This is a genomic window from Curtobacterium sp. PhB78, from assembly GCF_003751685.1.
Lineage (GTDB): Bacteria > Actinomycetota > Actinomycetes > Actinomycetales > Microbacteriaceae > Curtobacterium.
In genome coordinates, this window is sequence record NZ_RKIA01000005.1 from 227,624 (window position 1) to 284,942 (window position 57,319).

At 71.8% G+C, this 57,319-nt stretch carries 50 protein-coding genes, 1 tRNA gene and 1 riboswitch (2 of these 52 cut by a window edge); of the genes, 19 read left to right on the plus strand and 32 right to left on the minus strand.

Going from position 1 to position 57,319, the window contains the following annotated elements; translation table 11 throughout:
- Positions 1-1,082, plus strand: partial view of a DUF6716 putative glycosyltransferase gene (locus EDF53_RS13305; RefSeq protein WP_123294012.1) — the 3' portion only. Its footprint begins 502 nt before the window's first position; 1,082 of the gene's 1,584 nt are visible here — the last part of the coding sequence; the start codon falls outside the window, past its left edge; its stop codon occupies positions 1,080-1,082.
- Here EDF53_RS13305 and EDF53_RS13310 read toward each other — a convergent pair.
- Together EDF53_RS13310 and EDF53_RS13315 are read right to left on the minus strand one after the other, a co-directional pair.
- Complete coding sequence (locus EDF53_RS13310) at positions 1,026-1,286, minus strand: thioredoxin family protein (protein WP_123294013.1); 261 nt, start codon at positions 1,284-1,286, stop codon at positions 1,026-1,028. The two genes, EDF53_RS13305 and EDF53_RS13310, sit on opposite strands and share 57 nt — an antisense overlap.
- A 29-nt stretch (positions 1,287-1,315) precedes the next feature.
- The gene (locus tag EDF53_RS13315; protein ID WP_123294014.1) at positions 1,316-1,606 is read right to left on the minus strand and encodes an oligoribonuclease; all 291 of its coding nucleotides are present in this window, start codon (positions 1,604-1,606) and stop codon (positions 1,316-1,318) included.
- An 81-nt stretch (positions 1,607-1,687) separates the two neighbouring features.
- On the opposite strand from EDF53_RS13315, the gene EDF53_RS13320 reads away from it, so the two are divergent.
- From EDF53_RS13320 to EDF53_RS13340, 5 genes are all read left to right on the plus strand, one after another.
- Positions 1,688-2,128: a MarR family winged helix-turn-helix transcriptional regulator gene (locus EDF53_RS13320; RefSeq protein WP_123294015.1), complete on the plus strand. Its 441-nt coding sequence runs from the start codon at positions 1,688-1,690 to the stop codon at positions 2,126-2,128.
- A complete protein-coding gene (locus tag EDF53_RS13325) occupies positions 2,125-3,366 on the plus strand; it encodes an MFS transporter (protein ID WP_123294016.1) in 1,242 nt (413 codons plus the stop codon). The genes EDF53_RS13320 and EDF53_RS13325 overlap by 4 nt, the downstream gene beginning before the upstream one ends.
- A 789-nt stretch (positions 3,367-4,155) precedes the next feature.
- Positions 4,156-4,794, plus strand: coding sequence for an oligoribonuclease (gene orn, locus EDF53_RS13330; RefSeq protein WP_123294017.1), 639 nt, complete (start codon positions 4,156-4,158; stop codon positions 4,792-4,794).
- Positions 4,795-4,869: 75 nt separating this feature from the next.
- A tRNA-His gene (locus EDF53_RS13335) sits at positions 4,870-4,945 on the plus strand.
- A 125-nt stretch (positions 4,946-5,070) separates the two neighbouring features.
- A complete protein-coding gene (locus EDF53_RS13340; RefSeq protein ID WP_123294018.1) occupies positions 5,071-5,415 on the plus strand; it encodes a metallopeptidase family protein in 345 nt (114 codons plus the stop codon).
- 161 nt (positions 5,416-5,576) lie between these two features.
- Here the strand turns inward: EDF53_RS13340 and EDF53_RS13345 are convergent, their stop codons facing one another.
- Together EDF53_RS13345 and EDF53_RS13350 are read right to left on the minus strand one after the other, a co-directional pair.
- Positions 5,577-6,842 (minus strand): acyl-CoA dehydrogenase family protein, encoded by a 1,266-nt coding sequence (locus tag EDF53_RS13345; protein ID WP_123294019.1) that lies wholly within the window; start codon positions 6,840-6,842, stop codon positions 5,577-5,579.
- Positions 6,839-8,272, minus strand: coding sequence for an LLM class flavin-dependent oxidoreductase (locus EDF53_RS13350; RefSeq protein ID WP_123294020.1), 1,434 nt, complete (start codon positions 8,270-8,272; stop codon positions 6,839-6,841). Before EDF53_RS13350 ends, EDF53_RS13345 begins: the two co-directional genes overlap by 4 nt.
- A 102-nt stretch (positions 8,273-8,374) precedes the next feature.
- Between EDF53_RS13350 and EDF53_RS13355 the strand changes: the two genes are divergently transcribed.
- Positions 8,375-9,754, plus strand: coding sequence for an MFS transporter (locus EDF53_RS13355; RefSeq protein ID WP_123294021.1), 1,380 nt, complete (start codon positions 8,375-8,377; stop codon positions 9,752-9,754).
- 88 nt (positions 9,755-9,842) lie between these two features.
- On the opposite strand, the gene EDF53_RS13360 is transcribed toward EDF53_RS13355, so the two are convergent.
- From EDF53_RS13360 to EDF53_RS13375, 4 genes are all read right to left on the minus strand, one after another.
- The gene (locus EDF53_RS13360; protein ID WP_260215679.1) at positions 9,843-10,412 is read right to left on the minus strand and encodes an ATP-binding protein; all 570 of its coding nucleotides are present in this window, start codon (positions 10,410-10,412) and stop codon (positions 9,843-9,845) included.
- The gene (locus tag EDF53_RS19690) at positions 10,405-12,930 is read right to left on the minus strand and encodes an ATP-binding cassette domain-containing protein (RefSeq protein WP_260215681.1); all 2,526 of its coding nucleotides are present in this window, start codon (positions 12,928-12,930) and stop codon (positions 10,405-10,407) included. Before EDF53_RS19690 ends, EDF53_RS13360 begins: the two co-directional genes overlap by 8 nt.
- 41 nt (positions 12,931-12,971) lie before the next feature.
- Positions 12,972-13,610: an ECF transporter S component gene (locus EDF53_RS13370; RefSeq protein ID WP_123294023.1), complete on the minus strand. Its 639-nt coding sequence runs from the start codon at positions 13,608-13,610 to the stop codon at positions 12,972-12,974.
- A riboswitch (TPP riboswitch) is annotated at positions 13,606-13,717 on the minus strand. Its footprint overlaps the gene before it by 5 nt.
- A gap of 99 nt (positions 13,718-13,816) precedes the next feature.
- A complete protein-coding gene (locus tag EDF53_RS13375; protein WP_111086838.1) occupies positions 13,817-14,137 on the minus strand; it encodes a hypothetical protein in 321 nt (106 codons plus the stop codon).
- 129 nt (positions 14,138-14,266) lie between these two features.
- Here EDF53_RS13375 and glgX point away from each other — a divergent pair, with 129 nt between their 5' ends.
- From glgX to treZ, 3 genes are read left to right on the plus strand one after another with little or no spacing between them, the layout of a single operon-like run.
- Positions 14,267-16,501 (plus strand): glycogen debranching protein GlgX, encoded by a 2,235-nt coding sequence (glgX, locus tag EDF53_RS13380; RefSeq protein WP_123294024.1) that lies wholly within the window; start codon positions 14,267-14,269, stop codon positions 16,499-16,501.
- Positions 16,498-18,999 carry a malto-oligosyltrehalose synthase gene (gene treY, locus EDF53_RS13385; protein ID WP_123294025.1) on the plus strand — a complete coding sequence of 834 codons (2,502 nt, stop codon included), beginning with the start codon at positions 16,498-16,500 and terminating at the stop codon, positions 18,997-18,999. The genes glgX and treY overlap by 4 nt, the downstream gene beginning before the upstream one ends.
- A complete protein-coding gene (treZ, locus tag EDF53_RS13390) occupies positions 18,996-20,750 on the plus strand; it encodes a malto-oligosyltrehalose trehalohydrolase (RefSeq protein WP_123294026.1) in 1,755 nt (584 codons plus the stop codon). Before treY ends, treZ begins: the two co-directional genes overlap by 4 nt.
- Before the next feature lie 180 nt (positions 20,751-20,930).
- On the opposite strand, the gene EDF53_RS13395 is transcribed toward treZ, so the two are convergent.
- The 8 genes from EDF53_RS13395 to EDF53_RS13430 form a co-directional block, all read right to left on the minus strand.
- Complete coding sequence (locus EDF53_RS13395) at positions 20,931-21,725, minus strand: polyprenol monophosphomannose synthase (protein WP_123294027.1); 795 nt, start codon at positions 21,723-21,725, stop codon at positions 20,931-20,933.
- Between the two features lie 45 nt (positions 21,726-21,770).
- The gene (locus EDF53_RS13400) at positions 21,771-22,475 is read right to left on the minus strand and encodes a class F sortase (protein WP_185021042.1); all 705 of its coding nucleotides are present in this window, start codon (positions 22,473-22,475) and stop codon (positions 21,771-21,773) included.
- On the minus strand, positions 22,472-23,626 hold the full coding sequence (locus EDF53_RS13405; RefSeq protein WP_148058356.1) for a glycosyl hydrolase family 8: 1,155 nt from the start codon (positions 23,624-23,626) through the stop codon (positions 22,472-22,474). The genes EDF53_RS13400 and EDF53_RS13405 overlap by 4 nt, the downstream gene beginning before the upstream one ends.
- Positions 23,627-23,727: 101 nt before the next feature.
- A complete protein-coding gene (locus tag EDF53_RS13410; RefSeq protein WP_123294030.1) occupies positions 23,728-24,549 on the minus strand; it encodes a DUF4397 domain-containing protein in 822 nt (273 codons plus the stop codon).
- A gap of 158 nt (positions 24,550-24,707) precedes the next feature.
- The gene (locus EDF53_RS13415; RefSeq protein ID WP_123294031.1) at positions 24,708-26,696 is read right to left on the minus strand and encodes a glycosyltransferase family 39 protein; all 1,989 of its coding nucleotides are present in this window, start codon (positions 26,694-26,696) and stop codon (positions 24,708-24,710) included.
- Positions 26,693-28,225 carry a glycosyltransferase gene (locus EDF53_RS13420; protein ID WP_185021043.1) on the minus strand — a complete coding sequence of 511 codons (1,533 nt, stop codon included), beginning with the start codon at positions 28,223-28,225 and terminating at the stop codon, positions 26,693-26,695. The genes EDF53_RS13415 and EDF53_RS13420 overlap by 4 nt, the downstream gene beginning before the upstream one ends.
- Entirely contained in the window at positions 28,222-28,692 is a 471-nt protein-coding gene (locus EDF53_RS13425; RefSeq protein WP_235036072.1) for a GtrA family protein, read from the minus strand. Before EDF53_RS13425 ends, EDF53_RS13420 begins: the two co-directional genes overlap by 4 nt.
- A 265-nt stretch (positions 28,693-28,957) precedes the next feature.
- Positions 28,958-29,962 (minus strand): aldo/keto reductase family protein, encoded by a 1,005-nt coding sequence (locus EDF53_RS13430; protein WP_123294033.1) that lies wholly within the window; start codon positions 29,960-29,962, stop codon positions 28,958-28,960.
- Between the two features lie 492 nt (positions 29,963-30,454).
- Between EDF53_RS13430 and EDF53_RS13435 the strand changes: the two genes are divergently transcribed.
- From EDF53_RS13435 to EDF53_RS13450, 4 genes are all read left to right on the plus strand, one after another.
- Entirely contained in the window at positions 30,455-31,387 is a 933-nt protein-coding gene (locus EDF53_RS13435; protein WP_123294034.1) for a hypothetical protein, read from the plus strand.
- Between the two features lie 109 nt (positions 31,388-31,496).
- Positions 31,497-32,057: a YceI family protein gene (locus EDF53_RS13440; protein ID WP_111086826.1), complete on the plus strand. Its 561-nt coding sequence runs from the start codon at positions 31,497-31,499 to the stop codon at positions 32,055-32,057.
- Between the two features lie 591 nt (positions 32,058-32,648).
- Entirely contained in the window at positions 32,649-33,215 is a 567-nt protein-coding gene (locus EDF53_RS13445; RefSeq protein WP_123294035.1) for a TIGR03086 family metal-binding protein, read from the plus strand.
- Between the two features lie 176 nt (positions 33,216-33,391).
- On the plus strand, positions 33,392-34,318 hold the full coding sequence (locus EDF53_RS13450) for an aldo/keto reductase (RefSeq protein WP_228506088.1): 927 nt from the start codon (positions 33,392-33,394) through the stop codon (positions 34,316-34,318).
- 94 nt (positions 34,319-34,412) lie between these two features.
- Here the strand turns inward: EDF53_RS13450 and EDF53_RS13455 are convergent, their stop codons facing one another.
- Positions 34,413-35,336, minus strand: coding sequence for an oxygenase MpaB family protein (locus tag EDF53_RS13455; protein ID WP_123294037.1), 924 nt, complete (start codon positions 35,334-35,336; stop codon positions 34,413-34,415).
- A gap of 72 nt (positions 35,337-35,408) precedes the next feature.
- On the opposite strand from EDF53_RS13455, the gene EDF53_RS13460 reads away from it, so the two are divergent.
- Positions 35,409-37,148, plus strand: coding sequence for a long-chain-fatty-acid--CoA ligase (locus tag EDF53_RS13460; protein WP_395873631.1), 1,740 nt, complete (start codon positions 35,409-35,411; stop codon positions 37,146-37,148).
- 36 nt (positions 37,149-37,184) lie between these two features.
- Here EDF53_RS13460 and EDF53_RS13465 read toward each other — a convergent pair whose 3' ends face one another.
- The 4 genes from EDF53_RS13465 to EDF53_RS13480 form a co-directional block, all read right to left on the minus strand.
- Positions 37,185-38,153, minus strand: coding sequence for a DMT family transporter (locus EDF53_RS13465; protein ID WP_123294039.1), 969 nt, complete (start codon positions 38,151-38,153; stop codon positions 37,185-37,187).
- On the minus strand, positions 38,150-40,051 hold the full coding sequence (locus EDF53_RS13470; RefSeq protein WP_243648898.1) for an amino acid transporter: 1,902 nt from the start codon (positions 40,049-40,051) through the stop codon (positions 38,150-38,152). The genes EDF53_RS13465 and EDF53_RS13470 overlap by 4 nt, the downstream gene beginning before the upstream one ends.
- A 203-nt stretch (positions 40,052-40,254) precedes the next feature.
- Positions 40,255-40,521 (minus strand): hypothetical protein, encoded by a 267-nt coding sequence (locus EDF53_RS13475; protein WP_148058357.1) that lies wholly within the window; start codon positions 40,519-40,521, stop codon positions 40,255-40,257.
- 11 nt (positions 40,522-40,532) lie between these two features.
- Positions 40,533-41,930, minus strand: coding sequence for a PspC domain-containing protein (locus EDF53_RS13480; RefSeq protein ID WP_185021044.1), 1,398 nt, complete (start codon positions 41,928-41,930; stop codon positions 40,533-40,535).
- A 115-nt stretch (positions 41,931-42,045) separates the two neighbouring features.
- Here EDF53_RS13480 and EDF53_RS13485 point away from each other — a divergent pair, with 115 nt between their 5' ends.
- Together EDF53_RS13485 and EDF53_RS13490 are read left to right on the plus strand one after the other, a co-directional pair.
- Positions 42,046-43,290, plus strand: coding sequence for an ATP-binding protein (locus EDF53_RS13485; RefSeq protein ID WP_123294043.1), 1,245 nt, complete (start codon positions 42,046-42,048; stop codon positions 43,288-43,290).
- Positions 43,287-43,949, plus strand: a complete 663-nt coding sequence (locus EDF53_RS13490) for a response regulator transcription factor (RefSeq protein WP_123294044.1) — start codon at positions 43,287-43,289, stop codon at positions 43,947-43,949. Before EDF53_RS13485 ends, EDF53_RS13490 begins: the two co-directional genes overlap by 4 nt.
- Before the next feature lie 70 nt (positions 43,950-44,019).
- Here the strand turns inward: EDF53_RS13490 and EDF53_RS13495 are convergent, their stop codons facing one another.
- The 9 genes from EDF53_RS13495 to EDF53_RS13535 all read right to left on the minus strand — a co-directional run bounded on the left by EDF53_RS13495 (position 44,020) and on the right by EDF53_RS13535 (position 54,161).
- Entirely contained in the window at positions 44,020-44,868 is an 849-nt protein-coding gene (locus EDF53_RS13495; protein WP_123294045.1) for an ABC transporter permease, read from the minus strand.
- On the minus strand, positions 44,865-45,866 hold the full coding sequence (locus tag EDF53_RS13500) for an ATP-binding cassette domain-containing protein (protein ID WP_123294046.1): 1,002 nt from the start codon (positions 45,864-45,866) through the stop codon (positions 44,865-44,867). The genes EDF53_RS13495 and EDF53_RS13500 overlap by 4 nt, the downstream gene beginning before the upstream one ends.
- A gap of 61 nt (positions 45,867-45,927) precedes the next feature.
- On the minus strand, positions 45,928-46,749 hold the full coding sequence (locus EDF53_RS13505; RefSeq protein WP_260215692.1) for a hypothetical protein: 822 nt from the start codon (positions 46,747-46,749) through the stop codon (positions 45,928-45,930).
- Positions 46,750-47,179: 430 nt separating this feature from the next.
- Positions 47,180-48,790 (minus strand): inositol monophosphatase family protein, encoded by a 1,611-nt coding sequence (locus EDF53_RS13510; RefSeq protein WP_123294047.1) that lies wholly within the window; start codon positions 48,788-48,790, stop codon positions 47,180-47,182.
- Positions 48,787-49,863 carry an ABC transporter ATP-binding protein gene (locus EDF53_RS13515; protein WP_260215695.1) on the minus strand — a complete coding sequence of 359 codons (1,077 nt, stop codon included), beginning with the start codon at positions 49,861-49,863 and terminating at the stop codon, positions 48,787-48,789. The genes EDF53_RS13510 and EDF53_RS13515 overlap by 4 nt, the downstream gene beginning before the upstream one ends.
- A gap of 26 nt (positions 49,864-49,889) precedes the next feature.
- The gene (locus tag EDF53_RS13520; protein ID WP_123294049.1) at positions 49,890-50,702 is read right to left on the minus strand and encodes an ABC transporter permease; all 813 of its coding nucleotides are present in this window, start codon (positions 50,700-50,702) and stop codon (positions 49,890-49,892) included.
- Positions 50,699-51,739 (minus strand): ABC transporter permease, encoded by a 1,041-nt coding sequence (locus EDF53_RS13525; RefSeq protein ID WP_123294050.1) that lies wholly within the window; start codon positions 51,737-51,739, stop codon positions 50,699-50,701. The genes EDF53_RS13520 and EDF53_RS13525 overlap by 4 nt, the downstream gene beginning before the upstream one ends.
- Positions 51,736-52,893: an extracellular solute-binding protein gene (locus EDF53_RS13530; RefSeq protein WP_123294051.1), complete on the minus strand. Its 1,158-nt coding sequence runs from the start codon at positions 52,891-52,893 to the stop codon at positions 51,736-51,738. Before EDF53_RS13530 ends, EDF53_RS13525 begins: the two co-directional genes overlap by 4 nt.
- A gap of 317 nt (positions 52,894-53,210) precedes the next feature.
- Positions 53,211-54,161, minus strand: coding sequence for a hypothetical protein (locus EDF53_RS13535; RefSeq protein WP_123294052.1), 951 nt, complete (start codon positions 54,159-54,161; stop codon positions 53,211-53,213).
- Between the two features lie 114 nt (positions 54,162-54,275).
- Between EDF53_RS13535 and EDF53_RS13540 the strand changes: the two genes are divergently transcribed.
- Together EDF53_RS13540 and EDF53_RS13545 are read left to right on the plus strand one after the other, a co-directional pair.
- Complete coding sequence (locus tag EDF53_RS13540; protein ID WP_260215699.1) at positions 54,276-54,698, plus strand: DUF3054 domain-containing protein; 423 nt, start codon at positions 54,276-54,278, stop codon at positions 54,696-54,698.
- Complete coding sequence (locus tag EDF53_RS13545; RefSeq protein WP_260215700.1) at positions 54,695-55,723, plus strand: LacI family DNA-binding transcriptional regulator; 1,029 nt, start codon at positions 54,695-54,697, stop codon at positions 55,721-55,723. Before EDF53_RS13540 ends, EDF53_RS13545 begins: the two co-directional genes overlap by 4 nt.
- A gap of 149 nt (positions 55,724-55,872) precedes the next feature.
- Here EDF53_RS13545 and EDF53_RS13550 read toward each other — a convergent pair whose 3' ends face one another.
- Both EDF53_RS13550 and EDF53_RS13555 read right to left on the minus strand, forming a co-directional pair.
- Complete coding sequence (locus EDF53_RS13550) at positions 55,873-56,526, minus strand: spermidine/putrescine ABC transporter substrate-binding protein (protein WP_123294054.1); 654 nt, start codon at positions 56,524-56,526, stop codon at positions 55,873-55,875.
- A gap of 71 nt (positions 56,527-56,597) precedes the next feature.
- A protein-coding gene (locus tag EDF53_RS13555; protein ID WP_123294198.1) for a DUF3097 domain-containing protein crosses the window boundary here: on the minus strand, positions 56,598-57,319 show its 3' portion. Its footprint extends 223 nt past the window's final position; only the last 722 of its 945 coding nucleotides appear in the window; the start codon falls outside the window, past its right edge; its stop codon occupies positions 56,598-56,600.

The window sequence follows — 57,319 nt, forward strand, 5'->3', positions numbered from 1 at the left end:
TCTTCCGTGCGCGGGCCGACCTGTTCGTGCTGCACAGCCACCGCGAGGTGCGGGCGTACGAGGAGATGGCGATCGAGGGCGGTGTCGAGCCGCACTTCGCGCTCGCCACCCTGCCCTTCGCCCGGAGCGCGAGCGCCAGCGCCAGCACGGGCGCGACTGCGAGCGCCAGCACGGGCGCGCCCGCCAGCGCCAGCACCGGCGCGCCCGATGAGCCCGTCCGCGACGCCGTCGTCTTCGCTGCCCAGCCGAGCGTCCCGCTGGAGCGCGTCGACCGGGCCCTCGTCGTGCAGTGGCTCGTCGCGACCGCACGGCAGCACCCGGAGTGGCGCATCGTGGTCAAGACCCGCGCGGCCGCCGGCGAACACCAGACGCACCGCGAGGAACACCCCTACCCCGACCTCGTGCCGGCCGACGCACCGGCGAACCTGGTGGTCGAGAGCGGGCCGATGGCCGAACACCTCGACCGTGCGGTGGCCCTCGTGACGATCAGCTCGACGGCGGTACTCGAAGCGGCCGCACGTGGTGTGCCGGCGCTGACGCTGACGGACTTCGGCATCGGCCGCCACCTCATCAACGAGGTGTTCGTGTCGAGCGGCCTCGAGGGCGACTCGGTCGACCTGGTGGACGGCCGGTTCGGCACGGTCCGACCGAGCTGGATGCAGGACAACTACTTCCACCCGGCGTCGGACGACGACTGGCAGCGCCGGCTCACCGAGCTCATGGCGCAGCGCGACGCTGGGACGCTCGTCGACCGGGAACCCGCACGCCGTAGCCGAGGCGGGGTGCTGCGCCGGGCCTGGGAGCGGAAGAACGCCCTGGGCGGATCGGACCGCTCGGCGCTGGGCTGGCTCGCGCTCGTGATCGGGGCGCCGATCCGGACGACGAAGCGGCTGGCGCGGAAGGCCAGGGCGCTGGTCCACCCGCCGGAGCCGGTCGTGGTGGCGGCGCCGACGTCGCAGCGGGCGGCGGGCGGCGCGGGCGGCGAGCGCGTGGCGGCCGCCGGCAGCGCGGCGGGCGCAGCCGGGTCAGAGGGCCTTGGCGATCGCCAGCAGGAGCTGGTCGCGGGTGGGGACCCCGGGTGAACGGAAGACCTCGGACCCGTCCTCCCGCCGCACGATGATCGTGGGCGTGGAACGGATGCCGAGGTCCTCTGCGTCGTCGGGGTACGACGCCACGTCGCGTTCGGTCACGGCGAGCCCCGGGACGAGCTCCGAGGCCTCGGCCGACACCCGGCGGGCGGCGGCGCACGGCGCACAGAAGGCGGACGTCCAGAGGTCGAGCTGCATGTGACCGTGCAACGCGGCGGCGCGGGGTTCTACTCCCGGTCGAACTCGCCGCTGCGGTCGCCGCGGTCGTCGAGGTCGTCCACCGGGTCGGACTCCCCCGGCTCGTACGTGAACTCGACCGAGGTCTGGTCGAGGACCTGACGGGACTTGGTGGCGCGGTAGGTGAAGGCCGTCTGCAGGCCCTCGACGTCAGCGAACACCGTGACCTCGTCGTCCAGCGCGTCGCTCGTCGCGGTGCGGGTGTCGGTCGTGCCGTCGAAGGGTCCGCCGTGGAAGATCGCGGTGTACTCGTCGCCTTCGTGGATGGTGATGTCGCTCATGCATCCCTTCTACCAGGCGGTGCCTGTTGCGGCCTGGTGCGGCCTGTTGCGCAATGCATAGCATTGCTATATAGTTCAGCTATGGAAACAACGCGTGCGCAGACGATCGAGACGCTCCTCGTCTCCGTCAACCGCCTGATCCGCAGCGCCGCGCAGTCGACGGGCAACACCACGTCGGCCGCGGTCTGGCGCACGCTCGGCATCCTCGAGTCCGACGAGCCGCTCCGGCTCGGTGAGCTGGCGGCCGCCTCGCGCGTGGCGCAGCCCACGATGACCCGGCTCGTCACGGGCATGCTCGCCGACGGCCTGGTCACGCGGAGCGTCGACCCCGACGACTCCCGCGGCCAGCTCATCGAGATCACCGACGCGGGCCGCGCCCGGCTCACCGCCTGGCGCGCCACGCTCACCGACACGGTCGGCCCGTTGTTCGCCGACCTCACCGACGACGACTGGGACGTGCTGCACCACGCGTCCGTCCTGATCGCCCAGCGCACGACCACCAGAACGGAGACCACCGCGTGAACGCCCACGCACCTGCCGGCCAGTCCGGCTCCATCCTCAAGCAGTCCTCAGCGGTCTGGGCGATCGCCTTCGCCTGCGTCGTCGCCTTCATGGGCATCGGCCTCGTCGACCCGATCCTCCCCGCGATCGCTGGATCGCTCAAGGCGACCCCGGCGCAGACCGAGCTGCTCTTCACGAGCTACCTGGCCGTCACCGGCGTGGCGATGTTCTTCACGAGCTGGGTCTCGAGCCGCATCGGCGCGAAGCGCACCCTGCTCATCGGTCTGGCGCTCATCGTCGTGTTCTCGGTCCTCGCCGCGACGTCGAACAGCGTGTGGAGCATCATCGACTTCCGTGCCGGTTGGGGCCTCGGCAACGCGCTCTTCATCTCCACCGCCCTGGCGACCATCGTCGGTGCAGCATCGGGCGGGACCGCCTCGGCGATCATCCTGTACGAGGCAGCGCTCGGCCTCGGCATCGCCGTCGGCCCGCTCGTCGGCGGCCTGCTCGGGTCGGTGAGCTGGCGCGGCCCGTTCTTCGGTGTCACCACCCTGATGGCCGTCGCGTTCATCGCGATCGTGGCGCTCCTCAAGACCGGCAGCCTCGAGAAGCCCACGCCCACGAAGCTCTCGGCGCCGTTCCGCGCACTCGGCCGTCCCGCACTCGCCGCACTCGCCGCGACCGCGCTGTTCTACAACATCGGCTTCTTCGTCCTGCTCGCCTACACGCCGTTCCCGCTCGGCTTCGGTGCGCTCGGCATCGGCTTCACGTTCTTCGGCTGGGGGCTCGGTCTCGCGATCACCTCCGTCTGGGTCGCCCCGATGCTCACCGCCCGTCTCCGCAGGACGACGGTGCTGAAGATCGCGCTGCCCCTGCTGGCACTCGACCTCTTCGCCACGGCCGTCGTCGTGGACTCGCAGGTCGGCCTCATCATCTGCGTCATCATCGGTGGACTCGTGCTCGGTGTGCTGAACACGGTGCTCACGGAGTGCGTCATGGAGGCCACGGACCTGCCCCGCTCGGTCGCCTCGAGCGCCTACTCCGCCGTCCGCTTCATCGGCGGCGCCATCGCCCCGCCCGTCGCGACCCTGCTCGCCGACGCGTACGCCCCCTCGGCCGCCTACGTCTTCGCCGGAGCGTCCGTCGCCGTCGCGTTCGTCGTGATCCTCTGCACCACGAAGGTCCTGCACCGCGTGGACGACGGCGCCGAGCCGGAGCGCGTCGAGGCCGAGGCCATCGGCGCCGGCGAGATGTCCTAGCCGCACACCTTCCCGCCCCGCCCCCCTCCTGCGCGAGCGGGCGAAACACCCGGGTGCCTCCAGACGCGGCCCGGATATTTCGCCCGCTCGCGCTCTGCGCACTGGGCGCACGCACGTCCGCCCTCCGTCGTCCGCCCAGCTGGCCGCGAGCGGGCGAAATGTCTGGGCCCCCTGAAACGCGACCCGGGCATTTCGCCCGCTCGCGCGATGCGCACTGGGCGCGACCAGCCTGGAGGCGCGGCGTCAGTCCGTCGGACCGCCACCGGGCCTCCAGGCAGTCACCACCACGCCCCCCCCCCCCCCGCCTCCGCCTCCGCGAGCGGGCGAAACTCCCGGGTGCCTCCCGACGTGGCCCGGGCATTTCGCCCGCCCGCGATGGCGCGGAGCGGCCGGAGCGCAGCCCCCTCCCCAGCGTCTCGCTGAGCGTCTCGCCGAGCGGGCGAAATACCCCGCCACCCCGCCGCGCAACCGCGGCATTTCGCCCGCTCGCGGTGCGCGCACTGGACGCGACCAGCCTAGAGGCCCGACACGCGCCCGGCGGACCAGCACCGGGCCTCCAGGCCGTCATCACCACCGCCTCACGCACCTCCGACACCGCCGCGCCCGCGAGCGGGCGAAACACCAGAGTGCCTCGCGACGCGGCCCGGGCATTTCGCCCGCTCGCGGGTTCGGGGACGCGACCGCGCACCAGCGCGCACCAGCCGCGGACGCAGCCGCGGACGCGCCCCCGCACCGGCCGCGCACCACCTGCGCACGGGGCGCGCGCGGGCCGGGAATAGGATCGTGCACATGGCAACCGCGAATGACCGCCTCGTCTGGATCGACTGCGAGATGACCGGCCTCGACCTCGAGGTCGACGAACTCGTCGAGGTGGCCGTGGTCATCACCGACTTCGACCTCGAGCCCGTGCACCCCGGATTCGACATCGTGATCAAGCCAGACCAGTCCGCGCTCGACAACATGAACGAGTTCGTGACGAACATGCACGTCACGTCGGGACTCATCGAGGAGATCCCGAACGGCGTCAGCCTGGCGGACGCCGAGTACCAGGTGCTCGAGTACATCCTCGAGCACGTCCCCGCCGAGGGCACCGCTCCCCTGGCCGGCAACACCATCGGCACCGACCGCGCGTTCCTGTCCAAGTACATGCCCCGCGTCGACGGCCACCTGCACTACCGCAGCGTCGACGTGTCGAGCATCAAGGAGCTCTGCCGCCGCTGGTTCCCGCGCGTGTACTTCAACTCGCCGGAGAAGCACGGCGGGCACCGGGCCCTCGCGGACATCCTCGAGTCGATCCGCGAGCTCGAGTACTACCGCCGCGCGGGCTTCGTCGCCGAGCCGGGGCCGACCACCGACGAGGTGCGTGCCGTCCAGGCCGAGGTCGTCGAGAAGTGGGAACCGCGCCTGGCGCAGCCGGCAGCCGAGTGACGACACGGGTGGTCGGCACCGCCCGCAGCATGTACTACTATTGAGTGGTCGCGCCGGTCCGCCGGTGTGTGCATGGTGGATATAGCTCAGTTGGTAGAGCGCCTGGTTGTGGTCTAGGAGGTCGCGGGTTCGAGACCCGTTATTCACCCCAGTCGAGGGAGAGCCCCAGTTGCGTGTGACGCAACCGGGGCTCTCCCTCTGTGTTTGTCTGGGCGCCTCCGGCGCCGTGCGGCTTCGCCGCGAGTGGTCAGGGCGGTGTGGGACGATCCCTGCGTGATGGAGATGTCCGCCGACGACTTCGAGCAGCTCGTGACCGACGAACTCGACCTGCTCCCCGACGAGATGGTCGACGGGCTCGACAACGTGGTGTTCGTCGTCGAGGACGAACCGGAGAACGGCGAAGAGCTCTTCGGCGTGTACGACGGCATCGCGGCGACCGAGCGCGGGCAGTACGGCTTCGGCGAACTGCCCGACCGCATCGTGGTGTTCCGCAAGCAGCACCTGGCCGAGTGCGACACCGTCGAGAAGCTCAAGGACGAGGTGCACACCACCCTCGTGCACGAGATCGGGCACTTCTACGGCATCGACGACGAGCGCCTGCACGAGCTCGGCTGGGCGTAGGCGCCCGACCGGCGCACCCGGCGCACCCGGCGCCCGGCGCCCGGCACCCGAATTTCGGGCTCAGCGACACTCCTCGGGCGCACGAGCGCGAGAACTGTCGCTCACCGCGAAAGGTCGCGACGTGCCCGCGCCGCGCCCCCGCCGCGCGCGGCAGCGCCCCCTCAGAACCGCGTCGGCCCCACCTCGTGGTACTTCTCCCACGCGCCGACGGGCCCCCGCCCGTGCAGCGCGTACTCCCCCACGAGCCGCTCCTTGTAGACGGCCGGGTTGTGCGACGCCACGACGCGGGCGTTCCGCCAGTGCCGGTCCAGCGCGCGCGTCCGGTCGGCAGCGGACGCCCCACCGACCTCGAACAGCTCGGAGCACGACCGCAGCACCCGCGGCCCGATCTCGACCTGCGCCTGGTAGACCGCGTTCTCGGCGGCGTCCAGCAGTACGCGGTCGACCCCGACCCCGGGCTCGTTCGTCGCGACGACCTGGTCGAGCAGCCCCGCGGCAGCGACGACGAGCGAACGGGCGGTGAACGCCCCGGCGGACAACCGACCGAGGACCGCCAGCACCTGCGGATCCTCCCCTGGCGTCGCCGCGTTCGCGTGGATGTACGTCCGGGTCCGCGGCCGCACGAAGGCGACCGCATCGTCGGACACCGCCTGTCCGATGCCGGCCAGCACGGCCAGCAGGTACAGCTGGAAGAAGGCCTGGATGTGCGAGAGCGGCGCGTCCTTGTACGCCGACACCACGGCGGGGTCGACCGGCACACCCTCGAAGACCGTGGTGCCGGACGCAGTCAGCCGCTGGCCGAACCCGTCCCAGTCGTCGACGCTCGTCACGCCTGGCGCGTCGACCGGCACGGCGAACGTCACGCGGTCGCCCGAGCGGTCCGCGGCCAGGTAGATCCAGTCGGCGTAGAGCGTGCCGGTCGAGTAGAACTTCCGCCCGTCGAGACGGAGGGAATCGCCAACAGGCGTCACCGTCGTCGAGATGTCGGCCAGGGTCGTGCCGGTCCGCTCCGAGGTCGCGTTCCCCACGATCGCCCCGTCGACGATGCGCTGGAGCCATTCGTCCCGTCCGGCCGACGAGGGCCGGAGCAGCACGAGTTCGGTGTACCCGAAGTGCCCTCGCCACAGGTGCGCGATGTTCGAGTCCGCGGCCGCCAGGTCCGCCACCAGCTGCGCGAGTTCGACCAGGGTCACGCCGAAGCCGCCGCGGTCCTCGGGCACGCGCAGCCGGCCGAACCCGGCGTCGGCGAGTGCGCGGACCTCGGCGTGCGGCAACGGCCGCTCGCCGGGGGTGCCGGAAGCGAGCTCACGCTCGACCGCGCCCTCGCGGATGGTCGCGAACACGGGTGCGAAGCGTTCGCGCAGGGTCGCCAGACGATCGGCCGGGAGGCCCGTCACCCGTCCGTCGGTCGTCGTCGCGTTCGTCATGCGGTCACCTCCACGGCACGTGCCGCGTCCGCAGGCGCCGTCACGGTCGCGCTCGCGCCGCCCGTGAACGCGCCGCGCCACTGCCGGGCGGGGTGCGAGTCCGGCAGCTGTGCGTGCCCGAAGAGCTTCTCGCGCAGGGTGCCCTCGCGGTACTCGGACTGCATCAGCCCACGCTCCTGCAGGGTGGGCGCGATGTGGTCGACGAACTCCTCGTACGAGCCGGGCAGCGTCCAGTTGATGACGTTCACCCCGTCGACACCGACGCGCTGCCAGTCCGCGAGTTCGTCGGCGATCTGGTCGGGCGTGCCGACGACCCGCGCACGGAGCTTGGCGGACAGGCGGGCGAGGTCGGCGATCGTGGGTTCGCGGTCGCCGGCGGCCTCGCGGAGCCACTGCAGGTGCGACTGCCCGGCGTGGGTGCGGACCTCGGACAGCGGGGTGTCCGGGTCGAGGGGCTCGCCGGTGTCCGGGTCGAAGCCGAGGTTCGAGTGCACCAGGAAGCCGTCGGCGGCCAGGTACTCGTCGATCTCCGCTTCCTTCGCCTTCGCCTCGGCCTCGGTGGACCCGGTGACGAAGGTCAGCCCGAGGAAGAACGCGATGTCCTCTCGCCGACGCCCGGCTGCCCGGGCGAGGTCGCGGGTCTCGCGGATGAGCTGCTCGGTGGCGTCGCGGTTCGAGGTCAGGATGAACTGGGCCTCGGCGTTCCGTGCGGCGAAGGCCCGACCGGCGGGCGAGGAGCCGGCCTGGAACAGCACCGGCGTCCGCTGCGGGCTCGGCGCGCTCAGGTGCGGCCCCTGCACGTCGTAGCGCTTCCCGTGGTGGTCGATGCGGTGCACCTTGTCGGGGTCGGCGTAGCCACGCACCGGGTCCTTCAGCACGGCGCCGTCCTCCCACGAGCCCTCCCAGAGCTTCGCGCAGACCTCGAGGTACTCCTCGGCCCAGACGTAGCGCTCGTCGTGCTCCTCGAGCCGGTCGGCGCCGAAGTTCCGGGCGGCGCTGTCGAGCGCGCTCGTGACGACGTTCCAGCCGATCCGTCCCCGGGTGATGTGGTCGAGGGTGGAGACCTTGCGGGCGAAGTCGAACGGGTGCGACTGGATGACGCTCGACGTGAACGCCAGGCCCAGGTGCTCGGTCGACACGGCGAGCGCGGAGAGCAGCACCGAGGGGTCGTTCGAGGGGATCTGCAGCCCCTCGCGCAGGTTGGTCGAGTAGTCGCCGCGTCCCGGTCCGTAGGTCCCGACGACGTCGGCGAAGAACATCGCGTCGAACTTGCCGCGCTCGAGGGTCCTCGCCAGGTCGGTCCAGAGCGTGACGTCGTCGAAGTCGGCCTGACGGGCGTCCGGGTGTCGCCAGAGGCCGTGCTGGATGTGCGACGTCGTGTTCATGACGAAGGCCGCGAAGCGCAGCGGGCGGTTCGGTGCATCGCTCATGCACCCCATGTTCCCCGTGGTGCCGTCACGAGGGGCAGTGAGGTGACACCGCGTTACGCGGCTGGTTCCACCGGACGTCGGAGCCGACCATGCTGCTGAGGCATGCCGACACCGACCACTGCTGCCGCGCCTCCCGTCCGCCGTGCCGAACCGACGACGGGCGCGACCCGCCGTCGCGTCGCCCTCGCCTCGTTCGTCGGCACGACGGTCGAGTACTACGACTTCTACCTGTACGCGACGGCGTCCGCCCTGGTGTTCGCGCCCACCTTCTTCCCGTCGGTGACGCCGGCGGTCGGGGTGATCGCGTCGTTCGCGACCTACGGGGTCGGCTTCGTCGCGCGGCCGCTCGGCGGGGTGATCGCCGGGCACCTGGGCGACCGCATCGGACGCAAGAAGCTGCTCGTCGCGTCCCTGGTGCTGATGGGCATCGCGTCGACCCTGATCGGGGTCGTGCCGTCGGCGGCGACCATCGGGGTCGGTGCCGTCGTCGCGCTGGTGTTCCTGCGGCTGCTGCAGGGTGTCGCCGCCGGCGCGGAGTGGGGCGGGTCCGCGCTGCTGTCCGTCGAGCACGCACCCGAACGGCACCGCGGGCTGTTCGGGGCGTTCACGCAGATGGGGTCGGCGGGCGGGATGCTGCTCGCGACCGGCGTGTTCACCCTGGTGCGGTCCCTGCTCGGCAACGAGGCGTTCCTGGCCTGGGGGTGGCGGCCGCCGTTCCTGTTCTCCGCGGTGATCGTGGCCGTCGGCCTGGTGATCCGGCTCGGCGTGCAGGACGCTCCGGTGTTCCAGGAGCTGCGGGCCTCCGGCGGGGTCGAGCGGTTCCCGGTCTGGCAGGCGATCCGACACCACCCGCGCGCGATCCTGGTGACCGCCGGGCTGCGCCTGGTGCAGCCCGCGCTGTACTCGATCCTGACGACGTACTCGCTGACCTACCTCGCGGCCGTGCGGGGACCGGCGGGCTCGGACGCCGGGCTGCAGGCGGTGCTCGTCATCTCGGCGGTGTCGCTCGTGTCGACGCCGTTCTGGGGGTGGCTGTCCGACCGGGTGGGACGCCGCGTGCTCACGATCTGGTCGGCCGTCGGCATCGCCGTGCTCATCTGGCCGTTCTTCGCGTTCCTCGACGCCGGGCCGCTCGTGCTGCTGCCGCTCGTGGCCCTGATCGGGATGTGCGTCTTCCACGACAGCATCTACGGGCCGCAGGCGGCCTGGTTCGCGGAGCAGTTCCCGACCGGGCGGCGGTACTCGGGGATGTCGCTCGGGTACCAGATCGGGTCGATCTTCTCGGTGGGGCTGACGCCGCTGCTCGCTGCGGTGTTCGTGGAGCTCGGTGGGGGCTCGCCGTGGATCCTGTGCGGGTACCTCGGGGTGTACGCGGTGCTGACCATCGTGGCGGCGGTGTTCGCGGTGGACCCGGTCGCGCGGGCGCGGGCCGCTGCGCGGGGCGGCGCGCGGGGCGGTGCGCGGGGCCGAGTCTCGCGGTGAGCGACAGTTCTCGCGCCCGGGCGTCCGTGAACTGTCGCTCAGCCCGAGACTCGGCGCGGCCAGCCCGAGACTCGCGGCGGCCGGTCCGCTACGTCCGCAGCACCACGTCGGCCAGGGACGCCGGGTCCTCGGCGGCGATGAAGTCCTGCTCCTGCGCCGCCCACCGGTCCCACTCGCGCGCGAAGGTGTCGCCGTCGCGGCCGATCGCCCGGTCCCAGCGGACTGCGTCGTCGGCCTCGAGCCACACCGCCAACGAGGCCAGCGGCACCGACGCCCGGGACACCGCCCCGCAGCCCTCGATCACGATCGGCCGGTCGGGGTCGACCGCGGTCCACTCCGCCGGGCCGTCGGCCACCCAGTCCCACCGGCGGTACCCGCTGGGAGGCCCGAGCACGTCGCGGACCACGGCGCCGGCCGCCGCGCGGAGTCCGTCCCACCCCGGGTAGACGTCGTCGAGGTGCACGACCTGCGCCCCCAGCAGCTGCGCGAGCTGGTCGCCGAGGGTCGTCTTGCCGGTGCCGGAGCGGCCGTCGACCAGGACCACGAGGCGTCCGCCCGACGCTGCCGCGGCGCCGGCAGCAGCTGCGGCGACGCCTGCGGCGAGGCCCCCGCCGCCCGACGGGTCCACCGGGTCCACCTGGTCCGCCGACTCACGCACGCCAGGTCCCCGCTGCCACGGCGACCGCGATCGACGCGACACCGATCCCGACGAGCACCGCGACCATCGCCCACTCCGGCCACGCGAACCGGGCGACCCGCGCCCACGTGCGTCGCCCGGGAGCCCCGAACCCGCGCGACTCCATCGCCACCGCCAACGTCGTCGCCCGTCGCAGCGCCAGGACCAGCAGCGCGAACGCCATCGACGCCCCGCGCCGCAGCCGTCCGGTGTCGGCAAGACCCCGCGCACGCCGCGCCATCGCGAGCTGCCGCCAGTCGTCCACCAGCAGCGTCATCATCCGGATGGCCGCGAGGGCCCCGAGCACGAACCGCGCCGGCAACCGCAGCACCTGCGCGAGCCCGTCGGCCAGGTCGGTGGGGTCGACGCGGATGAACAACGCGACCGCGGGCAGCCCCACCGCGAGCACGCGGAGCGCCGTCGCCAGGGCGAGCGTCAGCGACCCGTCGGTGACGTGGGCGAAGCCGAAGTCGAACCACTCCCGTCCGGAGGGCCGCCCGTACAGCGCGATGCTCACCGCCGTGAGCGGCACGGCCACCAGGACCGGTGACACCCGCAGCAGCAGGGTCCGCCCCGGCAGCCGCAGGAGGGGCAGCAGCGCGAGCTCGACCGCGAGGGCGACGGCTGCGGACACGACGTCCAGGCTCAGCACGAGGCACACGCCGAGCGCGAGGACGCCGACGAGCGAGGCCACCGGTTGGACGGCGGCTCGGTCGGTTCGGTCGGTTCGGCCTGGAGGCGCGGCTCGGCCCGCCGCCGTCGGCACCGTCTCCGGGGTGGTCGCCGTCGCACCCCCCTGGTCGCGTTCCACGCGCTCTTGGTTGCCTTCCACGCGCCGGGCGCCGTCCGCCGCGAGCACGACCTCGTCGGCGTCGAGCGCCCGGATCAGGTCGCGGTCGTGCGTGACGGCGACGACGGTGGTGCCGTCGTCGGCGAGTGCTCCGAGGTGCTGGACGACGGCGTCCCACGTGGACCGGTCCTGCCCGGAGGTCGGTTCGTCGAGCACGACGACCGGCGGCCGCGCGGCGACGACCGCGGCGATGGCGAGCCGTCGCTGCTCGCCGCCGGAGAGCGTGAACGGGTTTGCGTCGGCGAGGTGGGCGAGGCCGAACTCGCCGAGGAGCGCGTCGGCCCGACCCGCGGCGTCCGCAGCACCGATCGCGCGGGGGCCCGCCTCGATCTCCTCGCGGACCGAGCCGGCGACGAACTGGTGCTCGGGGTCTTGGAAGACGGTGCCGATGCGAGCGGCGAGTTCGCGGCTCGACCACGTGTGCGGCGCCGCGTCGAGGCCTGAGGCGAGCTCCGTCGTGGCCGCGAGCTCCCCCGCGACCGGAGGCAGGAGCCCCGCGAGCGTGAGGCCGAGCGTCGACTTGCCGATCCCGTTCGGCCCCGTGATCGCCAGGACCTGCCCGGCTCGGAGTTCGAGGTCGATCCCGCTTCCCACCCGCTGTCGCTTGCCCCGGGCGGTCCCGAGGTCCCGCGCTTCGAGCAGCGCGCCCGCTCCCGTGCCCGCCCCCTCGCCGAGCGGGCGAAATGCCGCGGTCCCCTCGACAGCCGACCCGGGCATTTCGCCCGTTCGCGCAGCCGGACGGAACTCGTCGCCCGCCACCTCTCCGGCCCCCTCGCCGAGTGGGCGAAATGCCGCGGTCCCCTCGGCAGCCGACCCGGGTATTTCGCCCGTTCGCGCAGCCGCAGCCGCAGCCGCAGCAGGCCGCCCGCGGGCCGCGCCACGCTCCGGCTCGGCGCCGGGCACCCACACCCCGGCCGCGGTGAGCGCGGCGCCGTGGCGGGCGAGCACCTCGGCAGGTGCGCCGTCAGCGACGACCCCGCCGCCCGGCTCGAGCAGCACGAGCCGGTCGACCAGGTCGAGCCAGGTGCCGATCCGGTGCTCCACCACGAGCAGGGTCGCCCCCGTCTCGTCGAGCAGTGCGCGCACGGCGTCGTGCACCTGGGCCACGCCGGCCGGGTCGAGGTTCGCGCAGGGTTCGTCGAGCACGAGGGCTCCCGGACGCATCGCGAGCACCCCGGCGAGCGCCAGTCGTTGCCGCTGGCCGCCGGAGAGCATCGCGGTCGAACGGTCGAGGGGCAGGTCGAGCCCGACGACCGCGAGCGCCGACCGCACCCGTGTCCAGGTCTCGGCGCGCGGGACGCCGAGGTTCTCGCACCCGAAGGCCACGTCGTCGCCGATCCGCGACATCACGGTGTGTGCCTCGGGGTCCTGCATGACGAGGCCGACACGCCCGCGGACCGCGCGGGGGTCGGCGCCGTCGACCAGGACCGAGCCCTGCACGGAAGCAGCGGTGTCGTCGGTGGGGTCGGGTTCGTCGGGCAGCACGGCGGCCACTGCCCGGAGCAGCGTCGACTTGCCGGAGCCGGACGGCCCGACGATCGCGACCCGCTCCCCCGGCTCGACGGTCAGGTCGACGCCACGGACGGCCCACTCGGCACGTTCGGGGTAGCGCCATCCCCAGTCGCGGAACGCGATTCGCGCGGCGCGCACGCCGACGACGTCCGGGGACGTCGACGACGGAGCGGACACCGTCACACCAGTTCGCGCGGCCGACGCCGGCTGTGCTCCCGGCCGGCCGCGAACGACGACAGCACGCCGGTGCGTGCGAGCGCCCGGACGACCAGCCACGAGCCGGCACCCGCGATGACGGCACCCGACACGATCGCGCACACGACGTAGACGACCTTGAACGCGGCGTCGAGACCCGGGTACCACAGCACGGTGTCGTTGATGCCGAGCGCGAGGCCGGCTGCGGCGCCCGCCAGGACGACGACCGGCAGCCGGTACACGCGGTACAGGAAGAGTGCGAGGACGATCTCGGCGCCGAGTCCCTGGACCAGTCCGGCCTCGAGCGTCAGCCACCCCCACTGCGTGCCGAACAGTGCCTCGACGGACGCGGCGACCATCTCGCCGTAGAGCGCGGCGCCGGGCTTCCGGACGACGATCGCGACGAGCGGGCCGGCGAGCAACCAGACTCCGCCGAACAGGGCCTTCGTTCCCGGGAGGACGAGGTCCATGACGGCGCTGATGGGTTCGTAGCCGAACTCCCACAGCCGGAAGACGACGCCGAGCGCCACCGCGAGCACGCTCGCGACGACGATGTCGACGACCCGCCAGCGCAGCGATCGCCGCGGGGCGGTGTGGACGGTTGATGACGTGCCAGAAGACATGGTGCTGGACTCCTCCCTGCGCCGGCATGATCCGGATCAGGTTCGACGGTCGGAGCGCCACTCGCTCCCTCTCAGCCCGGCGGTCCCGGACTCCCGTGTGTGTCCCAGCAGTCTAGACGTGGTCGCGACCACGTGACGGGTCGCGACCACACATCGGACGGGAGGCCCGTGGCGGGTCCGCCACGGGCCTCCCGTCCGGTGTGTCGCTACTTCTTCAGGACGCGCACCAGTTTGCGGAGCACGGTGCCGGTCACCCAGACGAGCGGGATGCTCACGGCGACGAGCGAGATGAGGTTCGGCTCGAACTCGAGGTCCTTGCCGGGGCGACGGATGTACGCGCCGACCGGGATCGACGCACCGCCGCCACCGCCGCCGCCGTTCTCGTCGTCCCCGCCGCCCCCGAAGCCGAACCAGCCGAGGGACACCGGGATGAGGGTCTGGTCGCCGACCTCGACGGGGTCTCCGTAGTTCGTGGAGACGCCGATCGGGCGTACCTTGTCTGCGATCTGCGTGACGATGTTGGCCATGCGCGCGACGCTACTCGTCCGTTCCTCCACAGGGCGGGCCACGCGCGCACGGGTACACAGCTGGTGCTTGTCTGCGGACGCGGACGGGTGTCACCGATATGTTGGCGCGACCATCACCTGGAGGACCGTTTGCACACCTGGCCCGGCAACCCGTACCCGCTCGGGGCGACCTACGACGGAAGCGGCACGAACTTCGCGCTCTTCAGTGAGGTCGCCGAGCGCGTCGAACTCTGTCTGTTCGACACCGACGGCAACGAAGAGTGCATCCCCCTCGTCGAGGTCGACGCCTACGTCTGGCACGCGTACCTGCCGAACGTCGGCCCCGGCCAGGAGTACGGCTTCCGTGTCCACGGCCCGTACGACCCCGACAACGGTGCACGCTGCAACCCGTCGAAGCTCCTGCTCGACCCCTACGCCAAGGCGACGAGCGGCGAGATCGACTGGGACCAGTCGCTCTTCGCCTACACGTTCGGCGACCCGGACTCGACGAACGACGACGACTCCGCGGCGCACATGATGAAGGGCGTCGTGATCAACCCGTTCTTCGACTGGCAGGGCGACCGCGCACCGCGCACGCCCTACGGCGAGACGGTCATCTACGAAGCGCACGTCAAGGGCCTCACCGAGACCCACCCCGACGTGCCCGAAGAGCAGCGCGGCACCTACGCCGGCGTCTCGCACCCCGCGGTCATCGAGCACCTGAAGCGACTCGGCATCACGACGCTCGAGCTCATGCCGGTGCACCAGTTCGTGAACGACTCGACCCTGCAGGACAAGGGGCTGTCGAACTACTGGGGCTACAACACCATCGGCTTCTTCGCGCCGCACTCCTCGTACTCGTCCTCGGGCGACCAGGGGCAGCAGGTGCAGGAGTTCAAGACGATGGTGCGGGAGCTCCACCGCGCCGGCATCGAGGTCGTGCTCGACGTCGTCTACAACCACACCGCCGAGGGCAACCACCTCGGGCCGACGCTGTCGTTCCGCGGGATCGACAACGCGGCGTACTACCGCCTGGTGGACGACGACAAGAAGTTCTACATGGACTACACGGGCACCGGGAACTCGCTCAACGTCGGGCACCCGCACTCGCTGCAGCTCATCCTCGACTCGCTGCGCTACTGGGTGACCGAGATGCACGTCGACGGCTTCCGCTTCGACCTCGCCTCGGCGCTCGCCCGCGAGTTCTACGAGGTGGACCGCCTGTCCGCGTTCTTCGAGCTCGTGCAGCAGGACCCGATCGTGTCGCAGGTCAAGCTCATCGCCGAGCCGTGGGACGTCGGGCCCGGCGGCTACCAGGTCGGCAACTTCCCGCCCCAGTGGTCGGAGTGGAACGGCAAGTACCGCGACACCGTGCGCGACTTCTGGCGCGGCGAGTCGTCGACCCTCGGTGAGTTCGCGTCGCGCATCTCCGGCTCGGCCGACCTGTACGAGCACGACGGCCGGACGCCCAAGGCGAGCATCAACTTCATCACCGCCCACGACGGCTTCACTCTGTACGACCTCGTCGCCTACAACGAGAAGCACAACGACGCCAACGGCGAGGACAACAACGACGGCGAGAGCCACAACCGGTCCTGGAACTCCGGCGCCGAGGGTCCGACGGACGACGAGTCCGTGAACGCCCTGCGGCTCCAGCGACGCCGGAACTTCCTGGCGACCCTGCTCCTCAGCCAGGGCGTGCCGATGATCGCCCACGGTGACGAGCTCGGCCGTTCGCAGTCCGGCAACAACAACGTCTACGCACAGGACTCCGAGCTCAGCTGGATCGACTGGGACACCGCGGACGACGACCTCGTCCAGTTCACGGCCGATGTCGTCAAGCTGCGCCACGACCACCCGACGTTCCGCCGCACCCGGTACTTCAACGGGCGCCCGGTGCGCCGTGGTCAGGACGAGCCGCTGCCCGACGTGGTCTGGCTGACGCCCGAGGGCGACGCCATGTCGCCGGAGGACTGGGACTCCGGTTTCGGCAAGAGCGTCGGCATGTACCTGAACGGCGACGGCATCCGCGGGCGTGACTCCCGCGGCGAGCGCGTCACCGACGTGGCGTTCATCACGTACTTCAACGCCCACGACGACGTCGTGACCTTCACGCTGCCGCCCGAGGAGTACGCACCCGGCTGGACGGTCCGCATCGACACCGCCGAGCCCGGTGCCCGCGACGAGATCGTCGAGGCGGGCACACCGCTCGACGTGCCTGCGCGCTCGATGATCGTCCTGCGCGCCGAGCCGAACCACGAGGTCTCGGTCACCCCGGTCGAGGTGCAGCACCACGACGGCGCCCCCGAGCCCCGGTCCCCGCAGGACGCCGTCACCCCGGCCAACCCGGCCGGTTCCACCGCACCGAGCGGCACCGCGCGATGACGACCGGCACGACGGGGGCCGGGCGTCGCGTGCCCGTCTCGACGTACCGGCTGCAGGTGTCGGCGGACTTCGACCTGGCCGCCGCACGCGACCTCGTCGACTACGTGCACGACCTCGGGGCCGACTGGCTGTACCTGTCGCCGGTCCTGCAGTCGGAGCCGGGCTCGAACCACGGCTACGACGTCGTCGACCACACGCACGTCGACACCGACCGCGGCGGTGACGAGGCCCTCCGGGTCCTCGCCGAGGCCGCGCACGCGGTCGGGCTCGGCGTGCTGGTCGACGTCGTCCCGAACCACGTCGGGGTCGCCACCCCGGCGGTCAACCCGTGGTGGTGGTCCCTGCTCGAACTCGGCCAGGGCTCCCCCGTCGCCTGGGCGTTCGACGTCGACTGGGACGCCGGCGACGGCAAGGTCCGGGTGCCGGTCCTCGACGACCGGCTGCTCGACGCGGTCACGCTCGACACGTCCGACCCCGAGCACCCGGTGCTCCGGGTCGGCGACACCGCGTACCCGACCGCGCCGGGCACCGCCCACCCGGGCGACTCGGTCGAGGCCGTGCACGCGCTGCAGCACTACGCGTTCGTGCACTGGAAGCGTGCGGACCACGAGCTGAACTACCGCCGGTTCTTCGCGGTGAACACGCTCGCGGCCATCCGGGTCGAGGAACCCGAGGTGTTCGCGGCGTCGCACGGCGTCATCGGCGGCTGGTTCCGCGACGGCCTCGTCGACGGACTGCGCATCGACCACCCGGACGGACTGTACGACCCCGCCGGCTACCTGCAGGACCTCGCCGAGCTGACCGGCGGTGCGTACACCCTCGTCGAGAAGATCCTCGAACCCGGCGAGGAACTCCCGAGCTCCTGGCCGGTCGACGGCACGACCGGGTACGACGCGCTCGGCGTCCTGGACCGTGTGCTCGTCGACCCCGCGGGCGAACCCTCGCTGACCGCGGCATCGGGCGCGGAGCCCGCCGACTGGCAGCAGCTGACGCACGACACCCGCCGCGGCATCGCCGACGGGATCCTCGGCAGCGAGGTCGAGCGACTCGCCCGACTGCTCGCGCCGGTCACCGCCGGGGCGGACGCGATCACGCACGAACGGCTCGTCGACGCCCTCGCCGAGGTCGTGGCGTCGTTCGACGTGTACCGCACCTACCTGCCCGAGGGCGCGCACCACCTCATCGCGGCGCTCGAACGCGCGGCAGAGGCCCGTCCCGACCTCGACGACGTCATCGACCGGATCGCCCCGGCGCTCGTCGACCCGGACAACGCCGCCGCGATCCGCCTGCAGCAGACGAGCGGCATGGTGATGGCCAAGGGCGTCGAGGACACGGCGTTCTACCGCACGTCCCGCTTGACGTCCCTGAGCGAGGTCGGTGGTGACCCGAGCGTGTTCGCGGTGTCCGTGGCCGACTTCCACCAGGCGCAGCGCGACCGGCTCGGCAGCTGGCCGCACACCATGACGACGCTCACCACCCACGACACGAAGCGCAGCGAGGACACCCGCGCACGCATCGCGGTCCTGGCCGAGCTCGGCAGCGAGTGGGCCGACACGCTCGACCGGTTGCAGTCCCTCGTCCCGCTCGAGGACCGCGTGTTCGCCGACCTCCTCTGGCAGGCGATCGTCGGTGCCCGTCCCGCGAGTCGTGAGCGGCTGCACGCCTACGCCGAGAAGGCATCACGCGAAGCCGGCGACAGCACCACCTGGACGGAGCCGGACCCGGCGTTCGAGGAGCGCATGCACGCCCTCGTCGACGCGGCGTTCGACGAGCCCGCCGTGGTGGCCGTGCTCGATGCCCTCGACGAACGGATCGACGCGGCTGGGTGGTCGAACGGGCTCGCGCAGAAGCTCGTGCAGCTCACGGCTCCCGGCGTCCCCGACGTCTACCAGGGCTCCGAGTTCTGGGACCGTTCCCTCGTCGACCCCGACAACCGCCGAGCCGTGGACTACGCCGAGCGGCGCCACGTCCTCGCTGAGATCGACGGCCCGGACGACGACGGCCCCGAGGACCTCCCGGCGATCGGGATCGACGGCGCCGCGAAGCTCCTCGTGACCGCCCGTGCACTCCGTCTCCGGCGCGACCACCCGGAGCTCTTCACGCGGTACCTCGCGCTCGAGGCGACGGGCAGCGCGGCGGACCACGTCGTCGCGTTCGACCGCGGCGGTGCCGTGACGATCGCCACGCGACTGCCGATCGGCCTCGAACGGGTCGGTGGCTGGGGTGACACCCTCGTGCACGCCGTCCCCGTCGACCGGGTCGACCTGCTCACCGGCAGGACCTTCCCGGCCAACCGGGGCATCGCCCTCGCGGACCTGCTCACCACCTACCCGGTCGCGCTGCTCGTACCGGCCGCCACGGTCGGGGAACCCGGCCACGCCGACACGGTGACCGACGCGTCCGACGCGGAACGGGCCTCCCGGTCGACCGCCCGGACCACCTCGGCGACCGAGTCCGACGCGCAAGCGGAGATCGACATCCTGGAGGGTCACGCATGACCGCACCCGACCGTTACGCCGTCTGGGCGCCCGAGCCGGACCGTGTCCGGCTGGTCGTCGACGACGTCGAGTACCCGCTGACCCGGGGCGACGACGACTGGTGGTCGACCGACGCGATCATGCCGGTCGTCGGCGCCCGCTACGGGTTCCGCCTCGGCGACGACGACGCGGTCCGACCCGACCCCCGCAGTCGCTTCCAGCCGGACGGGGTGCACGGCACGTCCGCCGTCGTCGACCCCGCGCGCTTCGCGTGGACCGACGAGTCGTGGACCGGGCGTCCGGCCCGCGGCGCCGTGATCTACGAGATGCACGTCGGCACCTACACGCCGGAGGGCACCCTCGACGCGGCTGCACAGAAGCTCGACCACCTGGTCGAGCTCGGCGTCGAGTTCGTCGAACTGCTGCCCGTGAACGGTGTGAACGGGGAGTGGAACTGGGGCTACGACGGGGTCGCCTGGTACGCGGTGCACGCCCCGTACGGCGGTCCCGACGCCTACGACCGCTTCGTCGACACGGCGCACTCACTCGGCCTGGGCGTCATCCAGGACGTCGTCTACAACCACCTCGGGCCGAGCGGCAACTACCTGCCGCTGTTCGGGCCGTACCTGGTGCAGGGGCTCGCGAACACGTGGGGCGACTCGGTGAACGTCGAGCACCCCGAGGTCCGTCGGTACGTCCTCGACAACGTGCGCATGTGGTTCCGCGACCACCACGTCGACGGGCTCCGGCTCGACGCCGTGCACGCGATCCGCGACACCACGCGGCCGCACGTCCTGGCCGAGATGGCCGACGAGACGGACGCCTACGGTTCCTTCGTCGGTCGTCCGCTGTCGCTGATCGCCGAGTCGGACCTCAACGACCCGGTGATGTTCCGCCCGCGGGAAGCCGCCGGGTACGGGCTCGCCGGACAGTGGTCCGACGACTTCCACCACGCCGTGCACGTGGCGCTGACGGGCGAGACGAACGGCTACTACGCCGACTTCGCACCGCTGTCGGCGCTCGCGAAGGTGCTCGACCACGGGTTCTTCCACGACGGCACGTGGTCGTCGTTCCGTGGCCGGCGCCACGGGCAACCGATCGACCGCGGGACTTCCCCGGCGACGGCCCTGGTCGTCACGAACCAGAACCACGACCAGATCGGCAACCGCGCGGCGGGCGACCGTCTGGCGGCGACGCTCGACGACGAAGGCCTCGTCATCGCTGCGGCACTGACGCTGCTGGGCCCGTTCACGCCCATGCTGTTCATGGGCGAGGAGTTCGCCGCGACGACACCGTGGCAGTTCTTCACCTCGCACCCGGAGCCCGAGCTCGGCAAGGCGACGGCCGAGGGCCGCATCCGCGAGTTCGCGGAGCACGGCTGGGACGAGTCGGCCGTGCCGGATCCGCAGGACCCGACGACGTTCACGAACTCGAAGCTCGACTGGGCCGACGTCAGTTCCGAGCGGGGTGCGGCGATCCTGCGCGCCTACCGGGTGCTCGTCGCCCTGCGCCGGACCGACCAGGCCTTCGTCGACCACCGGTACGAGGCGAACGCCGTGCGGTTCAGCGAGGACCGACGGTGGCTGGTGCTCACGCGTGGGCTGCTCGGACCGGACGTGACACCAGTGCACGTCGTGGTGAACTTCCTCGACGACGCTGCCGAGGTGCCGGTCCCCGGTGCCACCGGCGAAGAGCTCTACCGGTTCGGAGCGGCCGAGGTCGCGACGGACTGCGTGCGGTTCCGCGGGCGGGGCGTGGTGGTGCTGCGCTAGTCGCTGCGCTGCCGTCCGGGCGGGCCGGGCTTGCCCACGGGCGGGCCGGGCTTGCCCACGGGCGGCCGATCCGCGAAAGCGACAGTGTCCCGCGAACAGTTCGCGGGACACTGTCGCTTTCGCGGTACCGACGCCGGGGGGCGGAACGCCGACGCCGAGCGCCGACGCCGACCCAGCGGGTCAGGCCGCGTGGTCGGCCACCGCGTGCGCGTTCGTGCGCACGGACGGCAGCTTCCGGTGGTCCTTGACCAGGGAACGGGTCTCGCGGATGCGGCGGTCGATGCCCCACTTCGTCACGAGGGCCAGGCTCTCGCGCACGATGTTGCCGCTCATCTTCGAGACGCCGAACTCCCGCTCGGTGAACGTGATCGGGGTCTCGACGACGCGCAGACCGGCCTCGAGGGCACGCCAGCACAGGTCGACCTGGAAGCAGTAGCCCTTCGAGGCGACGCCGGCCAGGTCGATCCGCTCGAACGCCCGCGAGGTGAAGACCCGGAACCCGCCGGTGGCGTCGCGGACGGCGATGCCGAGGGCCAGGCGCGTGTAGAGGTTGCCGCCACGGGAGAGCAGTTCGCGGTACCAGGGCCAGTTCTCGACCTTGCCGCCCTTGATCCAGCGGGACCCGAGCACGAGGTCGTTCGTGTCCGCGAGCTCGAGCATCCACGGCAGGTACTCGGGGTGGTGCGAGCCGTCGGCGTCCATCTCGACGAGCTTGGCGTAGCCGTGCTCGAGGCCCCAGGCGAACCCGGACAGGTACGCGCCGCCGAGACCGTCCTTCACCGTGCGGTGCATGACGTGCACGCGGTCGGTCTCACGGGCGATGGCATCGGCGATGTCACCGGTGCCGTCCGGCGAGTTGTCGTCGACGACCAGCACGTGGACGTTCTCGTCGGTGGCGGCGAGCGTGCGCTCGACGATGGGACGGACGTTCTCCGCCTCGTCGTAGGTCGGGATGATGACCAGGGTCTCGCTCATGGTGCTCCTCGTGCTCCACATCGAATGTATCGGTCGGTGTTTGGGTCAGTCCGACGAGAGGTCTGCGAACACGATCAGATTGTCCGTGTAGTGCCCGGTGGCGGTGTCGAACACGCCGTCGCAGGTGATCAGTCGGAGCTGGGGGGTCGGGGTGGTGCCGTAGACGTCGCTCGTCGGGAACGCGGACTTGGCGGCGCGTTCCGAGCGGTCGACGGTGAAGGTGCGGGTGCTGCCGTCGGACATCGCGACGTGGATCTCGTCGCCGGCGACCAGTTCGTCGAGCCGGAAGAACACGGCGGCGCTCGTCGGGCTGTCGACGTGGCCGGCGATGACTGCCGGGCCGACCTCACCGGGGACGATGCCGTCGCTGAACCACCCGGCGCTGTCCCAGTCGACAGGCGGGTCGAGTTCGCCGGCCGTGCCGCGGTGCAGGTCCTCGAGGTTCGACTGCACGCCGATCGCGGGGATCGAGACGCTGACGGGGGTCGCCGCGGATCGGGCAGCGGGTACGGCCGGGTCCTGGAACCCCTCGATGCCCGACCCTGCAGGAGCAGAAGCAGAAGCAGAAGCCGACGCCGAACTCGACGGCGCCGCACCGGCCCGACCGTCCGACCCGTCGCTGCCGACGGTCGACGCGAGCGCCACACCGGTGACGCCGCCGCCCACGACGACCGCGGCGAGCACGGCCCCGATCACCACGCCACGACGTCCGAACACCGAACCACGCCCGGCGGACCGTCGGCCGGTCACGATGCCCCTCCGGCCGTCGTCGCGCAGCCGCCGAGCACGTCAGAGGTGAGCATGGTCGAACCGAGGGCGGCCCAGGCGTCCCCGTAGTAGGTCGGCGTGGTGGCAGCCGTCCGGTCGGCCCGCTCCAGGTCGTCGGCAGCCGCACCGGAGGAACCGGCCGCGTACTCGGCGGCGGCCCGGGCGGTGTACGCCAAGGCGTTCGTGTCCCCGGTCACGGCCGTGCCGCCCAGGTCGAGCTGCGCCGCGAGCTGCGTCGTCCGACGCAGGGTCGGGGCGAGCGAGCCGGCCAGGGCGCGGTCGTCGGCGGAGCAGGCCTCGGCGTAGCGGACGGGCGTCCGCATCGCGTCGTAGCCGTACAGCACGCGCTGGTCTCCCCCGGTGGCGGGCATCGGGTCGACGGTGCCGTCGGCGTGCACCTGCGACCAGTCGCTCGGCAGCTGCGACTCGTCGAGCACCGCCGCGGTCGCCGCGCGGGACCCACGGTTCAGCGCGGTCCAGCGGTCGTCGCCCGTGGCCTTCGCCAGCACCGCGAAGGCTGCCGGCGACGCGTACGAGGCGTTGTACCGGTACGGCTCGGAGTCCGCCCACGGCCCGGGCAGCAGGATCGTGCCGAGTTCCGTGGTCGCGGTCTCGTGTTCCAGGATCGCCGAGGCGATGCGCTTGCCGGCTGCCGTGTAGCGGTCCTCGCCCCACGCGTCTCCGGCGAGCACCAGGGCCCGCGCGGCGTCGAGGTCGGCGTCGCTGGCCGGCTGCTCGTCGGCGACACCGTCGTCGGGCGTCCAACGCCAGGCGAGCAGGTCGTCATCGGTCAGCATGTGCGTCTTCGTCCACTTCCAGATGTCGTCGAACCGGTCGCGGTCACCGTTCGCGAAGGCGATGAGCAGCCCGTAGGCCTGTCCCTCGCTGACGGTGTCGTCGCCCTGGTCGGTGCGGACGACGCGGCCGTCCTGCACGTACCGGTCGAGGAACTCCGTGCGGAGCTCCTTCGGGGAGCGCGCTGCGTCGGGCGCGCTGGTCGAGGTCGGGGTGGCGGCCGAGCCGCCCGAGGCCTCGGTGTCTTGCCCCCACGGGCGAACCGCGATGAGCGCGACGCCGACGGCGACGACCACCGCCGCTGCGGCGGTGACGGGTATCCAGGTCCTGCGGGTCATGCTGGCCTGCCTTTCCGTGGATGGTGACGATGGATCTGGACGGGAGGGGCGGATCACGTGAGCGTGTCGGCGCACGTGATCCGTGCCTCCCGGCCAGGGCGTCAGCGGTACAGCGAGCGGAGCGCTGCGATGGCCGTGTGGACGGCCTCCGTCATCGGGCGGTCGGCGGCTGCGCCGCCGCCACCCGTCTGCACGCCGCCGGTCGGCGTCGCGGCGGTGGCTGCGGCGTCCGTGACCGGCACGACCGTCAGGTCGCCCTTGCTGTCGTCGAGGACGAACAGGGTGGAGACCGTGTTGCCCGCGAGGTCGACGCTGGCGGTGCCCTGCTGGCCGCTGCCGGAGACGTCGAGCGTCCACTTGCCGGAGTCGACGGTGGCGTACTTGGTGGCGGTGCCGAACTTCGCGCCCTCGGCGATGGCGGTGCCCTCGGAGGTGCTCACGTCGACCTGCTTCGCCGTGGTGGCGGCCTGGACCAGCCGGAGCTTCGCCTTGCCGTCGCCGGGCTGCTGCAGGTCGTCGGTGAACGCCGTCGTCTTGAGGTCGGTGTTCTTGCCGTACGCGACGACCGTGCTCGCGTCGCCCTTGTCGACCTTGACGTCGGTGGAGATCACCGGCGTGGAGTCCGGGGCGTCCGAGGCCCGCATCGACAGCACGTAGGTGCCGACCGGGAGCTCCTGGTACTTGCTGACCTGGCCGTACGTGACGTCGTCGAGCTCGAAGATCGTCTTGCCGCCGGACAGGCTGGACAGTTCGACGTCGACGCCCTTGGTGTCGGGCGAGAGGTGGCCGACGCGGAGCCAGCCCTCGTCGGCGGTGGCGGCGGAGGCGGTCTGGGGTGCTGCGAGTCCGACGGTCGCGGCGACGAGGGTCGCTGCGAGTGCGCCGACGACGACGGTGCGGCGTCGCTGGGTGTGTGCGGTCATGGTCGTGCTCCTTCGGGTCGTGGTGCTGGTCGAGTTGTGTGCGGTGGTGCTGCGGGCCGCCCCGCGAGCGGGCGAAATGCCGGGGTCGGCGCCCGGAGCACCCGGGTGTTTCGCCCGCTCGGCGATCCGGGCAGCGATCCGGGCGGCGGGGCGGCGGGTCACGAGGCGCTCGTCGCGGTCGTGGTCGGGTCCGCCGGGGTGTACGTGACGGTGAGGCGTTCGCCCTCACGCTCGACCGACGCCGGCCGGAACGAATCGGGCATCGCCTCGAGGGTGGCGGCCACGCGCTCCGCCGAGGCAGCGTCGCTCGTGTGCAGGACGGCGGTGCGGAACGGCTGCCCGGTCTCGCCCGTGAGCGGGGTGAACCGGTCGACGCGGACGTCCTGGTCGGCGAGCACCTGGCCGAGCGCGATCATCGCTCGCGAGTCGACCTGACCCGCACGGAACTGCGACTTCGTGCCGTCGTCGGCCCAGAGCGCCGGGTTCGACGCCAGCTCGGTGCCCATGGTCTTCCGCAGGTCGCTGGCCCGGGTGATCGCGGTCTGTGCGGCCGTCGATCCCTCGGCGTGGATGCGTCGGACCTCGACCTGCTGGTCACCGGACCCGAAGGTCGCGACGGCCGTCGAGTTCTCGATCGCCTGGCGGATGTCGGACGACGAGTTGCCGCCGGTCCGCATGGAGTCCGTCGTGATGACGTAGTCCGAGTCCTTCCACCCGTTGGGCGACTGCCGCTCCACGGCTCCGTCGGTGTCGAGCTTGTAGTACCAGACCACGTTGTTCCGGGCGAAGCCGTCCTCGACGAGGTCGACCCACATGGCGTCGTCCACCAGCAGTCGGGAGGACTTCGAGACGTTGTCCCCGACCCACTGCTCGGCCTGCTGCATCGGCAGGTCGAGGTTGCCCAGGACGAAGCCGCGCAGCTGTGTTCCCCAGAGCGGCACCGCCACGACGAGCGCGACCGCGGTGGTGACGGCCCAGGTGATGCCGAGACCACGACGGGTCCCGGCGCCGAGGCGGGTACGGGTGCGGACCCGACCGGCGATCGCCAGGACGGCACGCTCGGCCGTGTAGGCGACCAGCAGGGCGGCGAAGGGGATGAGCATGATGACGTACGGCACCGGCAGGTACCCGTTCGGGCGGAACATCATCGCGAGCAGGAAGACGAGCATCGCGGCGATCGGACGGACCCGTCGCATGAAGAGCCCGACGACCGCGGCGGCCGAGCCGAGCACGATGAACACCGGGTCGAGCGCCCACCACTGCGACGCGGCGGCGTTGGCCAGGCTGCCCGGGTCGAACAGCGAACCCGATGCCGAGCGCGAGCCGAGCTGGTAGGTGATGCCCTCGAACAAGCTGACCCGACCGCTGCTCGGCAGCAGCTCGCCCTTGACCGCGGCCAGCAGCAGGTACCCACCGCCGATGATGACGAGGACGGCCCCGGCGACGCTCAGCGTGTACCGGCGGGTGCTCTTGTCGGCGCGACGGATCGCCATCCAGATGAGGAACGGCAGGGCGAGCAGGTACGTCTCCTTGGAGAGCACCGCGATGCCGAGGCACGCGGCGGCGCCGGCGAACCCGGCGAGCTGCTGGCGACGGCTCAGGACGAGGACGAACGCGGCGAGCAACCACGGCGTCGCGACGTTGTCGATGTAGACCGTGCGGTGGTACTGCAGGGCGAGCGGCGACAGCGCGAAGACGAGTCCGGCTGCGGCAGCGGTGATCCGGCTGGCACCGAGGCGGCGGGCCAGGACGAACAGCAGGATGCTCGAGACGGCGGAGAAGAAGACCATCGCCTCGCGGCCGGCCTCGACGGCGAACGGGTAGCGCGCGAACGCCCCGGTCAGACCGGTGTAGCCGGCGATCTGGATCCAGCCGAGTGGCGGGTGGTCGTACCAGTACGTGTAGTGCGTGATCTCGCCGAGGTGCATGATCGCCCAGGCCTGCGCCGTGTACGTGCCCTCATCGTCGATCCGCTGCGGGGTGCCGGACATGTTCCACGCTTGCACGATGACGGTGACGGCGACGACGGGCAGCAGCCACGTCAGGCTCGCGGCGTGCCGGCGGAACCAGGCGCCGATGCCGGTGTGGTTCCCCGCGACGGCACCGCGGATCGGGATGCCGGTGGTGTTGGTGATGCTGGCGGTCATCGGGTCCCTCCTGTGGTCGTGCCGGCGAGCTCACGCTCGGAAGACGAAGACGAAGACGACGAAGACGAAGACGTCGCGCCCGCGGACCCGGACCCGGTCAACTCCGACGCGAAGCCGACGACCTCGGCGGGCTGCTCGGCGTTCCGGTGCTGGCCCGTGTGCTCCGTCTTCTCCCAGCCGTTCTGCCCCTTGGCGTGGCGGACGACTGCTCGGACGGCTGCTGCGGCGAGGAAGATCTGGTACGGCACGAGACCGAGCACGAGCTTCACGTAGTCGCGGAACCGGACCTTCTCCTTGTAGATGCGACCGAACTCGTTGAGGCCGACGACCTCGACGGCCAGCAGCATGAGCGTCGGTGCCACCGGGATGAACGACACCAGGGCGATCGCCGTCGGCACCTTGACGAACAGGATCATCAGGACGCTGAGCGGGATGAGCAGACCGGTGGCCGCCTGGATGAACGGCATGGTCAGCATGTACCGGGCGAAGAAGCGCTGACGGAACGACGGCAGCTTCTTCCACTCCCCCTTGCCGAGCACCTGCAGGAAGCCCTGGTTCCAGCGCGTCCGCTGCTTGAGCAGCGAGGCGAAGGTCGGCGGGGTCTCCTCGCGGGTGACGGCCTCGGGGCTGTACGCGACGACGACCTTCGCGCCGTCGGCGGACAGGCGAACGCCGAGCTCGCAGTCCTCGGCGAGGCAGTGCGCGTCCCAGCCGTTCGACCAGTCGAGCCGTTCCTTCGTCACGAAGACGGTGTTGCCGCCGAGCGGGATGAACTTCGAGCCGGCGTGGAAGTGCAGGCGCGAGCGGAACCAGAAGTAGTACTCCAGGACGTTCCGGAGCGACCACCAGCTGGACTTGAAGTTCATCAGCTGGACGCCGCCCTGCACGACGTCGGCGCCGGTCTCCTGGAACCGCGAGTCCACCAGGGTGAGCAGGTGCGGGTAGACCTCGTCCTCGGCGTCGAACACGCCGACGACGTCACCGGTCGCGTACTGCAGCGCCAGGTTCATCGCCTTCGGCTTGTTCTTCGGCAGGGTGTCGTCGACGACCACCCGGATCAGCTCGGGGTGGCGGGCTGCGGCGGCGCGCACGACGGCATCCGTCTCCGGGTCGTCCTCACCGACGATCGCGATGATCTCGAAGTCGGGGTGGTCCTGCTTCGCGAGCATGTCGAGCGTCTGGCCCATGACCTCCTGCTCGTGCCGCCCGGGCACCAGCAGGGTGAAGCGGTGCGCGGCCGGGCGCGGGGTCTGGCTGAAGCTCGTCGACTTCAGCGCGTCCCGCGAGCGCCAGGCGTGCAGCATCCACCAGAGCGTCGTCAGCGCGACGATCGTGAGCAGCACGGAGATCGCGATGAGCGCGGAGTAGCCGATCCACTCACCCAGCGACCACGCGGCCTGCTGGACGGCACCGGAGCCTCCGGTCGGGACGTCGGTGGTCCCTCGGTTCGGGACGCTCGACGGAGCAGTCCCCTCGTTCGGCTGGAGCAGCGGCCCTGCGGCCGTCAGCAGCGTGGCGGAGATGGTCATGCGGCGAGCCCCTTCGTGCGACGAGCATCGGTGGAACGGAAGACGAGGGCCTTGTACGCGGCGAACCGGAAGGCGGTTCCGAGCACGAGGCCCACGCCGTTGCCGGCGACGTTGTCGGCGAGGGTCGAGGTGAACCCGAGGACGTAGTGCGAGACGAACAGGCAGGCCGCGGCGATGCCGAGCCCGATCAGGTTCGTGGCAGCGAAGAGCAGCCCCTCGCGCACGGTCTCGCGGCGGCCGGTCTGGCGCTCGGCGCGGAACGTGATGAAGCGGTTGCCGATCCACGCCACGGCGGTCGCCACGACGGCCGACACGATCTTCGCGGCGATGGGACCGTCGGGCATGACGGTGGCGCGCAGCAGGTTGTAGATGCCCAGATCGATGACGAAGCAGACGGCACCGATCGTGCCGAACGACGCGAGTTGCCTCGCGGTGGCGAGCAGGCGCGAGACCGTGCCGGGTCGCACGGTCGGCACCGTACCGGTGTCGGGTGACACCAGAACGGGGGTATCAGTTCGGGTCATGCCCCCGATTCGGGGGTAACGCGACTGCGGTTTGGGTGGGGTACGGGCTTACCCAGGCCTCTGCCAGTTCCACGACACGTGCTGTTCACACGGGGTACAGACGGACGGTCTGTGCAGACCGGACCGGTCTGTGCAGGTGGCCAGGAAAGCGGACGGGAGGCCCGTGGCGGCGTCGCCACGGGCCTCCCGTCCGATGGTGGGTCGCGTCTCAGGCGGGACGCTGCGCCGGGGACACGGTCTTGGCCGCGTCGCGCTCCGGGAGGTCACCCAGCGCCTCGTCGATGGCGGCGAGCGCGTCGGCATCGAGCGTGACGCCCGCGGCCTTGACGTTGTCGGTGACCTGCTCCGGACGCGACGCGCCGACGATGGCGCTGGCGACGTTGTCGTTCTGCAGCGTCCACGCGATCGCGAGCTGCGCGAGCGTGAGGCCAGCCTGGTCGGCGACGGGCTGCAGGCGCTGCACGGCCTCGAGGACCTCGTCGCGCATGAACCGCTTGATCATGTCCGCGCCGCCCTTCTCGTCCGTGGCACGTGAACCCTCGGGCAGGGGCTGACCCGGCTTGTACTTGCCGGTCAGCACGCCCTGCGCGATGGGCGACCAGACGATCTGCGACAGGCCGAGCTGCTTCGAGGCGGGGACGACCTCGCCCTCGATGACCCGCCACAGCATCGAGTACTGCGGCTGGTTCGAGATGAGCTGGAACCCGAGCTCCTTCGCCAGCGCTGCGCCGGCGCGGATCTGCTCGGCGTTCCACTCGCTGACGCCGATGTAGAGCGCCTTGCCCTGGCGGACGACGTCCGCGAAGGCCTGCATGGTCTCTTCGAGGGGGGTCTCGTGGTCGTAGCGGTGCGCCTGGTAGAGGTCGACGTAGTCGGTCTGCAGCCGGGTCAGCGAGCCGTTGATCGACTCGAGGATGTGCTTCCTGCTCAAGCCCGTGTCGTTGTGCCCCTTCGGGCCGGTGGGCCAGTAGACCTTCGTGAAGACCTCGAGCCCCGCACGCCGCTCGCCCTTGAGTGCTTCGCCGAGGACGGTCTCGGCGGCGGTGTTGGCGTACGTGTCCGCGGTGTCGAACGTGGTGATGCCGGCGTCGAGCGCTGCCCGCACGCACTGGGAGGCGACGTCGTTCTCGACCTGCGAGCCGTGCGTCAGCCAGTTGCCGTAGGTGATCTCGGAGATCTTGAGTCCGGAGTTGCCCAGGTACCTGAATTCCATGGTCCCGACGCTACTGGAGCCCGCCGACACGTGAGGGGCCCCGCGAGTGCCTGCCGCCCGCCGCGGGGTGGGGCGGGGGTGGGTAGCGGGGTGCGGTGCGGTCGGCCGCCGCGAGCGCGGATCTCGCGAGGGTGGATCCCGTCCCGCGAGCGGGCGAAATGCCAGCGTGCCCGACGGCGACACCCGGCCAATACGCCCGCTCGCGTCGTCGCTGAGGTCGCGACCGCGGGAGCCTCGCCGCGATGGGCGGGCTGACGCCGTCGCCGCGGTCCCGACCGCTGCGCTGACCGGCCGGGCGGGCAGCGCTGCGGTCCGCGCCGTCGGGCGCCCCCGCGAGCGGGCGAAATGCCGCGGTCGCCACGCAGCCGGACCCCGGTGTTTCGCCCGCTCGGCCGCGGCGCGATTCCTCCACAGGGGCGCCAGGATCGCGGGCCGTCCACACTGGAGGCACGACTCGCCACCGTCGCGCCCGCTCGGCTCCACGATGTGGAGATGACCGCCAGACGCCGACTCCCGTTGGCGCTGCGGGACGCCTCGTTCCGCGTCCGTGACGCACTGCATCGAGGGGTGTCCCGCGGCCGCCTCGAGGCACGTGACCTCGTCCGCCCGTTCCACGGCACCCGATCCGCGGTTCCGCCGCGAACCGTCGACGAACGCGCCCGGGCGCTGGCTCCCCGGCTGCGCCCCGACCAGGTGTTCAGCCACGTCACGGCCGCCGCGATCCTCGGCATCCCGCTCCCCCGCCGGTTCGAGGGCACTCCGCGGCTCCACGTGACGACGATCGGGGTCGATCAGGCGCTCCGCGTCCGCGGCGCCGTCGGACACCGCGCCCACCACGGCAGGGTCCGTGCGACCACCAGCCGAGGTGTGCGTCTGACGACGCCAGCGGACACGTTCGTCGCGCTGAGCACGATGTTGACGCTCGACGAACTGATCATCGCGGGTGACGCCCTCGTCGGGTGGCTCGGATGGGCGACCCTCGACGAGCTGATCCTGGCAGTCGGCCGGCGGCGCGGGCTCCGGGGCGTCGTGAAGCTGCGCCACGCTCTCGCCGAGATCAGGCCGGGTTCTCGTTCCCCGGGTGAGACCAGGGCACGGCTGACCCTCGTCCGCCAGGGACTCCCGGAACCCGCCCTGAACCACGACGTGATCGTGGACGGCCGGTGGATCGCGTGCGTGGACCTCGCCTACCCCGCAGCACGGGTGGCGATCGAGTACGAGAGCGATCTCCACCGCACCGACCCGGCCACCTTCCGGAAGGACCTCACCCGCGGTGAGCACTTGAAGGACGTGGACTGGTGGTTGGTCCGGGCCACGGCGGACGACGTCGGCCGAGGTGTCGATCGATTCGTACAGCGTGTGAGACGCCTCCTGCAGGCCGGGCTCAGCGCACCGCACGACCACCGCTTCGCGACGCTTCGGTGAACAATGGTTGACGCTTCAACCAAAAGGGTGCACACTGGCGTAGTATCAGGTTGATGCAGGCGCATAGATCGCGTCGCACCACAGACTCTCGTTCGGAAGAAGGACCACCATGACGCTCACCGCCACGACCATCCCCGGCTACCAGACCGGCACCTGGAAGATCGACCCCACCCACTCCGAGGTCACCTTCTCGGTCCGCCACCTCGCCATCAGCAAGGTCAAGGGCAAGTTCGAGACGTTCGACGCCACCGTCGTCACCGCCGAGAACCCCCTCGAGTCGACCGTCGAGGCGAACATCGACGTCGCGTCGATCAACACCGGCCAGGAGCAGCGCGACCAGCACCTGAAGACGAGCGACTTCTTCCTCACCGAGGAGCACCCGCAGCTCACCTTCCGCTCGACGAGCATCGAGGCCAAGGGCGACGACCTGCACATCGCTGGCGACCTGACCCTGCGCGGCGTCACCAAGCCCGTCGTCCTCAAGGCCGAGCTCGGTGGCTTCACGACCGACGGCTACGGCCAGGTCAAGTTCGGCGCCGAGGCGACCACGAAGATCGACCGCACCGAGTTCGGCGTGAACTGGAACGCAGCGCTCGAGGCCGGTGGCTTCACCCTCGGCAACGACGTGACGATCAACCTCGACGTCCAGTTCGTGCTCCAGGCGGCCTGAGTCCCTTCGGACTCGCTGCCTGACTGAGGGCACCGAACAGCACGACCCGAACCCGAGACACGCGCCCCGGCTCCCCACGGAGCCGGGGCGTTCGTCGTCCCCGCGGTGCTTCGGGAGTCCGCGCATGCCCACTGCCGCCCGTCGCCCGCCGCCCGCTGCGACGCGCGCGGGTGCTCCATCGCGAGCGCAACCGGGCGAACGGGCGAAATACCGGCCTCATCTCGAACTCGACCCCGGCATTCCGCCCGCTCGCCCAGGGACCACGCGCTGGCACGCCCCTCCGGTGTCAGCGAGTGCCGTGCGCACCGACCCCGCGCCGGCGTGAACGGGCGGAAACGTCCGGTGGGTACGCGCACGACTGCGGCATTTCGCCCGCTCGGCCGGGCTCCTCGGCGTAGCGTTGGGCCGCGGACAGGGGCACGCCCGCACGCGCGGGAATCCGCACACCGGCCCCCGAGTTACAACGACACACGCACGACACGCACCACCCGCCCGCACGCACCCGCACCACCCGCAAGCACGCACCACACGCACCACCCGCACCACCCGCACGAAGCACCGCACGCCAGCCCGACGAACAGGAGCACCACCATGGCCACCGACTGGATCGCGATGCAGGCCCTCGCGGCAGCCGAGTTCGGCCGCCGCGTCGCCGCCGTGACGGACTGGGACGCCGCCACCCCCGACTCCGAGTGGACCACCCGCGACCTCGTGACCCACGTGGTGGACGAGCAGCGCTGGATCCCGAAGCTCCTCACCGGGTGCGACTACGCCCAGGCCGAGGCGGACCTCGAGTCCATCGGCGACGACCTCGTGTCCGAGTGGCAGCGCTTCGCGACCGCGGCGACCGATGCCTGGCGGAACGCCCCGCAGGACACCCCCGTCCACCTCAGCACCGACGTCGTGCCGGCTGGCCAGTACCTCACCGAGCAGACCAGCGACATCACCATCCACACGTGGGACCTGGCGCGGGCGACCGGCACGGACGAGTCCCTGCCGGACGAGCTCGTGCAGGCGGTGTGGGAGTACTTCGAGCCGCAGATCGAGGACCTCGCGGCCACCGGCTTGTACGCCGCCCCGGTCGACGTCGACCAGGACGCCCCACTCCAGGTCCGCCTGCTCGCCGTCACAGGCCGCGATGCCAAGGTGAGCGCATGACCAACGCAGCACCGAGCAACGCCGCACCAGGCAACGCAGCACCGAGCAACGCCGCATCAGGCAACGCAGCACCGAGCACCGCAGCATCAGGCAACGCAGCACCGAGCACCGCAGCGACGACCGACACCACCCGCCTCGGCGCCTCCGGCCTCGAGATCAGCACCGTGATCCTCGGCATGATGTCCTACGGCGCCCCCGACCGCGGCTCGCACGCGTGGAGCGTCGGCATCGACGAGGCCCGCCCCTTCGTCCGTCGCGCGTTCGACGCCGGCATCACCACCTTCGACACGGCGAACGTGTACTCCGACGGCTCCAGCGAGGAGATCACCGGCACGCTCCTCAAGGAACTCGCTCCGCGTGAGGACGTCCAGGTCCTCACCAAGGTGTTCAACCGGATGCGCCCCGGTCGGAACGGCGCCGGGCTCTCCCGCGCCGCGATCATGCACGAGATCGACGCCTCGCTGACCCGACTCGGCACCGACTACGTCGACCTGTACCAGATCCACCGCTTCGACCCGGTGACCCCGATCGAGGAGACGATGGAGGCCCTGCACGACGTCGTCAAGGCCGGCAAGGCCCGCTACCTCGGCGCGAGCAGCATGTGGACGTGGCAGTTCGCGCAGATGCAGCACGTCGCCGACCTGCACGGTTGGACCCGCTTCGTCAGCATGCAGGACCAGTACAACCTGCTCGAACGCGAGGAAGAACGCGAGATGCACCCCTTCGCGCACGCGACCGGCGTCGGCGTGATCCCGTGGAGCCCCCTCGCCCGCGGCAAGGTCACCCGGCCGTGGGACGCCGAGGGCTCCGGTTCGCGCGCGAGCACCGACGAGTTCGGCAAGACGCTCTACCGCCAGGACGAGGACGCGAACCGCGCGATCGTGGGCGCCGTCGAGTCCATCGCGAGTGACCGCGGCGTGAGCATGGCGCAGATCGCCCTCGCCTGGGTCGCGGGCAAGCCCGCGGTGAGCGCGCCGATCGTCGGTGCGACGAAGGAGCACCACATCGACGACGCGGTCGCGGCCGCCGCGATCACGCTGACCGACGACGAGGTGACGCGACTCGAGTCCGCGTACACGCCCCGGGTGCCGTCCGGTTTCTGACGCACCCACGAGCGGACGGGAGGCCCGTGGCCAACTGGCCACGGGCCTCCCGTCCGTCTCCGGTCACGTCCACGACACGTGACACGCGGACGTTTCAGGCAACGGCGCCGCGCTCGCGCTCGAGGCGCGCGATGCGCACGAGCGCAGCGCGCTCGGTGCCCGTCTGGTTGCCGAGCACCCCACCGATCCCGTCGAGCACGAGTCCGGTCGCCCGGCCGACGGGCAGTTCGACGGGCCCGATCGCGGGGGCCCGCAGGCCGAGCATCGAGCGGTGGCGGGGGTCGAGCGTCGAGACGGCGCCCTGGAACAGCGCCTGGTAGCCGGGCCGCAGCAGCAGCGCGAGCGGTGGGTTCTTGATGAACTTGACGACGTCGCGGGTGCGGGCCGTGACGGCCAGTTCGCCGCGGTCGAGGTACCCGTCCATCTGGGCGCGGAGCTCGGCCTCGGACTCCGGGGCGTCCTCGACGCGCATGAGCCGGCCGGCGGTGGCCCACTCGCGGACGTAGGCGTCGGCACCGCCGGGGATCGGCCCGCCCCAGCGCTGCGCAGCGCGGAGGAACGCGTCGGTGAAGGCGAGGTGCACCCAGCGCGCCAGGTCGGGGTCGTTCGCCGCGTAGTCGCGTGCAATGCCGTGGCCGTCGACGTACTGGCCGCGAACGCGCTCGTGCAGGCGCAGCACCCACTCGCTCGCACCACGGGCGGTCGCGGTGTCGCCGTGCGAGACCGTGTAGATCCACCGGATGGTGCCGGCCAGTCGGCCGAACGGGTCCTCGCGGTAGCGGGAGTGGTCGGCGACGCCGGCGAGGGCTCCCGGGTGCAGGGCCTGCACGAGGAGTGCGCGGACCCCGGCGACGATCGTCTGCTTGCCGCCGTGCACCGCCCACGTCGCGGAACCGGGGCCGAAGAAGCCGGCGTCAGTGCCGTCCTCGAGTTCGTCGATCCACTCCGGCTTGCTCGTCGCCCCACCGGTGAACGTGTCGTTGAGGCGGGAGCGGAAGGCATCGGAGACGGAGGGCATGGCGTCATCGTCCGTCCGTCCCCTGGGAGCGCGCCCGGCTTCGTGCACCCCGATGGCGCCCGATGCTGGCCGATGCCGGCCGATGCTTCCCAGCGGGCGCCGGGGTGGCCCGCTAGGTTGGGACGCGTGAGCATCGACACGCCTCGTCCCTGGCTTGCCTCGTACGCCCCGGGGGTCCCGCACGACATCGAGGAACAGCACGGTTCCCTGATCGACCTGGTCGAGGAATCGGCGCGACGGTTCCCGGGCAGGGTCGCGCTCGAGTTCTTCAAGCGGACGACCAGCTACGCCGACCTGCAGGAGCAGATCCTCCGCGCGGCGAACGGCCTCCGCAAGCTCGGCGTCGGTGCCGGCGACCGGGTGGCGATCGTGCTGCCGAACTGCCCGCAGCACATCGTGGCGTTCTACGCGGTCCTGCGCCTCGGCGCGATCGTGGTCGAGCACAACCCGCTGTACACGCCGCGCGAGCTCCGCCACCAGTTCGAGGACCACGGCGCCAAGGTCGCGATCGCCTGGGACAAGTCCGTCGCGACGCTGCAGGACTTCCCTGCCGACGTGAAGCTCGACGCGATCGTGTCGGTCGACCTGACCCGCGCGATGCCCCGCAGCACCCGGCTCGCCCTGGCCCTGCCGGTGGCGAAGGCCCGCGAGTCCCGCGCGAAGCTCACCACCGCGGTGCGTGGCACGACGAAGTGGGACGACCTGGTCGGCACCCGCAAGCTGTCGAAGCGGCACCCGCGCCCGTCGACGGACGACATCGCCCTGATCCAGTACACCTCGGGCACCACCGGCACGCCGAAGGGCGCGGTCCTCACGCACCGGAACCTGCTGGCCAACGCCGCGCAGGCCCGCGCCTGGGTGCCGCAGATCCGTCGGGGCGACAACGTCGTGTACGCGGTGCTGCCGATGTTCCACGCCTACGGCCTCACGCTGTGCCTGACCTTCGCGATGAGCATGGCCTCGCGGCTCGTGCTGTTCCCGACGTTCGACCCGGCGCTCGTGCTCACCGCGATCAAGAAGCACCCGCCGACGTTCCTGCCGGCCGTCCCGCCGATCTACGCCCGACTGCAGCACGCCGCCGACTCGGCGAAGGTCTCGCTCGAGGGCATCGAGATCGGCATCTCGGGGGCCATGCCGCTGTCGCAGGACATCGTCGAACCGTGGGAAGCCCGGACCGGCGGGTACCTGGTCGAGGGCTACGGGCTGTCCGAGTGCTCCCCCGTGCTGATGGCGAACCCGGTGTCCCCGGAACGTCGCCTCGGCTCCATCGGTCTGCCGTTGTCCTCTACCGAGGCCCGCGTGGTCGACCCCGACGACAGCACGAAGGTGCTCGGCGTGGACGAGCCCGGTGAACTGCAGGTCCGCGGGCCGCAGGTGTTCCGCGGCTACTGGGGCAAGGCCGAGGCCACGGACGAGGTCTTCACCCCCGACGGCTGGTTCCGCACCGGCGACATCGTGGCGATCGGGGCCGACGGCTACGTCCGGATCGTCGACCGTCTGAAGGAGCTCATCATCACGGGCGGCTTCAACGTGTCGCCGTCCGAGGTCGAGGACGCACTGCTCAAGCACCCGAGCGTCAAGGAGGTCGCGGTCGTCGGCATCACGCAGGGTGGCAACGAGCAGGTCGTCGCTGCCGTCGTGCCGAAGGACCCGTCCTCGTTCGACGCCGCGGCGCTGCGGGCGTGGGCGCGCGACCAGCTGGCGGCGTACAAGGTGCCGCGTCGCGTCGTCGTGGTCGAGGACCTGCCGCGCTCGATGATCGGCAAGGTGCTGCGGCGGAAGGTGCGGGACCAGATCCTCGCCGACGACTGACGGCTGACGACTGACGTCGTCGGTGCCCGACGCGCGTCAGCGCAGGCGTCGCCCCGGCACCGCGAGCACGGCGAGCCCGGCCACCACGAGCGCGATGCCGAGCCATCCCGTCGCGCCGAGGTGCTCCCCGACGACGAGCACGGCGAGCACCGCTGCGACCACGGGCTCGAGCAACGACACCAGGGTCGCGACCGAGGCACCGACGGACCGCAACCCCACGGCGTACAGCGAGTGCCCGAGCACCGTCGGCACCAGGGCCAGGTACAGGAACACCGGCCAGTTGCCGCCCTCGCCGAGGTACGGTGCGCCGGCGAGGACCACCAGCACGACGAGCGGCACGGCAGCGATGCCGAACACGGCGCCGACGAGCCCCCGGCCGTTCGGCAGCCCCGCCGCGACGGCTTCGACCCCGGGCCCGCCGGGCACCGACACCGCCCCGGCCGCCGCGTGCAGTCCCCGCGCCACCGCCCACGAGTACAGCGCGTAGGTGAGTCCGGCGAGCAGGGCACTGGCGATCCCGAGCGCGAGCGCACCACCACCGCCGTCGTGCTCCGACCGCGCCAGGGTCACGACGACCATGCCGGCCACGCTCACCAGCGTGGCGACGATCCATCTGCCGGTGACGGGCCTCCTGTCCGACACCCACTCCACGAGCCCCGCGAACACGGGTGACGACCCGATGGCGATGGTGGTGCCGAGGGCGACGCCCGCGTCGGCGAGGGCCGCGTAGAAAGCGACCGCGTAGACGACGAGCGCCCCTGCGCCGAGCAGCGCCCACCCCCGCGTGCGACGCTCGGCGACGGCGCGGAGCGTGCCACGTCCGGCGACGGCGGCGAGCACGAGTCCACCGATCCCGAAGGTGACGGCGCCGAAGACGAAGGCGGGGACGCCCGGGGCGAAGTGCGTCGCGGTGCCGGTGGTCCCCCAGACCGCGGCGGCGACGACCACCGCGGCGAGCCCACCGGCGGGCGTCGGGACCCGGCGCGCGCTGGCGGGACCCGTCACGAGACGTGGATGGACGGGCGGCGGTGGACGTCGGGTTCGGCTTCGCGCAGGACCTCGCGCGTGACGGGTGCGACGTCGCCGGCCCCAGTGAACACGAACCGCAGGGCGTTCCGGATCGGGCTGCCCTCGTTCCACTCGAAGTAGATGCTCGGGACGACCCCGGCGGTGTCGCGGATCGCGAGCAGGGTCGAGGCGATGGTGTTCGGCACGTTGCCGGACCGGACCCGGAGCACACGGTGTCCGTGCACGACGTGCCCCTCGACCAGCAGGTCCTCTTCGAAGTCGGACGAGTCGGCGGGCAGCACCTCGAGGAACATCGTCGGGACGCGCGCCGGGATGCCGGAGTCGCGCCGTTCCTCGCGCCCCTTCGCACGGTACGCCTCGGCGGTGCCGGCACCCGGCTCGTTCGCGATGATGCAGACCGCGCTGAACTGGTCGGCATCCGCCTCGACGAACTGCCGGGCCGTGGCGTCCAGCTCGATCGACGACGCGCGGAGCTCGAACGACCGGCGCACCCGCGAGACGAGCGACACCACGACGATGGCGATGATGAAGATCGCCGCGATCCGGACGCCGTCGGGCCGCTCGATGACGTTCGCGACCGTCGTGTAGACGAACACGACCGAGATGACGCCGAACGCGATGGTGCGCTTCTTCTGCTGCCGGCGACGAGCCGACAGGGTGACCGCGACCGCGGCGCTCGTGATCAGGACGAGCACGCCGGTGGCGTAGGCCCCGCCCTGGGCGTCGACGTTCGCGCGGAACACGATCGTGATCAGGAACGCGATGAGCGTGAAGATGATGACGAGCGGCCGGGTCGCCCGCGCCCACTGCGGCGCCATGCCGTAGCGGGGCAGGAACCGCGGCACCAGGTTGAGCAGGCCGGCCATCGCGCTCGCGCCGGCGAACCACAGGATCGCGACGGTCGAGAAGTCGTAGATCGAGCCGAACACCCCACCGAGGTACTGGTGCGCCAGGAAGGCCAGGGCCCGCCCGTTCGCACCGCCGCCGGGCTGGAACTCGTGCTGCGGGATGAGGAACGTCGTCGCGATCGACGAGGTGATCAGGAACGAGCTCATGATCACGGCCGCGACGGTCAGGAGCCGCTTGGTGCCGCGGATCCGTCCCTCGGGCCGGGCGCTCGTGTCGTCGGATGCGTCACCGCGCACCTGCGGCATCACCGCGACGCCGGTCTCGAACCCGGACAGACCGAGCGCGAGCTTCGGGAACACGACGAGCGCGATGCCGACCATGACGAGGGGGTTGCTGTGCTGCGCGGTGAGCCCCGACCACCAGTCGCTGGCGACCATCGGGTGCTCGAAGACGTGCCAGAGCGCGACCACCACGACGACGGCGTTCAGCGCGAGGAACACCGCGACGAGGCCGACCGCGATGCCGATCGCCTCCTTGAAGCCGCGGAGGAACACGACGCCGAGCAACAGCAGCAGCGCGAGGGTGAGCGGGACGGGGATCTCGGTGAACCAGTGCGGCGTGTACGGGTTCTCGGCGATGTGCGCCGTGGCGTCCGCCGCCGACAGCGTCATCGTGATCATGAAGTCGGTGACGGCGAACCCGAGCAGGACGAGCACCAGGAGCTTGCCGGCCCACCACGGCAGGAGCTTCTCGAGCATCATGATCGACCCGGCACCGCGGAAGCTGTCGCTCGCGACCCGGCGGTACACCGGCAGCGCCCCGAACAGCGTGACGAGCACGAGCACGATCGTGGCGATCGGCGACAGCAGGCCGGCGGCGAGCGCCGCGATCGCCGGCTGGTACCCGAGGGTCGAGAAGTAGTCGACGCCGGTCAGGCACATGACCCGCCACCACGGGTGGGTCTTCTCGACCTCGACCTGGTGCGGACCCTGGTGGGATGCCCCTTGGTGGGCGCCTTGCAGCATCCAGCGACGCAGTCGGGTGCTGCGGTCGAGGGGTGGCTCCGTGGCGTCGCGCTGGGCGGCCCGCTCGGCGTCTGTCGCGGTCACGTGGACGATGCTAAGCCGTCCGGGTGACGCACGCGCGCACCCGGACGGCCCCTCTGGACAACCCGGTCCGGCTGCCGCCGGACAACCCGGTCCGGCTCCCGCCGGACAACCCGGTCCGGCTACCGCGGGGGCCTGGTGAACACCGCCACCAGCCCCGCCACCACCAGCAGGGCTCCGGCCGCCAGGCAGGCCGCCAGCAACAGGGTGGTCGGGTCGACCGAGAACACCGGGATCGCGCTCACGGCCATCGCGATCGCGAACACGAGCAGCACCACACCCCAGAAGATCGTGCCGAAGCGTGCACCACGGCGCGCCCGCGCGGGTTCCGGGGCCGGTACCGGCGCCGCAGGTGGGAACGTCTGGGTCGTCTCGTCGTCGTTCGTCATCGTCTTGTCCTTCACTCGTTGACGGTCAGCGCACGGGGCACGTCGGCGGCGCCCCCGAGGATCCACAGGTGCACGGTCGTCGTCCCGACCGCATCGGTACCGGCGGACCGTGCCGCCCGGTTCTCGACGGTGGTCGTGCCGAACAGCCCGCCGCTGCCGTCGTCGCCGGAGTCGCCGTCGGTGTCGACGCCGTACCCGACGCCGCTCACCTCGACCCGGACCGGCACGTCGGTCGGCAGCAGCACCTCGGCCCCGCCGGCGCCGAGCCACAGGTTCACGTCACCACCGGCGTCGGTCTCGTCGAGCCCGCGCAGGTCGAGGGTCGGTCCGCCGACGAGCATCGCGTAGTTCCGTTCCGACCCGGCGGCGACGCTGTCGACCCGCCAGGTGGTCCCACCGATCAGCGAGACCTGCGTACCGGCGGGGAGCACCCCGGTGACGACCAGCGCGACGACGCCGATCGTCGAGAACAGACCGAGGGCACCGTCGTCGCGTCCCCGGATCCCGGCGACGATGGTCGCGATCGCCAACACGGCGACCGCCGCGGCGACGCCGAGCACCGCCACCGGCCAGGCCTCCGCCTGCGCCCAGACCGCGACGCCGGCCCCGGCGACGAGCGCCAGCCCGAGCGACACGGCGACGTAGGCCGCGCTCGACCGTCGCTCGGCGCGGGTCGCGCGCCACGCGGCCGCCCGCTCCCGTTCGGCGCGCATCCGCTCGTCGTGTCGTCGCTGTCGGTCCTGCGGGGTGCCGGGGGCGTTCCACTGCCAGGAGGCCCGGCCCGCGTCGGACGCCTCCCCCGCGTCCGCCGTCCACGCGGCTCCACCGGCCGGGCGCGGGTCGTCGGGGCTCGTCCAGAAGTCGCGCCGCGTCCCCGCCGCCGCGGCGGCGTCAGCGTCGGGCGCCGGCCCGTCGGTGCGACGACGCGCGACCACCACGGCCAGCCAGACGATCCCACCGACGAGCGCGATGCTCCACGCCGTGCGCAGGGTCGCCTCGAGCCAGCCGGGCATCCCCCACGCCGAGGGCACGCCCTGCCACCAGATCCCCTGGACCGCGGGCACGAAGGTCAGCACCACGAAGACGCCGATCCCGATGAGCGCCGGGTCGAGCACGCCGCGGATCATCCGCTCGACGTGGATCCGTCCCGTGGTGTCCGGCAGCAGCGCCCACCCGACGGCGTATGCCAGGAAGACCGGACCGCCGAGCAGGGCGACGACGATCGCGACGCCGCGGACGACGACCGGGTCGAGTCCGGTGCGTCGGGCCACGGCACCGCAGACGCCGGCGAGCCAGCGGTCGTCGGTGCGGGGGACGTCGAGTCCGCGGATCCAGTCGAAGAACCGGGCCGTCGAGTCGGCGGTGCCGGCAGCCGGGCCGGGAGCCGTGTCGTGCTGGTGATCGGTCATGGTCTCCAGCATCCCGGCCCGCGGTGGCGGACACCATCGGGGTTCCCCCTGACCGGTCCCTGATCCCTGCCCCGAACCCTGCTGGTGCGGGCGCCCGAGTGCCAGGATTGGGCCCATGGCCACCGCTCGGATGACCCGCCCGACCCCCAGGGTCCTCGGCGGTGTCTGCAGCGGGTTCGCGACGCACGCCGGTCTGCCCCTGGGCGCCGTCCGGGCGGCGACGGCGGTCCTGGCCGTGTGCGGCGGGGCCGGGGTCCTGCTCTACGCGTGGCTGTGGGCCACCACCCCGAGCGCGACGGTGGCCGCGACGTCACCGCTCAAGGCCGTCCTCACGGCGCCCCGTGCGAACGGCGACGCCGACGCCGACGCCGACGCGACCGTGACCGTGAGCCGTCGAGCACCCGTCGTGGAGATCCTGCTCGGACTCGCACTGCTCGCCGCCGGGGGCGCGATCGTCGCCGTGCGCCTCGGCGCCCAGGTCCCGCTCGAGGTCGTCGTGCCCGGCGTCGTGGTCGCCACCGGTGCTGCCCTGGCCTGGCGGCAGTTCGACGCCCTCCGCACCGTCCGGGCCGCGGCGTCGTCGACCCTGGTCGTCCGGGCGCTCGGTGCACTGGTGCTCGTCGTGCTCGGCATCCTGCTGTTCTTCACCACGAGCGACCGGCCGAACGTGTGGACGGTGCTCAGCGCAGCGGTCGCGGTGCTGCTCGGCGTCGCCGTGGTCGTCGCGCCCTGGGTCGTGCGGCTCGTCCGGGACCTCGCCGACGAGCGCGCGGCACGGGTCCGCGACCTCGAGCGCGCCGAACTCGCCGCGCACCTGCACGACTCGGTGCTGCAGACGCTCGCGCTCATCCAGCAGAAGGCCGAGCCCGGATCCGACGCCGCACGGCTCGCCCGGGCGCAGGAACGCGAACTGCGGTCGTGGTTGTTCGCCGAGCAGACCGAGCCGGCCCGTGACCTCGGCGCCGAACTGCGCGACGCCGCCGCCGACATCGAGGCCGAGTACCCGGTCCGCATCGACGTCATCGCGGTCGGCCCGTCGCGCACCGACCTGCCCGACGGTGTCGTCGCCGCTGCCCGCGAGGCGATGCTCAACGCCGCCCGGCACGCCGGCGGCACGATCAGCGTGTACGCCGAGACCGCGCAGGACGTCGTCGAGGTCAGCATCCGCGACCGTGGGCCGGGCTTCGACCCCGACGCCGTGCCCGAGGGACGGTACGGCGTGCGCGAGTCGATCACCGGGCGGATGCACCGACTCGGCGGCCGGGCGACCATCGCCCCGGGGCCCGGTCGCACCGGGACCGAGGTCCGCCTCCGGCTGCCGCTCGCGCCCACCGACCGCCACCACGAGGAGGACGCATGACCGAGCCCGACCTGCTCACCGTCGCCATCGTCGACGACCACTCCATCTTCCGAGCCGGCGTGCGCGCCGGACTGCCACCGGGCCTCCAGGTCGTGGGTGAAGCCGCCACCGTCGACGAAGCCGTGACGCTCGTGGCGACCACCGCACCCCGTGTCGTCCTGCTCGACGTCCACCTGCCCGGCGGAGCCGGCGGTGGCGGCGCCGAGGTGATCACGCAGTCCGCTGCCGAGCACCCGGGCACGCTGTTCCTCGCGCTGAGCGTGTCCGACGCGGCCGACGACGTCGTGCGGGTGATCCGGGCCGGGGCCCGCGGGTACATCACGAAGAGTTCGTCGAGCGCCGAGGTGGCCGAGGCCGTCCGACGGGTGGCGGAGGGCGACGCGGTGTTCTCGCCCCGCCTGGCCGGCTTCGTGCTCGACGCCTTCGGTGCGGTGAGCGGCGAGACCGCGCAGCACGACGCGGAACTCGACCGGTTGTCGGCGCGCGAGCAGGAGGTGATGCGCCTCATCGCGCGTGGGTACGCCTACAAGGAGGTGGCGGCGGAGCTCTTCATCTCGGTGAAGACCGTCGAGACCCACGTGTCGAGCGTGCTGCGGAAGCTGCAGCTGTCGAACCGGCACGAGCTGACGGCGTGGGCGCTGCAGCGCAAGCTGCTCTGAGCGCCCACGCGGTCACTTCGCGCTGATCCGGGCTGTGGATGGTGCAGTCTTGTTCACCGCCCCGACGGTCTCACTTCGCGCTGATCCTGGTGTACTTGTTGACCGCCCACGGCACGAACACGACGAGCATCACGGCGATCCCGATCAGCACCGTCACGATCGGGTGCTGCATCGTCCAGATGTCCGGCACCGGCGCCGACCCGACGTTGCCGAACAGCTCACGGGCCGCCTGCACGAGCGACGACACCGGGTTCCACTCCGCGAACACCCGCAGCACCAGGGGCAGCGTGTCGCTCGGCACGAAGGCGTTCGAGATGAACGTCAGCGGGAACAGGATCATGAACGAGGCGTTGTTGATGACCTCCGGCGTCTTGACGCTCATGCCGAGCAGCGCCATCACCCAGCTGAACGCGTAGCTGAACAGCAGCAGCAGCGCGATGCCGGCCAGGAACTCGAGCGGCGACGAGTTCACCCGCCACCCGACGGCCAGCCCGGTGAGCATCATGATCGCCATCGAGATCGAGTTGAGCACGAGGTCGGAGTTGGTCCGGCCGACGAGCACCGCGGACGCCGACATCGGCAGCGTGCGGAACCGGTCGATCAGGCCTTCCTTCAGGTCCTGCGCCATCGCCGACCCCGAGAACGTGGCCCCGAAGACGACGGTCTGCGCGAAGATCCCCGCCATCAGGAACTGCGTGTAGTCGGTGCCCTCGACCGCGATCGCGCCGCCGTAGACCTGGCTGAAGAGCAGGACGAACATGATCGGCTGCAGCACGGCGAACACGAGCATGTCCGGCGACCGCTTGATCTTGATGAGGTTCCGCTTGGTGACGGTCCAGCCGTCCTCGAACCAGATGGCGACCGGCGAGGTGACGACGACGGGCAGCTGCCGACCCGGCGCGATGGTGGTGGCGGTCATCGGGCCGTCTCCTTCTGCTTGGTGGCGGCGGCTTCGTCGGCCTCGTCCTCCGTCGCGGCGTGGCCGGTGAGCCGCAGGAACACGTCGTCGAGGGTCGGTCGGCGCATGCCCGCGTCGTGCAGCTCGATGCCGGCGTCGCCGAGGTCGGCGAGCACCCGTTGCAGCGCGGTGGGGCCGGCCTCGACCGCGATGGCGTGGGTGCGGCCGTCGCCAGAGGCCTCGACGTCGCCGACACCGTAGCGCCGCAGGACGGTCGTCACGGCGTCACCGTCGGTCTCGTCCACCAGGGTCACGACGACCCGGTGGCCGCCGACCTGCGCCTTGAGGTGGTCAGCGGTGCCCTCGGCGATGACCCGGCCGTCGTCGATGACCGCGATGTCGTCGGCGAGCCGGTCGGCTTCTTCGAGGTACTGGGTGGTGAGCAGGACCGTGGCGCCCTCGGCCACCAGGTCCTCGATGATCCCCCAGAGCGCCAGCCGGCTGCGGGGGTCGAGGCCCGTGGTCGGCTCGTCGAGGAACAGCACGCGCGGGTTCATCACGAGGGCCCCGGCGAGGTCGATCCGTCGCCGCATGCCACCGGAGAAGCCCTTCACCGGGCGGTCCCCGGCCTCGGCCAGGTCGAACACGTCGATGAGCTCACGGGCACGCTCCCGCGACGTCTTCCGGCCCAGGTGGTAGAGCCGCCCGATCATCTCGAGGTTCTCGAAGCCGGTCAGGTTCTCGTCGACCGCGGCGTACTGCCCGGACACCCCGATGGACCGCCGGGTGGCCTGCGGATCGGCGATCACGTCGATGCCGTCGATCGTGGCCGTCCCGGAGTCCGGGGTGATGAGGGTGGTGAGCACCTTCACGGTCGTGGTCTTGCCGGCGCCGTTCGGCCCGAGCAGCGCCTTCACGGTGCCCTGCGGCACGGACAGGTCGAGTCCGGCCAGTGCGTGCACCGGCCCGGACTTCGACCGGTAGGTCTTGGTCAGCCCGGAGGCTTCGATGATGGCCATGTCGCTCCCTTGTCGACCACGGAGAATATCAGTGGGTCGGTGGGAACTCGTGACCGGTCACTCAGATGCCGAAGTCACCACCGAAGTCACTGGAGCCACCGCCGAAGTCGGATCCGCTGTCGCCCCAGCCCGCACTCTCGAACCCGCCGCCGTCGGACGCGCCACCATCGGACGCACCGCCGTCACCGGAGTCGGCTCCAGTGTCCTCCGAACCACCGTCACCCGCAGCGTCAGTACCGCCATCGAACGATCCGGGGTCCGGCAGGAAGGCGCTCATGATCGCCGAACCGATGACGTAGCCGGCCACGGTGCCGAGGATCGAGGCACCGATCATGCTCCCGAACGACGGTCCGCCGCGCTGCCCACCGAAGCGGCCACCACCGCCGACGCCACCGAGCGAGCGCTCCATGAAGCCCGGCTGGCGGATCTCGGACCGCGTCGCCGACTGCGCGAGCGAGCGGGGGTCGTCGCCGCGCGGGGCCTCACCGGGAGGCGCCGTGCGGGTGAACTCTTCGTAGACCATGCGGCGCTGTTCGTCGGTCAGCTTGGCGAACGCCTCGGCATGGACCTCTTCGATGCGCTCGGGCGGCGCCGTGCGGAGCAGGTAGCGGTACCGCTCCACCGCGCGCTCGTCGTCGGTCGTCGCGCCCTGCTGCTGCGCGGGTGCACCGCCCCACTGCGGCACGCCGTACTGGCCGCCCTGCTGCTGCCCGGCCGGCACCCCCGTCGGCGCGGGCTGGTGGTACGACTGCTGGCCGTACCGGTAGCCCTGCTGCTGCGGTTGCTGCGGCTGCCCCCACTGGTTCTGCTGCGCGTCGTACTGCTGCGCGTCACCGGTGCGGTCGCGGTCCGGACGTCCGAGCAGGCGGTCGAGGAATCCCATGGTCGATGCTCCTTCGGGTGCACGGGTGATCCGGTCGGACCGCCCGTGGCCTGCCACCCTATGGAGCGCGGTCGGCCGCTGACTGAGCGCCCGCTCAGAGTCAGCCGTGCGCCGCCGCGTCCGCGGGCGCACCGTGCACACCTGCACGACCCGTGCCGGGTTGGCAGCACCGTGCGCGCCTACAGCACCGCACCCAGCGGTCAACCCCGCACCAGAACGCGGACCCCGCACCGTGCGCACCACCCACCCGACGGGAGGCCCGTACCCGACCCGACCCGCGCCTCCAGTCCGCACCGTGCGCACCTGCACGACCCGTGCCGGGTTGGCAGCACCGTGCGCGCCTACAGCACCGCACCCAGCGGCCAACCCCGCACCAGAACGCGGACCCCGCACCGTGCGCCGGCCACACCTGCCGCGCGCACGCGCCGACTCAGCCCGCCGCCGCGCCCGCCGCGGCGCCCACGGCGAGCGCGGCCGTCCACACCGCGTGCAGCTCATCGGCCGCGCCGGGGTGCGCCACCAGGAACGGCTCCCCCACGGGCGGGAAGCCCTCGACCGGACCGGAGCGGGTCAGCACGATCCCGCCGGCCTCGTGCACGAGCAGCACGGCGGCCCCGTGGTCGACCGGGTTGAACGCCGACACGCACCCGCCGATCCCCCGCTCGGCCGCCACCTGCGCGATGGTCAACGTGCCGGAGCCCTGCACCCGCAGCGTGCACGACCGGTCGGCCAGGGCGTCGAGGAACGCACCGAACCCGGGCCACGGCCGGTGCCCGTCGAGCTCGGTGCCGACGACCGCACCGGCGAGCGGCCGCGGGGTGTCGTCCAGCTGGAGCGGACGGTCGCGCAGGGTGGCACCGCGTCCGCGCCGTGCCTCGAGGACCTCGCCCCGCCACGGGTCGGCGACGACCCCGACGAGCGGCCGGCCACCGCGGGTCAGGCAGAGCGACATCGACGTCCAGGGCACGCCGTTCGCCAGGTTCGTGGTGCCGTCGACGGGGTCCAGGTACCAGCGGTGCCGGTCGCCGGGTGCGTCGCCGTACTCCTCGCCGGTGAAGCCGTGCGTCGGGAACGCCATCCGGACGCGGGACCGGACGTGCTGTTCGACCAGTCGGTCCACGTCGGTGACGAGGTCTGCGGGGTTCGCCTTGGTCCGTACCTCGCTGACGGGGTGCTCGCGGGTGAAGGCGATGACCTCGTGCGCGATGCGGTGTGCCAGGGCTTGGGCGCGCGAGGCGACCTCGGTCTCGGTCGGTTCGCGGTCCCGTTCCGGCCAGCCGTCCCGCTCCGCCGACGACAGTGCGGCGCCGATCGCGCCGACGTCGTTCGTCGTGATCGAGTCGACGCCGAGCCGTGCCGCCCAGAGCGCCGGTTCGGCCTCGTCGACGGTCCAGACGGCGACCCGCAGCCCCAGGGCGTGCGCGACCTCGATCGTGCGCGGGGTGAGGAACGCGATGTCGAGGTTCAGGGTGGATGGGGTCAAGGCCTCCAGGTCGGCCGGAGCGGGCGGGTCGAGCGACTCCCACGCGAGCCAGACGTCGGCGTCGGGCAGCACCGAGCGGACCGCGGCCATCGCCGCCGGCGCTCCGCACCACGCCACGGTGGTGGACGCGGTGGAACCCACGACGGTGCGGGCGGCGACGAGTCCGTCGGCCGCGTCCGTCAGGTCGACCAGCAGCACCGAGTGGCAGCCGTCGAGCCGTTCGAGGGCGGCGTCGAGACGCGGGATCCGGTCGAGGCCGTTGCCGAGTCGGGCGACGTCGCACCAGGCGACGTCGGACACCCGTCGGGCGTCACCCCACATCCGGCCGAGCGTCTCGTCGTGCAGCAGGACGGCGACGTCGTCGGCCGTGCGACGGACGTCGACCTCGATGACCTCGGCGCCGAGTGCCTCGGCGACCGCGATGGCGGGCAGGGTGTTCTCGCGCCGGACGCGCGGCGCACCGCGGTGGGCGACGAGCCGTGGCGGACGCACGCCGGGCCTCCCGGTCGGGCTGGTGGCGACCACCCGGTCGGCGGGCGCCGACACCGGGGCGCTCATCGGGTGCCCTCGAGCAGCGCGCCGTCGCGGTACACGAGCACCTCGCCGAGGCGGACCCCGGTCTCGGTGCCGACCGCCGGGGGTGCTCCGGTGACGAACGCGCGGAGCTCGGCGCCGTCGGCGGCCAGCACCACCTCGGCGAAGTGCCCGCGCATCAGCACGCGGGCGACGGTCGCACGGATCGGCGAGTCGTCGGTGAGCACCACCTGCTCGGGTCGGATCAGGACCGCGTCCGCGACGGTGGGGCTGACCGACGTGCCGGCCAGGAACCGGCCGGCGACGGGGCTCGTCGACCCGATGAACGACGCGACGAACCCGGTGGCAGGGCGGGCGTACAGCTCGGTGGGCGTCGCGATCTGCTCGATGCGGCCGTCGTGCATGACGGCGATCCGGTCCGAGATGCTGAGCGCCTCGTCCTGGTCGTGCGTGACGATCACGGTCGTGATGCCGAGACGCTGCTGGATGCGCCGGATCTCGTCGCGGACGCTCACCCGGAGCTTCGCGTCGAGGTTCGACAGCGGCTCGTCGAGGAGCAGCACGTCGGGTTCCTGCACGATCGCCCGCGCCAGGGCCACGCGCTGCTGCTCACCGCCCGAGATCGCGGTCGGCTTCGAGCCGGCGTGGTGGCTCAGTCCGACGAGCTCGAGTGCGTCGCGCACCCGCTCGGCGACGCGCTGCTTCGGCACCCGTCGGGTCCGCAGCGGGAACGCCACATTTTGCGTCACCGTCATGTGTGGCCACAGCGCGTAGTTCTGGAACACCATCGCGCTCGGCCGACGCTCCGGACCGATCGACGTGACGTCGCGGTCCCCCATCGTCACGACGCCGCCGTCGGCGGGCAGGAACCCCGCCACCATGCGGAGCGTCGTAGTCTTGCCGCAGCCGGACGGCCCGAGGAGCGAGACGAGCTCGCCCTTCGCCACGTCGAGGTCGATGCCGGCGACGACGTCGCGTCCGCCGAGCGTCTTGCGCAGTCCGCGGATGCTGAGTCCGCCGGATCGGGTCCGGTCCGTCGTGCTGCCGTCGGCCGGGAGGCCCGTGGTGCGATCCGCGACGAGCGTTGCGTCCGTCATCTGGTCGCCTTTCGTGCTGGTGTGGGTCATCGGATCTGGAAGCCGTCCGCCAGGCGGCCGCCCATGATGTGCTTCCGGGCGAGCAGCAGCAGGACCACGGACGGGATGCTCAACGCGATCGCGAACACCGCGGAGACCTGGCGTGGGGAGTTGAGGACGAGCGAGTACATCGCCGTCGGCATCGTCATGTACGTCGGGGCGCCGACCAGGTACGTGCCCTGGGCCTCGTCGAACGACGCCAGGAACGACATCACCATCGCGACGAGGATCCCCGGCCACGCGATCGGGAACGTCACCCGCCAGAAGGTCCGCCAGCGGCTGGCCCCGGCGTCGCGCGCTGCTTCCTCGAGGGACCGCGGGACGGCCGAGAACGCGGCGGCAGGCAGCCACGTCATGAACACCACGCACCCGAGGACGTGCACGATGAGGATGCCCGTGACCGTGTTCATGAGGTTCAGCGCGGTGAACATGGCCGACATCGTGACGAAGAGGCCCATCTTCGGGAACGCGTTCGTGGCGAACAGCCCGACCAGGACGAGCCGCCGCCCGGGGAACTCGATGCGGCTGATCGCCCACGCGGCGGGCAGACACACCACCGCGGCGATGAGGACCGTGAGCGGGGCGAGGACGAGCGAGTTCTGCACCGCGACCGCCAGGCTCCGGTCCTCGAACACGGTGCCCCACCACTGCAGGGTCCAGCCGTCGGGCAGCAGGTTCGGGTAGGTCCAGGTCGTGGCGAAGGCACGAGCCGCCAGCCAGAGGAGCGGACCGAGCACGAAGACGGCCAGCACGACGGCGGTGGCCCAGACGAGGGCGTTGCCGGGGAGTCGCTTGATCACGGCTGCTCCTGCTTCTGCTGCTGCTTCCGCAGCTCGCCGGCGTTCGCCCGGACCGTCGAGCGGAGGTAGAACACGCTCGCGGCCGCGGCGAAGGCGAACACGATGAACGCCATCGCCGTCGACTGCTGCGGGCGGTTGTAGGCCTGGAAGTACTTCGAGATGTCGACGCCGAGCATCGTCGGGGCGTTCGGACCGGTGAAGTACGGCACCGTGAACGAACCGAGCACCCCGATCACGGTGAAGGTCGTCGCGATGACGAGCGGGGTCGCCGCCATCGGCAGGAGCACCTGCCAGACCACCCGCCAGGTGCTCGCGCCGGCGTCCTTCGCGGCCTCGACCAGGGCGTCCGGAGTTCCCTGCAGCGCGCCGGCGATCATCAGCACCGCGAACGGCAGGCTCGTCCAGACGCTGCCGAACACCACGGCGACGAGGGTGTAGCCCCACACCGGGACGTCGAGGCCGAACTGGGCACCGAGGCTGCGGAGGAAGCCCTGCGCATCGGTGAACGTCAGGACCGACCAGCTCGCGATGACCACCGGCACGAAGAGCGGGACCACGGCCAGGACGCTGAGGCTCTTGCCGAGGAAACCACCGCGGAGCCGGAGGATCACCGCCACCGCCACGGCGAGCGCCACGGTCAGACCGGTCGACAACGCGGTGACCCCGAGCGTCGCGACAAGGTCGCGCAGGAACGTGGCGTTGCCGAGCAGGGTGCCGTACACCGCGAACGAGAAGCCGCGCACGGTGTCGCCGCCGATGTCCGCGAGTGCCTGGTTCAGGCCGCCGGTGAACCCGAGGCTGAACAGCGCGGCGTTCACCACCGGTACGCCGACGAACAGGACCACGACGAGGACGGGCGCCGCGACGAGGGCGAGGCCCTGCCACCGCCGACGGCGGTCGAGCCGCTCCTGGACGGACAGCCGACCTGCGGGGTCCGCGGTGCCGTGGGAGGGCGACGGGACGGGCGGGAGGCCCGTGGCGGAGTCGCCACGGGCCTCCCGGTCAGTTGCCGGGCCGTCCTGGACGGTCTGGGTCACTGCGGGACCTTCGCGTCCCACGCCGCGTTCATGTCGGCGGCGAAGTCGCTCTGGAACCCGAGGCGGAGCTGCGAGGGGTTCGCGTCGGCGAACTGCTCCGCGACCGACGCCGGCAGGCTGTCGAGCGGGATGACCGGGTAGCCGGAGACGGCGCTCGCGACGAGTTGCTGCCCCTTGGAGCTCAGGACGAAGTCGGCGAGCTGTTCGGCGGCGGCCTTCTTGGCCTTCGGCTCGGTCTTCGGGATGCCGAGGAAGCTCGCGCTGCCGGTGAACGACGGGTCGGTGATCTGGATCGCCTTGACGGTCTTCGGGATCACGCCGGTCTTCTGCGAGGTGATGAACTGGTCGCTCCACACCGGCGCCATCGCGATCTGGCCGCTGCCGAGCAGCTGCACGACCTGGTCGTTGCCGTTCGGGTAGACCCCCTTCTGGTACGTCGAGGGGCCGAGGTCCTTGAGCGCTGCGAAGCCCTTGTCCCACTTCGACTCGAGCGACTTGTCGTACGTCGTCTGCATCGTCGCCTGCTCCTCCGCGGTCAGGTACTTCGCGAGCACCGTGGCGACGAACGAGCCGCCGGAGCCGCCGGACGACGGGGAGTTGTACGCGAACTGACCGGGGTTGGCCTTGATCCAGGCGAGGAGGTCATCGAGGGTCTCCGGCGGGTCCGTCACCTTGCTCGAGTCGTAGGCGAGCAGGACGCTCGAGGCGCGGTACGGGATCGCGCTGTCGCCGCCCTGCTGCTTCGTGGCCTCGGGCACGTCCTGCAGGTTCGGGATCGTGCTGTCGCTGACCGTGCTGAGCAGTCCGGCCTTGCCCGCGGTGCTGACGAAGCCGGCGTCGACCAGGTCGTACGCGACGGACTTGCCGGCCTTGACCGCGGTGGCCAGGTTCGCCTGGGTCTGCGCGTCGTGCTCGCCGTGCAGGTCGATGCTCGTGCTGACGTGGATCTTCGGGTGCGCCTTCTCGAAGGCGGGGATGAGCGACTTGTCCCAGAGGTCCTGGACGTTCGTGTCGCCGCTGATGAACACGGTGAGGTTCGTGGTGCCGCCGCTCGTGTCCGCGGCGTTCGAGGCGTTGGCGCTCTGGACGCAGCCGGACAGTGCGACGGTCGCGGCCGCCGCGATGGCGAGGCCGGCGAGGACTCGGGTCTTCACGTGGGTTCTCCCTGTTCCGTGGGGTGGGGTCGTGCGGGGTGGGGGTGGCTTGTGCGGGTCGTGCGGGGTGGGGGTCGTGCGGGTCGTGCGGGGTGGTGTGGCGCGGGCCGTGTGGGAACGTTCCCGCGCCGAGGTCGAGTGTGGCGCTGCCGGGTGAACGCCGGGTGCCGCGGGCGTCGCCGCCGGGTGAACTCCGGGGGCCGCGGTCGGCGCAGCGCCTGCTCTGGTGCGAGGTTCCGTACTCCGTGCCCGTCGCACGACCCCGCACCGAAGACGGAACCTCGCACCGTTCGCGCCGGCCCTCGCACCGTGCGAGGTCACCGCGACATCGGCACCCGCGCGTTCCGGAGCTTCGCGCGGAACGTGGACTCGTCCCACACGTCCTTCCAGCCGTACCGGATCACACCGCGCACCTCGGGGAAGGACCGCAACCGGTCCTCGCGGTACTTCTCCGCGATGACGACGTCCTCCGCCGACCGCCCTCCGCGAAGCCGGGGATCGCGGTACTTCACCTCACCGTCGAACTCGATCACCACGCCGTGGTCCGGAAGCCAGAAGTCCACGACGATGTCCGGCTCGCCGAACGTGGTGAAGCGTTGTTGCAGCACCGGAGTGGGTGCGCCGTACTCGTCCAGACGGACCCGGACCAGAGATTCCCCGACCGAGTCGGCGGCAGCGTCCGCGAAACCGACGGACTGCGCGGCACGGCGCCGGCCCTTCCGGCCCCGCCGCGCGACCCCGTCCAGGACGGCGTCGCGGTCAGCGCCGAGGGCGAGGAGTCGGTCGAGGGCGACCACTGCTTCGGTCATCGGCAACGTCATGGCGAGATCCACGGCGGTCCGGTCGAAGTCCGTCAGGGTCAGGCCGTCCGCGCGGAACCGCCACGTACGCGCCATCGACGGGTCGAAGTCGGCGTGCACGACGAACGTCGCGTTGGTCGTCCGCGCATCACGACCAGGTCTGATCAGGTGGACTCGCTCCGGCCAACGGCCCACGTGCGGCACACCGATGACCGCTGCCGCCGAGAGGTGCGACACGACGAAGCGTGGTCGGATCCTGTCGACGAGCGATCGCACGAGCACGTGGTGCCGCTGCTCGGGGCGGAGGCCCTTCCACCGCTCGGCGTCGGCGTACCGGCCGTGCGCGATGCGGACCAGTTCCCCGGCTCGCGCTCGGACGCGGATCGCCGCAGCCTCGTCCGGCCGTGACTCGTGCGCGACGAGGACCTTGCAGTCGGGGACGGCGGGGAAACGTTGCGGAGCAGCCATGCACGGATGGTGACGCTTGTCTCGCACGGTGCGAGGACCGCGGGATCAAACTGTGGACAGCCGCGCCCGTCCACAGTCGCGAGCGGGCAGATCAACAGCTGCGAGACTGTCCCGGTGAACACACGCACCTGGGGTTGGCTCGCAGCCGTCATCGACGTCGTCCTCATCGTCGTCTTCGCGCTCATCGGCCGTTCCTCCCACGGCGAGGGCAACACCGCACTGGGGATCTGGACCACCGTCTACCCGTTCCTGGCGGGCTGGGCGATCGGGTACGTGACGAGTGGAGCCTGGGCCCGCCCGCTGCGCTTCTGGCCGACCGGTGTCGTCGTCTGGATCCTCACGGTGTTCGTCGGCATGGCGATCCGCGTCGCCACGGGTCAGGGCGACGTCGACGGCAACCCGCTGCCGATCTCCTTCGTCATCGTCGCCACCGTCGTGCTCGGGGTGTTCCTGCTCGGTTGGCGCGCGATCGCCCGCGGGGTGCTGCGCTTCACCGCGTCGCGGTCCCGGCAGGACGCCGCCGCGACCGAGGCGTGAACGGCAGCCGCGTGAACGGTGGCCGCGGGTCCCAGCCGACCATCCTCGACGTCGCCGCACGAGCAGGCGTCTCGAAGTCGGCGGTGAGCCGTGTCCTCTCCGGCACCGGACGGTTCTCCGATGAGACTCGCGAGCGGGTCGAGCGCGCCGCAGCCGAGCTCGGGTACGTCGCCAACGCCATGGCACGCGGGCTCGTCAGCGGTCGGACGCACACCATCGGCATGCTCGTCCGCGACGCGTCGTCGATGGTCTACACCGCACTGCACGCCGTGATGGAGCGACGCGCGTCCGAGCTCGGCTACCGCGTCGTCACCACCACGGGTGTCGGCCGTGTCGAGGACGAGAAGTCCGCACTCGCCGCACTCGTGTCGATGCGGGTGGACGGCCTCGTGGTCTGCAGCGGCTTGATGCCGTCGGCCGACATCGCCGAGTTCGCCCCGCGGATCGCCACCGTGGTCGCCGGTCGGCCCGAACTCCACCCGGCACTGTCCAGCGTGTACTGCGACGAGGTGGACGGTGGCGCGACCATCGCCGACGCCGTCGCCGACGCCGGCCACGGCACGGTCGCCGTACTCACCGTCCCGCTCGACAACGCGATCACGCAGCACGCCCGCTCGACGGCGATGGTCGAACGGCTCCGCGCGCGTGGTGTCCGGGTCATCGACATCGACGCCAGCTTCGTGCGACCACCGGACGACCTCGCCGCTGATCTGGTCGACGCGATGCACGAGTCGGACGTGACCGCGGTGATGTGCCCGACGGACCGGCTCATGCTCGACGTGTGCGAGGCGCTCGCCCGCCGCGGTGTCCGGGTCCCGCACGATCTGTCGGTCACCGGGTTCGACGGCGTGTACCCCCTCGCGAGCGACTGGATCGGGTTCACGACACTCGAGCAGCCGATCGAACGCATCGGCCGCGAGGCGATCGACCTCGTCATCGGCCGGATCGACGACCCGACGCGTGCCGTCGAGCACCGCTCGCTCCGGGGCACGGTCGTGCCCGGTCGCACGCTGCTCCCCCGCTGACCTCGCCGACCTCGCCGACCTCGCCGACCTCGCCGACCTCGCACCGTGCGAGGAGCATGCGCGAACGGTGCGAGGTTCCGTACTCGGTGCACCATGCTGCGCCTCGCACGGACGCCGGAACCTCGCACCAGACGCACGACGCACAGCCCTCAGAACAGCCCGCTGCGCGGCCCCTCGTCCGGACCGTCGAACCCGCGGAACATGTCGGACACGAGCGCCTCGATCTGCGGTTCGACCAGGCGCTCCACCGCCTCGGCGATGCGCGGCCGGTGGTCGATGAGCGCCAGGCACACCGCGGTCCCGGTCGAGCGAGCGCACTCGTCGGACAGCTCGATCTCGTGCCGGAGTGCCGCCTTCGCCTCGTCGGACAGCGGCTCCCGTGGTGTCTGCTCCCCCGCGCCCGTCCCCGCCAGCTCCCCGAGCGTGAAGAGGAACGGCGAACCCGGCGAGGGCTCGGGATCGACGTCGAGGCCCTGGAACTCGGGCGACAGCCCCTCCGCCGGTTGGTAGCCGGCGTGCCGCTTCCGCGCCGCCGCACGCTCGAGCTCGCGCTGCAGCAGCGGCAGGTTCTTGGCGGTGTAGTCGTCGACGGCGTCCTCGACGATGGTCGAGATCCGGCCGATGAGCGCGTGCTGGACGGCGTGCGGGACGTCCTGCCCGAAGCCGGCGGCACTCGCGATCGGGGATCCGGTGCACTTCCGGCAGATGCGGGTGCGCGGGCGGGCGGTGCCGATCTGCCAGCGCGGCAGCCAGCGCAGCCAGACGTCGACAGCGCTGCGCACGCGTCCGTCGATGCCGTCCATCCCTCAACGATACGGAGCGGAGGCGCGGATCACCCGCTCATTCCGCGCGCCTGCCCAGAACGGCCGGGTTCTCAGGCCTTCGGTTCCGTCACGAAGTCGATGAGCTCCTCGACGCGGCCGAGCAGCTGCGGCTCGAGGTCGGCGAAGGTGCGCACCTGCCCGAGGATCCGCTGCCACGCCCGCGCGATGTCGGCCTGCTCGGCGTTCGGCCACCCGAGCGCCTGGCAGATCCCCTTCTTCCACTCGATCGACCGCGGGATCGTCGGCCAGGCCTGCAGTCCGACACGGGCGGGCTTCACGGACTGCCAGACGTCGACGAACGGGTGCCCGACGACGAGGACGTGCGCGCCCCACTTGCCGCGCATCACGGCGTCGGCGAACCGGGACTCCTTCGACCCGGGCACCAGGTGGTCGACGAGCACGCCGACGCGACGGTCACGGGTCGGCTGGAACTCGTCGAGGACGTCAGCGAGGTTGTCGACGCCGGAGAGCTCCTCGACGACGACGCCCTCGACGCGCAGGTCGGTTCCCCAGACCTTCTCGACCAGTTCGGCGTCGTGCTTTCCCTCGACCATGATGCGCGAGGGCAGAGCCACCCGGGCACGCTGCGACTCCACCGCGAAGGATCCGGACGCGGTGCGGAGGCGACCACCGTCGGACGCCTGCCGCACGGCGGGCGCGGCCCCGGGCCTCCAGTCCGAGTGAACGGAACCCAGCGAACCCGGCGACCCGGCAGCAGCTGCGGCAGACCGGCCGACCGGCGCCTGCGGGCGGCCCAGCGTGACGAGCTCGC

Excerpts from the sequence above, each read along its gene's own strand:
- EDF53_RS13310 (WP_123294013.1), bottom strand. The coding sequence starts at position 1,286 with ATGCAGCTCGACCTCTGGACGTCCGCCTTCTGTGCGCCGTGCGCCGCC.
- EDF53_RS13315 (WP_123294014.1), bottom strand. The coding sequence starts at position 1,606 with ATGAGCGACATCACCATCCACGAAGGCGACGAGTACACCGCGATCTTC.
- EDF53_RS13320 (WP_123294015.1), top strand. The coding sequence starts at position 1,688 with ATGGAAACAACGCGTGCGCAGACGATCGAGACGCTCCTCGTCTCCGTC.
- orn (WP_123294017.1), top strand. The coding sequence starts at position 4,156 with ATGGCAACCGCGAATGACCGCCTCGTCTGGATCGACTGCGAGATGACC.
- EDF53_RS13340 (WP_123294018.1), top strand. The coding sequence starts at position 5,071 with ATGGAGATGTCCGCCGACGACTTCGAGCAGCTCGTGACCGACGAACTC.
- EDF53_RS13345 (WP_123294019.1), bottom strand. The coding sequence starts at position 6,842 with ATGACGAACGCGACGACGACCGACGGACGGGTGACGGGCCTCCCGGCC.
- EDF53_RS13350 (WP_123294020.1), bottom strand. The coding sequence starts at position 8,272 with ATGAGCGATGCACCGAACCGCCCGCTGCGCTTCGCGGCCTTCGTCATG.
- EDF53_RS13355 (WP_123294021.1), top strand. The coding sequence starts at position 8,375 with ATGCCGACACCGACCACTGCTGCCGCGCCTCCCGTCCGCCGTGCCGAA.
- EDF53_RS13370 (WP_123294023.1), bottom strand. The coding sequence starts at position 13,610 with ATGTCTTCTGGCACGTCATCAACCGTCCACACCGCCCCGCGGCGATCG.
- EDF53_RS13375 (WP_111086838.1), bottom strand. The coding sequence starts at position 14,137 with ATGGCCAACATCGTCACGCAGATCGCAGACAAGGTACGCCCGATCGGC.
- treY (WP_123294025.1), top strand. The coding sequence starts at position 16,498 with ATGACGACCGGCACGACGGGGGCCGGGCGTCGCGTGCCCGTCTCGACG.
- treZ (WP_123294026.1), top strand. The coding sequence starts at position 18,996 with ATGACCGCACCCGACCGTTACGCCGTCTGGGCGCCCGAGCCGGACCGT.
- EDF53_RS13395 (WP_123294027.1), bottom strand. The coding sequence starts at position 21,725 with ATGAGCGAGACCCTGGTCATCATCCCGACCTACGACGAGGCGGAGAAC.
- EDF53_RS13405 (WP_148058356.1), bottom strand. The coding sequence starts at position 23,626 with ATGACCCGCAGGACCTGGATACCCGTCACCGCCGCAGCGGCGGTGGTC.
- EDF53_RS13410 (WP_123294030.1), bottom strand. The coding sequence starts at position 24,549 with ATGACCGCACACACCCAGCGACGCCGCACCGTCGTCGTCGGCGCACTC.
- EDF53_RS13415 (WP_123294031.1), bottom strand. The coding sequence starts at position 26,696 with ATGACCGCCAGCATCACCAACACCACCGGCATCCCGATCCGCGGTGCC.
- EDF53_RS13420 (WP_185021043.1), bottom strand. The coding sequence starts at position 28,225 with ATGACCATCTCCGCCACGCTGCTGACGGCCGCAGGGCCGCTGCTCCAG.
- EDF53_RS13430 (WP_123294033.1), bottom strand. The coding sequence starts at position 29,962 with ATGGAATTCAGGTACCTGGGCAACTCCGGACTCAAGATCTCCGAGATC.
- EDF53_RS13435 (WP_123294034.1), top strand. The coding sequence starts at position 30,455 with ATGACCGCCAGACGCCGACTCCCGTTGGCGCTGCGGGACGCCTCGTTC.
- EDF53_RS13440 (WP_111086826.1), top strand. The coding sequence starts at position 31,497 with ATGACGCTCACCGCCACGACCATCCCCGGCTACCAGACCGGCACCTGG.
- EDF53_RS13445 (WP_123294035.1), top strand. The coding sequence starts at position 32,649 with ATGGCCACCGACTGGATCGCGATGCAGGCCCTCGCGGCAGCCGAGTTC.
- EDF53_RS13450 (WP_228506088.1), top strand. The coding sequence starts at position 33,392 with ATGATGTCCTACGGCGCCCCCGACCGCGGCTCGCACGCGTGGAGCGTC.
- EDF53_RS13455 (WP_123294037.1), bottom strand. The coding sequence starts at position 35,336 with ATGCCCTCCGTCTCCGATGCCTTCCGCTCCCGCCTCAACGACACGTTC.
- EDF53_RS13460 (WP_395873631.1), top strand. The coding sequence starts at position 35,409 with ATGCCGGCCGATGCTTCCCAGCGGGCGCCGGGGTGGCCCGCTAGGTTG.
- EDF53_RS13470 (WP_243648898.1), bottom strand. The coding sequence starts at position 40,051 with ATGCTGCAAGGCGCCCACCAAGGGGCATCCCACCAGGGTCCGCACCAG.
- EDF53_RS13475 (WP_148058357.1), bottom strand. The coding sequence starts at position 40,521 with ATGACGAACGACGACGAGACGACCCAGACGTTCCCACCTGCGGCGCCG.
- EDF53_RS13480 (WP_185021044.1), bottom strand. The coding sequence starts at position 41,930 with ATGACCGATCACCAGCACGACACGGCTCCCGGCCCGGCTGCCGGCACC.
- EDF53_RS13485 (WP_123294043.1), top strand. The coding sequence starts at position 42,046 with ATGGCCACCGCTCGGATGACCCGCCCGACCCCCAGGGTCCTCGGCGGT.
- EDF53_RS13490 (WP_123294044.1), top strand. The coding sequence starts at position 43,287 with ATGACCGAGCCCGACCTGCTCACCGTCGCCATCGTCGACGACCACTCC.
- EDF53_RS13495 (WP_123294045.1), bottom strand. The coding sequence starts at position 44,868 with ATGACCGCCACCACCATCGCGCCGGGTCGGCAGCTGCCCGTCGTCGTC.
- EDF53_RS13500 (WP_123294046.1), bottom strand. The coding sequence starts at position 45,866 with ATGGCCATCATCGAAGCCTCCGGGCTGACCAAGACCTACCGGTCGAAG.
- EDF53_RS13505 (WP_260215692.1), bottom strand. The coding sequence starts at position 46,749 with ATGGGATTCCTCGACCGCCTGCTCGGACGTCCGGACCGCGACCGCACC.
- EDF53_RS13510 (WP_123294047.1), bottom strand. The coding sequence starts at position 48,790 with ATGAGCGCCCCGGTGTCGGCGCCCGCCGACCGGGTGGTCGCCACCAGC.
- EDF53_RS13515 (WP_260215695.1), bottom strand. The coding sequence starts at position 49,863 with ATGACGGACGCAACGCTCGTCGCGGATCGCACCACGGGCCTCCCGGCC.
- EDF53_RS13535 (WP_123294052.1), bottom strand. The coding sequence starts at position 54,161 with ATGGCTGCTCCGCAACGTTTCCCCGCCGTCCCCGACTGCAAGGTCCTC.
- EDF53_RS13550 (WP_123294054.1), bottom strand. The coding sequence starts at position 56,526 with ATGGACGGCATCGACGGACGCGTGCGCAGCGCTGTCGACGTCTGGCTG.